Annotated in this window: 44 protein-coding genes, 1 pseudogene and 1 riboswitch; of the genes and pseudogenes, 12 read left to right on the top strand and 33 right to left on the bottom strand. The window is 71.0% G+C overall.

From position 1 onward, the window contains the following. From IF61_RS0129995 to IF61_RS0129950, 10 genes are all read right to left on the bottom strand, one after another. A partial coding sequence (locus IF61_RS0129995; RefSeq protein ID WP_169748861.1) for a flavodoxin-dependent (E)-4-hydroxy-3-methylbut-2-enyl-diphosphate synthase occupies positions 1-204 on the bottom strand: 204 nt, incomplete at its 3' end. 174 nt (positions 205-378) lie between these two features. Further along, the gene (locus tag IF61_RS0129990) at positions 379-1,680 is read right to left on the bottom strand and encodes a M50 family metallopeptidase (protein ID WP_030369695.1); all 1,302 of its coding nucleotides are present in this window, start codon (positions 1,678-1,680) and stop codon (positions 379-381) included. Then, a complete protein-coding gene (dxr, locus tag IF61_RS0129985) occupies positions 1,677-2,954 on the bottom strand; it encodes a 1-deoxy-D-xylulose-5-phosphate reductoisomerase (RefSeq protein ID WP_030369694.1) in 1,278 nt (425 codons plus the stop codon). Before dxr ends, IF61_RS0129990 begins: the two co-directional genes overlap by 4 nt. 193 nt (positions 2,955-3,147) lie before the next feature. Further along, positions 3,148-5,082, bottom strand: a complete 1,935-nt coding sequence (locus IF61_RS0129980) for an acyl-CoA dehydrogenase family protein (protein WP_030369693.1) — start codon at positions 5,080-5,082, stop codon at positions 3,148-3,150. Between the two features lie 347 nt (positions 5,083-5,429). After that, positions 5,430-6,155 (bottom strand): response regulator, encoded by a 726-nt coding sequence (locus IF61_RS0129975; RefSeq protein ID WP_030369692.1) that lies wholly within the window; start codon positions 6,153-6,155, stop codon positions 5,430-5,432. After that, entirely contained in the window at positions 6,121-7,383 is a 1,263-nt protein-coding gene (locus IF61_RS0129970; RefSeq protein ID WP_107043162.1) for a sensor histidine kinase, read from the bottom strand. Before IF61_RS0129970 ends, IF61_RS0129975 begins: the two co-directional genes overlap by 35 nt. Before the next feature lie 458 nt (positions 7,384-7,841). After that, on the bottom strand, positions 7,842-8,801 hold the full coding sequence (locus tag IF61_RS0129965; RefSeq protein ID WP_030369690.1) for an NADP-dependent oxidoreductase: 960 nt from the start codon (positions 8,799-8,801) through the stop codon (positions 7,842-7,844). Between the two features lie 204 nt (positions 8,802-9,005). Continuing rightward, positions 9,006-10,451 (bottom strand): aldehyde dehydrogenase family protein, encoded by a 1,446-nt coding sequence (locus IF61_RS0129960; RefSeq protein WP_030369689.1) that lies wholly within the window; start codon positions 10,449-10,451, stop codon positions 9,006-9,008. A gap of 363 nt (positions 10,452-10,814) precedes the next feature. After that, positions 10,815-12,467 (bottom strand): PucR family transcriptional regulator, encoded by a 1,653-nt coding sequence (locus IF61_RS0129955; protein WP_030369688.1) that lies wholly within the window; start codon positions 12,465-12,467, stop codon positions 10,815-10,817. Between the two features lie 99 nt (positions 12,468-12,566). Then, complete coding sequence (locus tag IF61_RS0129950) at positions 12,567-14,822, bottom strand: hypothetical protein (RefSeq protein WP_030369687.1); 2,256 nt, start codon at positions 14,820-14,822, stop codon at positions 12,567-12,569. A 281-nt stretch (positions 14,823-15,103) separates the two neighbouring features. Between IF61_RS0129950 and gabT the strand changes: the two genes are divergently transcribed. Continuing rightward, positions 15,104-16,453, top strand: coding sequence for a 4-aminobutyrate--2-oxoglutarate transaminase (gabT, locus tag IF61_RS0129945; protein WP_030369686.1), 1,350 nt, complete (start codon positions 15,104-15,106; stop codon positions 16,451-16,453). Between the two features lie 98 nt (positions 16,454-16,551). After that, complete coding sequence (locus IF61_RS37645) at positions 16,552-17,601, top strand: phosphatase PAP2 family protein (protein WP_078660613.1); 1,050 nt, start codon at positions 16,552-16,554, stop codon at positions 17,599-17,601. Here IF61_RS37645 and IF61_RS0129940 read toward each other — a convergent pair. From IF61_RS0129940 to IF61_RS36100, 6 genes are all read right to left on the bottom strand, one after another. Beyond that, entirely contained in the window at positions 17,528-17,989 is a 462-nt protein-coding gene (locus tag IF61_RS0129940) for a hypothetical protein (protein WP_030369685.1), read from the bottom strand. The two genes, IF61_RS37645 and IF61_RS0129940, sit on opposite strands and share 74 nt — an antisense overlap. 326 nt (positions 17,990-18,315) lie before the next feature. After that, a complete protein-coding gene (locus IF61_RS0129935; protein ID WP_030369684.1) occupies positions 18,316-19,728 on the bottom strand; it encodes an NAD(P)/FAD-dependent oxidoreductase in 1,413 nt (470 codons plus the stop codon). Positions 19,729-19,732: 4 nt separating this feature from the next. Continuing rightward, a complete protein-coding gene (locus IF61_RS0129930) occupies positions 19,733-20,563 on the bottom strand; it encodes an ABC transporter permease (RefSeq protein ID WP_052393242.1) in 831 nt (276 codons plus the stop codon). Next, positions 20,563-21,483, bottom strand: a complete 921-nt coding sequence (locus tag IF61_RS0129925; protein ID WP_030369682.1) for an ABC transporter permease — start codon at positions 21,481-21,483, stop codon at positions 20,563-20,565. The genes IF61_RS0129930 and IF61_RS0129925 overlap by 1 nt, the downstream gene beginning before the upstream one ends. After that, positions 21,483-22,646 (bottom strand): ABC transporter ATP-binding protein, encoded by a 1,164-nt coding sequence (locus IF61_RS0129920; protein WP_030369681.1) that lies wholly within the window; start codon positions 22,644-22,646, stop codon positions 21,483-21,485. The genes IF61_RS0129925 and IF61_RS0129920 overlap by 1 nt, the downstream gene beginning before the upstream one ends. 110 nt (positions 22,647-22,756) lie before the next feature. Further along, complete coding sequence (locus tag IF61_RS36100; protein WP_030369680.1) at positions 22,757-23,074, bottom strand: type 2 periplasmic-binding domain-containing protein; 318 nt, start codon at positions 23,072-23,074, stop codon at positions 22,757-22,759. Between the two features lie 455 nt (positions 23,075-23,529). On the opposite strand from IF61_RS36100, the gene IF61_RS34810 reads away from it, so the two are divergent. Continuing rightward, positions 23,530-24,006 (top strand): phospholipase, encoded by a 477-nt coding sequence (locus IF61_RS34810; RefSeq protein WP_245684672.1) that lies wholly within the window; start codon positions 23,530-23,532, stop codon positions 24,004-24,006. A gap of 132 nt (positions 24,007-24,138) precedes the next feature. Here the strand turns inward: IF61_RS34810 and IF61_RS0129905 are convergent, their stop codons facing one another. Together IF61_RS0129905 and IF61_RS0129900 are read right to left on the bottom strand one after the other, a co-directional pair. Next, positions 24,139-25,662: a gamma-aminobutyraldehyde dehydrogenase gene (locus tag IF61_RS0129905; protein ID WP_030369678.1), complete on the bottom strand. Its 1,524-nt coding sequence runs from the start codon at positions 25,660-25,662 to the stop codon at positions 24,139-24,141. A 148-nt stretch (positions 25,663-25,810) separates the two neighbouring features. Next, positions 25,811-26,311 carry a DUF4190 domain-containing protein gene (locus IF61_RS0129900; protein WP_030369677.1) on the bottom strand — a complete coding sequence of 167 codons (501 nt, stop codon included), beginning with the start codon at positions 26,309-26,311 and terminating at the stop codon, positions 25,811-25,813. A gap of 140 nt (positions 26,312-26,451) precedes the next feature. Here IF61_RS0129900 and IF61_RS0129895 point away from each other — a divergent pair, with 140 nt between their 5' ends. Next, entirely contained in the window at positions 26,452-27,072 is a 621-nt protein-coding gene (locus IF61_RS0129895) for a riboflavin biosynthesis intermediates N-glycosidase (RefSeq protein ID WP_043191409.1), read from the top strand. Here the strand turns inward: IF61_RS0129895 and IF61_RS32910 are convergent. After that, positions 27,024-27,587 (bottom strand): DUF4190 domain-containing protein, encoded by a 564-nt coding sequence (locus tag IF61_RS32910; protein WP_052393238.1) that lies wholly within the window; start codon positions 27,585-27,587, stop codon positions 27,024-27,026. The genes IF61_RS0129895 and IF61_RS32910 overlap by 49 nt on opposite strands. Positions 27,588-27,982: 395 nt before the next feature. Here IF61_RS32910 and IF61_RS0129885 point away from each other — a divergent pair, with 395 nt between their 5' ends. Then, positions 27,983-29,005: an adenosine deaminase gene (locus tag IF61_RS0129885; protein ID WP_030369674.1), complete on the top strand. Its 1,023-nt coding sequence runs from the start codon at positions 27,983-27,985 to the stop codon at positions 29,003-29,005. 36 nt (positions 29,006-29,041) lie between these two features. Beyond that, entirely contained in the window at positions 29,042-29,755 is a 714-nt protein-coding gene (locus IF61_RS0129880) for a glycerophosphodiester phosphodiesterase (protein ID WP_052393236.1), read from the top strand. A 58-nt stretch (positions 29,756-29,813) separates the two neighbouring features. Here IF61_RS0129880 and IF61_RS0129875 read toward each other — a convergent pair whose 3' ends face one another. Together IF61_RS0129875 and IF61_RS0129870 are read right to left on the bottom strand one after the other, a co-directional pair. After that, entirely contained in the window at positions 29,814-31,001 is a 1,188-nt protein-coding gene (locus tag IF61_RS0129875; RefSeq protein ID WP_030369672.1) for a polyamine ABC transporter substrate-binding protein, read from the bottom strand. A 427-nt stretch (positions 31,002-31,428) separates the two neighbouring features. Beyond that, complete coding sequence (locus IF61_RS0129870) at positions 31,429-32,880, bottom strand: gamma-aminobutyraldehyde dehydrogenase (RefSeq protein WP_030369671.1); 1,452 nt, start codon at positions 32,878-32,880, stop codon at positions 31,429-31,431. 164 nt (positions 32,881-33,044) lie between these two features. On the opposite strand from IF61_RS0129870, the gene IF61_RS0129865 reads away from it, so the two are divergent. The 5 genes from IF61_RS0129865 to IF61_RS0129845 all read left to right on the top strand — a co-directional run bounded on the left by IF61_RS0129865 (position 33,045) and on the right by IF61_RS0129845 (position 38,541). Then, a complete protein-coding gene (locus tag IF61_RS0129865) occupies positions 33,045-33,548 on the top strand; it encodes an Lrp/AsnC family transcriptional regulator (protein WP_078660611.1) in 504 nt (167 codons plus the stop codon). Continuing rightward, positions 33,533-34,912, top strand: coding sequence for an aspartate aminotransferase family protein (locus IF61_RS0129860; protein WP_030369669.1), 1,380 nt, complete (start codon positions 33,533-33,535; stop codon positions 34,910-34,912). The genes IF61_RS0129865 and IF61_RS0129860 overlap by 16 nt, the downstream gene beginning before the upstream one ends. Positions 34,913-35,477: 565 nt before the next feature. After that, positions 35,478-36,215 carry an ABC transporter ATP-binding protein gene (locus IF61_RS0129855; protein WP_030369668.1) on the top strand — a complete coding sequence of 246 codons (738 nt, stop codon included), beginning with the start codon at positions 35,478-35,480 and terminating at the stop codon, positions 36,213-36,215. Next, positions 36,197-37,474, top strand: coding sequence for a hypothetical protein (locus IF61_RS0129850; RefSeq protein ID WP_030369667.1), 1,278 nt, complete (start codon positions 36,197-36,199; stop codon positions 37,472-37,474). The genes IF61_RS0129855 and IF61_RS0129850 overlap by 19 nt, the downstream gene beginning before the upstream one ends. Positions 37,475-37,620: 146 nt before the next feature. Further along, positions 37,621-38,541 carry a DMT family protein gene (locus tag IF61_RS0129845; protein WP_030369666.1) on the top strand — a complete coding sequence of 307 codons (921 nt, stop codon included), beginning with the start codon at positions 37,621-37,623 and terminating at the stop codon, positions 38,539-38,541. A 67-nt stretch (positions 38,542-38,608) separates the two neighbouring features. On the opposite strand, the gene IF61_RS0129840 is transcribed toward IF61_RS0129845, so the two are convergent. The 9 genes from IF61_RS0129840 to rpsB all read right to left on the bottom strand — a co-directional run bounded on the left by IF61_RS0129840 (position 38,609) and on the right by rpsB (position 48,471). After that, positions 38,609-39,652: an ABC transporter ATP-binding protein gene (locus IF61_RS0129840; protein ID WP_030369665.1), complete on the bottom strand. Its 1,044-nt coding sequence runs from the start codon at positions 39,650-39,652 to the stop codon at positions 38,609-38,611. Further along, the gene (locus IF61_RS0129835) at positions 39,652-41,280 is read right to left on the bottom strand and encodes an ABC transporter permease (RefSeq protein ID WP_052393233.1); all 1,629 of its coding nucleotides are present in this window, start codon (positions 41,278-41,280) and stop codon (positions 39,652-39,654) included. Before IF61_RS0129835 ends, IF61_RS0129840 begins: the two co-directional genes overlap by 1 nt. 62 nt (positions 41,281-41,342) lie before the next feature. Next, entirely contained in the window at positions 41,343-42,443 is a 1,101-nt protein-coding gene (locus tag IF61_RS0129830; protein WP_030369663.1) for a thiamine ABC transporter substrate-binding protein, read from the bottom strand. Further along, positions 42,439-42,546: riboswitch (TPP riboswitch) on the bottom strand. It overlaps the preceding gene by 5 nt. Before the next feature lie 66 nt (positions 42,547-42,612). Further along, entirely contained in the window at positions 42,613-43,722 is a 1,110-nt protein-coding gene (rlmN, locus tag IF61_RS0129825; RefSeq protein WP_030369662.1) for a dual-specificity RNA methyltransferase RlmN, read from the bottom strand. 166 nt (positions 43,723-43,888) lie between these two features. Then, positions 43,889-44,992, bottom strand: a complete 1,104-nt coding sequence (locus tag IF61_RS0129820; RefSeq protein WP_030369661.1) for a phosphatidate cytidylyltransferase — start codon at positions 44,990-44,992, stop codon at positions 43,889-43,891. After that, on the bottom strand, positions 44,992-45,549 hold the full coding sequence (gene frr, locus IF61_RS0129815) for a ribosome recycling factor (protein ID WP_030369660.1): 558 nt from the start codon (positions 45,547-45,549) through the stop codon (positions 44,992-44,994). The genes IF61_RS0129820 and frr overlap by 1 nt, the downstream gene beginning before the upstream one ends. Before the next feature lie 167 nt (positions 45,550-45,716). Next, on the bottom strand, positions 45,717-46,496 hold the full coding sequence (gene pyrH, locus IF61_RS0129810; protein ID WP_030369659.1) for a UMP kinase: 780 nt from the start codon (positions 46,494-46,496) through the stop codon (positions 45,717-45,719). Between the two features lie 162 nt (positions 46,497-46,658). Next, complete coding sequence (gene tsf / locus IF61_RS0129805; protein WP_030369658.1) at positions 46,659-47,495, bottom strand: translation elongation factor Ts; 837 nt, start codon at positions 47,493-47,495, stop codon at positions 46,659-46,661. A gap of 100 nt (positions 47,496-47,595) precedes the next feature. Next, positions 47,596-48,471: a 30S ribosomal protein S2 gene (rpsB, locus tag IF61_RS0129800; protein WP_030369657.1), complete on the bottom strand. Its 876-nt coding sequence runs from the start codon at positions 48,469-48,471 to the stop codon at positions 47,596-47,598. A gap of 314 nt (positions 48,472-48,785) precedes the next feature. Here rpsB and IF61_RS34805 point away from each other — a divergent pair, with 314 nt between their 5' ends. Next, entirely contained in the window at positions 48,786-49,559 is a 774-nt protein-coding gene (locus IF61_RS34805; protein ID WP_078660609.1) for a M23 family metallopeptidase, read from the top strand. On the opposite strand, the gene IF61_RS0129790 is transcribed toward IF61_RS34805, so the two are convergent. The 3 genes and pseudogenes from IF61_RS0129790 to IF61_RS0129780 all read right to left on the bottom strand — a co-directional run. Further along, positions 49,549-50,088: a TetR/AcrR family transcriptional regulator gene (locus IF61_RS0129790; protein WP_043191396.1), complete on the bottom strand. Its 540-nt coding sequence runs from the start codon at positions 50,086-50,088 to the stop codon at positions 49,549-49,551. The genes IF61_RS34805 and IF61_RS0129790 overlap by 11 nt on opposite strands. Positions 50,089-50,190: 102 nt before the next feature. Continuing rightward, positions 50,191-51,027 carry an RNA polymerase sigma factor WhiG gene (gene whiG / locus IF61_RS0129785; RefSeq protein WP_030369654.1) on the bottom strand — a complete coding sequence of 279 codons (837 nt, stop codon included), beginning with the start codon at positions 51,025-51,027 and terminating at the stop codon, positions 50,191-50,193. Between the two features lie 238 nt (positions 51,028-51,265). Next, positions 51,266-51,769: pseudogene (locus IF61_RS0129780) on the bottom strand (DNA-processing protein DprA); the annotation flags it as partial. Positions 51,770-51,867 lie beyond the last annotated feature (98 nt).

Genomic DNA, 51,867 nt, shown 5'->3' with positions numbered 1-51,867 from the left:
CACGATCTGACAACCGGAAGCCGTCAGCTCAGCAATCTGCTGAAGCGTGGCACCGATATCCGACGTCCTGGTCGTCGTCATCGACTGCACCGACACGGGTGCGTCGCCGCCGACGGCCACGGAGCCGACCTGGATCTTGCGGCTGACCCTGCGGTCGGCGAGCTTGATCGGAACGGAAGGCATTCCAAGCGAAATCGCAGTCATGTGGCGAGCAACCCCAAGGTGTGAATCAAGGTCCCGAGATCGGCGGGCTCCGCTTCGAGATTACGGCACCCGGTCCGTTGGAAGCACATCCCACCGCGGAGGCTCCTCAAACGCGGACGACCGGCCACAAAATCCGGCCGGTCGCCACAAACGGGCGTTTGTCCTCACTTCGCGCTAGGTGAGCCGCACCGGGTTCACCACGTCCGCGATGAGGACGAGAAGAGTGAAGCAGATGAAGATTCCCGCCACCACATAGGCGACCGGCATCAGCTTCGCGACGTCGAACGGCCCCGGGTCGGGGCGCCGGAACACCTTGGCGAAGGCGCGCCGCACGGACTCCCACAGCGCCCCGGCGATGTGCCCGCCGTCCAGCGGCAGCAGGGGCAGCATGTTGAACAGGAACAGCGAGAGGTTGAAGCCCGCGACCAGGAACAGCATGGTCGCGATCTGCTGCGACGGCGGGATGTCGAGGTTGAACACCTCGCCGCCGACTCGTGCCGCGCCGACGACGCCCATCGGGGAGTCCGCCTTGCGCTCGCCGCCGTCGAACGCGGCGTTCCACAGATCGGGGATCTTGCTGGGAAGGGCGATCAGCGACTCGACGCCGGACTGCACCATGTCGCCCATACGGTCGACGGACTGCCCGAAGGTCTGCGGCACCACGCCCGTGGCGGGCGCGAAGCCGAGGAACCCGGCCGTCACGTACTGCCCCTTGATGGGCGCACCCTTGCTGTCGTACTTCTGAACCTGGTTGGAGATGAGGTTCGCGCTCAGGGTCTTGCGGGCGCCGTCGCGCTCGACGGTGACGGTGGCCGGGCCGGTGGTCCTGCGGATCTCCTTCTGGAGCGTGGCCCAGTCGTTCGTACGGTGCCCGTTGAAGGCCACGATCTTGTCGCGCGGCTTGAGGCCGGCTGCCTTGGCCGGGGAGTCCGGGTTGCCCTTGCCGCACTTGTCGGTCGGGGCGCTGGCGGCGACGACGCACTCGGAGACGGTCGAGACGGTCGTCGTCTGCGTGCTGATCCCGAAGGACATCATCACGCCGAGGAAGATCGCGACGGCCAGGACGAGGTTCATGAACGGGCCGGCAAACATCACGATGACGCGCTTCCACGGCTTGCGCGTGTAGAACAGCCGCGTCTCGTCGCCCGGCTGGAGCTCCTCGAAGGCGGCCGAACGGGCGTCCTCGATCATGCCGCGCCACGGTGACGTGGAGCGGGCGGTGATCCGCCCGTCCGCACCGGGCGGGAACATGCCGATCATGCGGATGTAGCCGCCGAGCGGGACGGCCTTGATGCCGTACTCGGTCTCGCCCTTCTTCCGCGAGAAGATCGTCGGCCCGAAGCCGACCATGTACTGCGGCACGCGGATGCCGAAGAGCTTCGCGGTCGACAGGTGGCCGAGCTCGTGCCAGGCGATCGAGAACAACAGGCCCACCACGAAGACGACTATCCCGAGGACGGTCATCAGTGTCGTCATGCGCGGGCCTCCGAGGTCGCCTTCGCGGTACGGGCCGCCGGGGCCGTCCGCGCTGCCAGTTCACGGGCCCGGGCGCGTGCCCAGGCCTCCGCTTCCAAGACGTCCGCGACGGTGAGACGGGTTCCCGTGGTGGGCGTGCCGTGTTCCGCCACCACCTCCGCGACCGTATCGACAATCCCGTTGAACGGCAGCCCGCCGGCGAGGAAGGCGTCGACGCACTCCTCGTTGGCGGCGTTGAAGACGGCGGGCGCCGTGCCGCCCAGCCCGCCGACGTGCCGGGCGAGCCCCACGGACGGGAAGGCCTCGTCGTCGAGGGGGAAGAACTCCCAGGTGGAGGCCGTGGACCAGTCGAAGGCGGGAGCCGCGTCCGGAATCCGCTCCGGCCAGCCGAGGCCGATGGCGATGGGGCCGCGCATGTCGGGCGGGGTCGCCTGGGCCAGCGTGGAGCCGTCGGTGAACTCCACCATCGAGTGGACGTAGGACTGCGGGTGGACGACGACCTCGATGCGGTCGAAGGGGATGTCGTACAGCAGGTGCGCCTCGATGACCTCGAGGCCCTTGTTGACGAGAGTGGCGGAGTTGATCGTGATCACCGGCCCCATGGACCAGGTGGGGTGGGCGAGCGCGTCCTGGGGGGTCACGGAGGCCAGCTCGGCTTTCGTACGGCCCCTGAAGGGCCCGCCCGAGGCCGTGACGACCAGCTTGCGGACCTCGGCGCGCGTGCCGCCCAGCAGCGCCTGGAAGAGCGCGGCGTGCTCGGAGTCCACGGGAATGATCTGTCCGGGCTTGGCGAGGGCCTTGACCAGGGGGCCGCCGACGATGAGCGACTCCTTGTTGGCCAGTGCGAGCGTCCGGCCGGCCTCCAGGGCCGCCAGGGTCGGCGCCAGGCCGATCGAACCGGTGATGCCGTTCAGAACGGTGTGGCACTCGCTGCGGGCCAGCTCGGCGGCCGCCTCAGGCCCCGCGAGGATCTCGGGCTGCGGCTCCGCCCCGTACTGCGCCGCCAGCGCCTCGCGCAGCGCGGGCACGGCGTCGGTACGGGCGACGGCGACGGTGCGCACCCTCAGCTGCCGCGCCTGCTCGGCGAGGAGCCCTACGCGGCCGCCGGCGGCCGACAGGCCGGTCACCCGGAACCGGTCGGGGTTGCGGAGCACGAGGTCGATGGCCTGGGTGCCGATCGAGCCGGTCGAACCGAGGATCACGATCTCGCGCGGTCCGCCCGCGGCGGTGGGGGCGGAGTAGCGCAGGTGCGGGTCAGCGAGGGAGTCCGTCATGGGCTCCATTGTTGCCTCTTCCGCACGGAGGGCGGACAGGGAGCCCCCGTCCGCCCTCCGTGGGGTGACATCCGCATGAGGCGGGGCGCGCCCGCACGGGGCGATGATGCTGCCGCATGGGGCGGTGGAGCAGCCGCATGAGGCGGAGCGGCGCCGCATGGGGCGCGAGGGCGCCCGCATGGGGCGGCGGGGGTCAGTGGATGGGGCGGTGAACGTTGTCCGTCTTGGCGGGGCCGGGGGTGGCGTCCGCGATCCAGGGGCCGTCGCCGCTGGGGTCGAGGATGCCGGCCTCGAGCCACTCGTACGCCCCGGACATCACGCCGGAGACGACCTTGCGGTCGAGATCGTCGGTGTTGGTCCACAGCCGCCCGAAGAGCTCCTCGATGCGGATCCTGGCCTGCCGGCAGAAGGCGTCGGCGAGCTCGTACGCTTCCGCCCCGTGCTCGCCCTCGGCACGCAGTCGCTCCGCGCGCACGCATGCCGCGCTCATCGCGAAGAGCTCCGCGCCGATGTCGACGATGCGGCCCAGGAAGCCCTGCTTGGTCTCCATGCGCCCCTGCCAGCGCGACATGGCGTAGAAGGTGGAGCGCGCGAGTTTGCGCGACGACCGCTCGACGTAGCGCAGGTGGGTGGCGAGGTCGCGATGGCCCGCGGGGTGGAACTCGGCGTACGTGCGCGGGAGCTGCCCGGGGCCGGTGACCAGCTTGGGCAGCCAGCGGGCGTAGAAGCCCCCTGCGCGGGCGCCTGCGCGGGCCTTGTCGCCCAGGGACTTCTCGGGGTCGATGAGGTCGCCCGCGACGGAGAGGTGGGCGTCCACGGCCTCACGGGCGATCAGCAGGTGCATGATCTCCGTGGAGCCCTCGAAGATGCGGTTGATGCGGGCGTCGCGCAGCATCTGCTCGGCGGGCACCGCGCGCTCGCCCCGTGCGGCGAGTGAGGCGGCGCTCTCGTAGCCCCGTCCGCCGCGGATCTGCACGAGCTCGTCGGTCATCAGCCAGGCCATCTCGCTGGCGTACAGCTTGGCGAGCGCGGCCTCGATGCGGATGTCGTTGCGGTCCTCGTCGGCCATCTGGCCCGACAGATCGAGGACGGCCTCCAGGGCGAAGGTCGTCGCGGCGATGAAGGAGATCTTCGAGCCGACCGCCTCGTGCCGGGCGATGGGCTTGCCCCACTGCTCGCGTGCCGTGGACCACTCGCGGGCGATCTTCAGCGCCCACTTGCCGCCGGCGACGCACATGGCGGGGATGGACAGCCGGCCGGTGTTGAGCGTCGTCAGGGCGATCTTGAGGCCGGAACCCTCGGGGCCGATGCGGTTGGCGGCGGGGACGCGCACCTGGTGGAGGCGCGTGACACCGTTCTCGATGCCGCGCAGGCCCATGAAGGCGTTGCGCTGCTCGACGGTGACGCCATCGGCCGTGGCCTCCACCACGAAGGCCGTGATGCCGCCCTTGTGGCCCTCGCTCCTGGGCACCCGCGCCATGACGACCAGCAGGTCGGCGACGACGCCGTTGGTCGTCCAGAGCTTGACCCCGTCAAGGACGTAGTCGTCGCCGTCGGGAACCGCGGAGGTCGCGAGGCGCGCCGGGTCGGAGCCGACATCGGGCTCGGTGAGCAGGAACGCCGAGATGTCGGTGCGGGCACAGCGCGGCAGGAAGGTCTCCTTCTGCTGCTGTGTGCCGAAGAGCTTGAGCGGCTGCGGGACACCGATGGACTGGTGGGCGGAGAGCAGCGCGCCGACGGCGGGGCTGACGGAGCCGACGACGGCGAGGGCCTTGTTGTAGTAGACCGAGGTGAGCCCCAGGCCCCCGTACTTGGTGTCGATCTTCATGCCGAGGGCGCCGAGCTCCTTGAGCCCGTTCACCGTCTCGTCCGGGATCCTCGCCTCCCGCTCGATGCGGGCGGGGTCGATGCGGGTCTCGCAGAAGTCGCGGAGCTTGGAGAGGAACTCCTCGCCGCGCCGTACGTCCTCCAGGGCGGGGGTCGGGTGCGGGTGGATCAGATCGAGGCGGAACCGGCCGAGGAAGAGTTCCTTGGCGAAACTGGGCTTCTTCCAGTCCTGCTCCCGGGCCGCTTCGGCGACCTGGCGTGCTTCGCGCTCGGAGACCGGTCGTACGGATGGTGCGGTCATGAGGCACCTCGCCGCTTCAGTCGGGGCCGTCCCGGTCGGCTACCGACCGGTACTACTGGACCGTATGTACCCGATCCTCCCGGCATCTACCAGACCTCGCGCAACGATCCGGTCCGGGGGCGGCCGGGGCAAGGGGCCTTGCCGCATGAGGCGGGGCATGGGGCCGGCGCCCGGGCACCGGACTGCTGGAGCATGAGGCCGCGGCCACCACGGCGTAGATAGGCATGAGGCGGGCTCGGGTGTCTGGGTGTGGGGCCTGCGCCTGGGGCCTGGGCACGCGCCAGAGGCAGGGCGTGACCTTGGGGTCTGGAGCGGCCTGGGGCCTGGGGCCTGGGGCCTGGGACCGTTCAGTTTCCCGTGCCGGGGATGACGAGGCCGTTCTCGTAGGCGACGACCACCGCTTGTGCGCGGCTGCACAGGCCGAGCTTGGCCATGGCGCGGTTCAGGTGCGTCTTGACGGTGGCCTCGCTGATCACGAGTTCGGCGGCGATCTCCGCGTTGGACAGGCCTCGTGCGGTGTGCCGCAGTACCTCGAGCTCGCGGCCGGTGAGCGCGTCGAGGGTGGTTCCGGGCGGGGTGGAGGCGCTCGCTTCCGCCCGCCGGGTGAAAGCCTCGACGAGGCGGCGGGTGACGCTGGGGGCGAAGAGCGTGTCGCCCCCGGCGACCGCCGTGACGGCGGCCAGAAGCCGCTGCGGGCCCGCGTCCTTGAGCAGGAAGCCGGCGGCGCCGGCGCGCAGGGCCGCGTACACGTACTCGTCGAGGTCGAAGGTGGTCAGCACCAGGACACGGGGCGCGGGGGATGGCGCGTCGCACAGGATCCGTTCCATGGCGGTGATGCCGCTGAGGTCGGGCATCCGGATGTCCATGAGGATCACGTCGGGCCGGTGCTCGGCGGCGAGCGCCACGGCCTCTTCGCCGCCGGAGGCCTCGGCGACGACCTCCATGCCGGGCGCAGCGCGCAGCAGCGCGGCGACACCGGCACGGATGAGGATCTGGTCGTCCACGACGAGGACGCGTATGTCCCCTGTGCCGCCCGCCTCAGGCGCCTGCGTCCCGCCCACCTTCCCCGTCATTCCCCGCCGTCTCTCTCCCACGCACCGCCGGCTGCAGGGGAAGGGTGAGCCGGACCTCGAACCCGCCCGCGTCCCGCGGTCCTGCGGCCAGGGTTCCCCCGTAGATCCTGGCGCGCTCGCGCATGCCGATCAACCCGTGTCCGCCCGGCGGCACCGGGATGGCCGGAACGTTTCGCCGCCCGTCGTCGGTGACCCGGACCGACAGCTGGTGCGGCAGGAACGCGACGTGGACCGTGGCCCGCGCGGGGCGGGCGTGCTTGATGACGTTGGTCAGTGCTTCCTGGACGACGCGGTATGCGCACAGGTCCGGTCCCTGTGCGAGCGGGCGCCGCTCCCCCACGATCTGCAGCGCCACTTCCACGCCTGCCGCCCGTACGCGCGCAGCCATGTCCTGGAGCCGGTCCAGTCCGGGCGTGGGCTGGTAGGGGCCTTCCTCGTCGACGCTCTCCCCGGCGCCCTCCGGCCCGACGCGCAGCACGGCCAGGAGCCGGCGCAGTTCCTCCAGCGCCTCGCCGCTGGCGGCCGAGATGGTGCCGAGTGCCCCATGGGCGGTGCCGGGATCGGCGGTGAAGACGTAATGGGCGAGCCCCGCCTGGACGGAGATCACCGACATGTGGTGGGCGACCACGTCGTGCAGTTCGCGGGCGATGCGGACGCGTTCCTCGGCAACGGCGTGGCGGGCGTTCTCCTCGCGCTCGCGCCGCAGCTGCTCGGTCAGCTCGGACAGGGTGCGGTTGCGGGCCCCCAGCTTGCGGGCGTTGTCGCCGAACTTCCACATGATGAACGGCACGACGAGGGCCTGGGCGACGGCAGTCGTCGGGGCGTTGCTGCCGGAGAACAGCGCCCCCGCCACCCACACCATGGCGAATGCGACTCCGCAGGCCGCGGCATGGGCCGTGCGGCGCATGGACGCGACCGTGTAGAGCGCCAGCATCAGAGCCGCGCTGTTGACGACCGGCCAGAACCCCGCGGCGATGTACCACAGCCACAGGGCTGCGGCACCGGCGAAAACCGCCACGGGGGCGCTGCGGCGGGCGGCGAGGAGGAGGTTGATGACGCAGATCAGCGTGTAGCCGAGGGCGTCGGGCCGGTCCCAGTACCAGCCTTCCGGCGGGCGCTCGCCGGCGAGCAGCAGCGCTACGACGGTGAACCCCGCCGCCAGCGGCACGTCCAGCGCCGCCCTCGGCCGGCCCGCAACCTGCCCTCGTAGCGCCCGCATGGTCCGCATCGCCGCAGCGTAGCCATCCTGAGGGCGGCTCGGCATCGGTCAGACGGAGGCTGTCCCGCCTACCGCGGTGGTTGGAGACCGCCGAGCGGCTGCTGCGCGGGTTGAGGGCGGAATTCCACCCGTTACAGGACGACCGGCTCGCAGGTGGTCCGTACCGTCGGTGAGGTCGGCCCGGCAGTGGTCACGGGGGACGGGCCGGCGGTACGGGGGAACCACGGGGGAACGCAGTGCGCTCCGTGCTCCGTCACGGGGCTGCGGGGCGCACTGTGCGGGTGCGGGACGACGGAGCGCCAGCATGAGGCGGCGGCACGGAGGCGCCCCATGCCGCGGCATGGGGCGGACCGGAGCCGGCATGGGGCCGCCCGGCGCGCCGTGCTGGCGATGAGGCCACGCCCCCTGCCGCATGAGGCCGCGAGGCTCGCCGCATGAGGCGGGCAACGCCAGCGGACATGCCACGGTCAGTCGCCGACAGTCAGCACGATCTTCCCGGAGGTGCGGCCCGTCTCCCCCAGCTCGTGCGCCTTGGCCGCCTCGGCGAGGGGCAGGACGGCGGCGATCTCCGTGCGGAGCCGCCCGGACTCGACGAGCTCGCTGATGCCCTGCAGGCCCGCGAGGTCGGGCTCGACCATCATGCGCACGGCGCGGATGCCGCGTTCGCGGGCCTCGGCCAGGACCGGCTCCTCCAGGGGGAGCAGCGAGACGAGGGTGCCGCCGGGGCGCAGGGTGCGCAGGGAACGGGCCGGGTAGTCACCGCTGATGGACTCCACGACGACGTCGAGGTTCTCCAGCTCCTCGGCGAAGTCCAGCTCGCGGTAGTCGATGAGTTCGTCGGCGCCGAGGCTGCGCAGGAAGTCGTGCTTGGCGGCGCTGGCCGTGCCGATGACGTACGCGCCCCGGGCCTTGGCGATCTGCACGGCCAGATGGCCGACGCCGCCCGCTGCCGCGTGGATGAGGACACGCCGGCCCTCGGCGACCCGGGCGGTGTCGACGACGGCCTGCCACGCGGTGAGGGCGGCGAGGGGCAGGGCTGCGGCCTGCACGTGGTCGAGGCCCTGGGGCTTGGGGGCGAAGTGCCGGGAGGGTGCGGCGACGTACTCGGCGTACGCGCCCGCCGGGTGCGGGAAGCGCGGCATGCCGTAGACCTCGTCACCCGGAGCGTAAAGGGTCACGCCGTCGCCGACCGCCTCGACCACACCCGAGACGTCGAAGCCGAGACCGAACGGCGGGACGTGGCCCGAGTAGTAGTAGCCGCGTGCCCGGGTCTTCCAGTCGACCGGGTTGACCCCTGCGGCCCGTACCCGCACCAGGATCTCGGTCGGGCCCGGCACGGGGCGGTCGGTCTCGACCAGTTGCAGCACCTCGGGGCCGCCTGCGGTCTCCTGGCGGATGGCGTGCATGCGGGCAGGGGTGGCGGTCATGATGGCGCTCCTTGCAGTCGTGCCGTTCGGTTCGGTGTCCCCAAGATTCACGGAGATCACGGACGGCAACGAGTGGCCTGACTGCCATGGTCCGCAAGGATCGGGCCAGGAGTGGGGAGCCGTGGCCGGGAACGCCGACGGCCGGGGCGCTCCATGCGCGTCCCGGCCGTCCGGTGAGGCTCTGCTGCGTGCAGGCGGGCTCTGTCAGAGCGCCAGGCCCGTCAGCACGAGCACCCGCTCGTAGGTGTAGTCGTCCATCGCGTAGCGCACGCCCTCGCGCCCCACGCCGGACTGCTTGGCGCCGCCGTAGGGCATTTGGTCGGCGCGGTACGACGGGACGTCGCCGATGATGACGCCGCCGGTCTCCAGCGCGCGGTGCGCCCGGAACGCGGTCTGCAGGTCGTGCGTGAAGACGCCGGCCTGCAGGCCGTACGGAGAGTCGTTGACCGCGGCGAAGGCGGCCTCCTCGCCCTCGGCCTTCGTGATCGTCAGGACCGGGCCGAAAACCTCCTCGCAGGCGATGGTCACGTCTGCCGGCACGTCCGCAAGCACGGTCGGGGCGTAGGTGGCACCGTCGCGCTTGCCGCCCGCGAGAAGAGTGGCACCGTTCTCCACAGCCTCGTTCACCCAGGACTCCACCCGCTTGGCGGCGTCCTCGCTGACCAGCGGGCCGACGTCCGTCGCGGCGTCCGACGGGTCACCGGTGACCTGGGCCTCGACGGCGGCGACGACCTTGGGCACGAGGCGCTCGTACAGCGAGGCGTCCGCGATGACCCGCTGCACCGAGATGCAGGACTGGCCGCCCTGGTAGTTGGAGAACGTCGCGATGCGCTGCGCGGCCCAGTCGAGGTCCTCCTCGGAGGACCAGTCGGCGAGGACGACCGCCGCACCGTTGCCGCCGAGTTCGAGGGTGACGTGCTTGCGCGGGGCCGAGTCGAGGATCGACCAGCCCACCGGGCCGGAGCCGGTGAAGGAGATGACCGGCAGCCGCTCGTCCTGGACGAGGGCGGGCATGCGGTCGTTCGGGACCGGCAGCACACTCCAGGAGCCCGCCGGCAGGTCCGTCTCGGCCAGGATCTCGCCCAGCACGAGGGAGGAGATCGGGGTCGCCGGGGCCGGCTTGAGGATGATCGGCGCACCGACGGCGATCGCCGGGGCGACCTTGTGGGCGCTCAGGTTCAGCGGGAAGTTGAACGGCGCGATGCCCAGCACGGTGCCGCGCGGGAAGCGGCGCGTGAGCGCCAGGCGGCCGGTGCCGCCCGCGTCGGTGTCCAGGCGCTGCGCGTCGCCGGCGTTGAAGCGGCGGGCCTCCTCGGCGGCCCAGCGGAAGACCGAAACGGCGCGGCCGACCTCGCCGCGGGCCCACTTGATGGGCTTGCCGTTCTCGGCGGAGATGAGCTGGGCTATCTCCTCGGCGCGCTCGGTGAGCCGCTTCGCGACGTGGTCGAGGGCGGCGGTCCGCACGTGGGCGGGCGTCGCCGCGAACTCCTCTCGTACGGCGTGCGCGGCGGCAACGGCCTCCTCGACCTGCGCCTCGGTGGGCACGCTCACGGTGCCGACGAGACGGCCGTCCCAGGAGTTCGTGACGTCGAAGGTCTCCTCGCCGGTGGCCTCGCGGCCGGCCAGCCAGAACGCGTGGGGAGCAGTCACAATCCCGGCCCTTCCCAAGTGGTGTGGATATTGCTCCCCCACCGTAGGTGCGGGGCGGCCGGGCGCCGATTGTCCGTGGTGGAGCAGTACTGCGGAAGGGGGCACCGCAATGGCGGGGTGGCGGGCGCGTCGGGGTCCCCCTCGCTCCTGTCCTGGGGCTGTCCTTGCCGGGCCGTCGGCTACCTGCTGCCAGCTGCCGGCTTTCCGCCCAGGGTCGGCGCCTGGGGCCTGAGGCGGTCCCACCTGCCGCCTGAGGCGCCGCCGGCCTCCGGGTCTGATCGTTGCCTGAGGCGGTCCCGCCCCCTTGAGACCGCCTCTGGTCTCCGAGGCTGGACGGCGCCGGTTCCCGGCCTCAGGCCGCCGTCACTCCTGGCCTGAGGCCGTCGCCTTCAAGGCCAGCCACAGCTCCATGCGGACGTCTGGGTCGTCAAGAGAACGGCCCAGGATCTCCTCCACCCTGCGCATGCGGTAGCGGAGGGTGTGACGGTGGACGCCGAGGTCCGCCGCGGCCGCGTCCCATTGGCCGTGGCGGGAGAGCCAGGCCCGCAGGGAGGCGACGAGGTCGCCGCGGCCCGTGGCGTCGTGTTCGTGCAGGGCCCGCAGCATGCCGTCCGCAAAGGCACGTACGGCGTCGTCCGCGAGGAGCGGCAGGACGGAGCCGGCGGCGACCTCCTCGTGTTCCACGAGGACCCTGCCGCGGCGGCGCGCGACGGAGAGGGCCTGCTCCGCCTGGCGGAAGGCCGCCGCCGAGGCGATGGGCCCCGCGGGGGCGGAGAGGCCGATGACGAGGTCGCAGGCGGGTGCCGCGGTGCTGCGGTCCCGCGGGCGGGTCTTCGTCCCGCGCCGGGTTTCTATGGCGCGGGCGTGCTCCCCGCATGCGGCCGCCACCGCCCCGCCGTCGGGCGCGAGAACGACGAGCCGCCCGCCGTCCGGGACGACCAGCAGCGGCTCGGCCACCCGGCCCGCCGCGGTCTCCAGGGTGTCCGCGAGGACCGCGAGCGGGTCCACCGGGGCTTCGGCCTCCTCCTCGGGTGCCGCAGCGTCGACGTCGGCGGGCGCCTCCGCCGCCTCGGCGACGATCACCCGGAACGGCGCGTCCAGAAGGCTGCCGTACAGATCGCCGGCCACGGCCCGCGCGTGATCGGGTTCGCCGGCGAGCAGCATGCGCAGCAGCGCCGCGCCCAGCCGCTGCTCCGCCTCCTGCAGGGCCCGTGAGCGCTCGGTGGTGAGGGTGAGCAGGGCGATGGCGGAATGCACGGCGTAGCGTTCGGCGGTGCCCAGGGGCGCGCCCGTCCCGACGGCGAGGACGCCGCGTGCGCGCCGCCCGGAGCCGAGGGACTGCAGTTCGACCCGGTCGGCTCCCTCCTCGGAAGGGTCCGTTCCCAGGACGGCGGTCGCGGGCGCGGGGCGCTCCCGCAGCCGCTCGACGTCCGCTCCGAGGCGCGCGGCACGGCGCACGGCCCAGTCGGGCGCCGCCGCGACAAGCCCGCCTGAGGCGTCGTACAGCGCCGCCCAGCCGTCGAGGTGTGCGGCCAGCCTGGCGACGAGGGCGGCCGGGCCGTCCGGCCCGAGGGCGGCCCGGGTCAGCTCGCGCTGGGCCTCGAAACCGGCGGTCACCGCCCGGTACTGGTCGGCCGCGATGGCTGCGGACACGGCCTTGGTGATGGCGATGAAGGGCGTGCGCCGCGGCACCTCCAGCAGCGGCAGGCCCTCCGCAGCGGCGGCGTCGACCAGGGCCCCGGGCACCGTCTCATAGTTGACACCGACCGCGAAGCCCAGGCCCACGACACCGGCGCGCACGAGGCGGCGGACGTACTGCTGCATGGCCTCCGGATCCTCCGCATTGATCTTCAATGCAGTGATCAGGAGCAGTTCGCCGCCGTCCATCCACGGCACCGGGTCGGCCAGCTCGCTGACGTGCGCCCAGCGGACCGGCCTGTCCAGCCTGTCTTCCCCCGCGAGCACGGTGAGTTTCAGCGCGGAGTGGTGGACGAGTGAAGCAAGCGTGGGGGGCATGGCACCTTCGGAGGGGGTGTCGCGACAAGAGTGCCGCCGCGTATGAACTGCTGCGACCGATTCTGCCTCAGTGGAGCAATCGCGGGGAACAGGACCGCTTCATCGCTGCAGATCGATCAGCACCGGAGGCGCGCTGCTCCCCCGTACGGAGGTCGCGGACAGCACGGCGTGCCCCGCGGGCACACCGTGCGCCAGCTCGGAGGCGGACCAGCGTTCCCGCTCCACCTTGCGCACCGTCACGGACTGGGCTGTGACCGCCCGCCCCGTGACCAGCCTGCGCACCACATGGGTGACGCGGGTCAGCGGCTCGTGGGCGATGACCTGACGGTCGGTGACGTCACGGGTTTCCACCCACTCCTTGCCCCACACCTCCGCGAAGCGCGCCCCGTCCCACGTGGTGACCCCGGAGAAGGCCATGCGGCAGCCGACAGCGCCCAACAGCGCACTGCGCAGGGACTCGGGTACGTCATCGAGCGTGCGGAGAGTGAGCAGCGCCCCGGCGTTCGCGGAACGGAGCCGCGCCAGGCCCCGTACCGCCTCGGGAGTGACGGCATGGGTGGCGTCGTCGAGCACGAGGCAGGCGAAGAGTGAGCGGTCTCCCCGGGCGACCGCGCACTCCGTGAACTGGGCGAGGATGAGCCGGGCCAGCATCCGCGACGCCTCGGCGTGCCCGCGTTCGGGCAGGTCGATCCGGACGCGCAGGGGGTGTTCCAGGGCGCGCAGGGAGAAGGTACGGGAGGGGTCGGTGGTGTCGAAGAAGCGGGCGAAGGCGGGGCGGTCGAGGAGTGCGAGGCGGTCGGCGAGCATGGGGCCGGCGTCGCCAGGGCGGTGCGCCTGCCGTTCCCGCGCGTCGATCTCCCGGACGAGGGCCTCATGCCCCGCGTCCACAAGGGCGGCGCGCAGGGCGCCGACCGCGGCGGGTGAGCCGTCCAGGAGCTCCCGCAGTTCGGGGACGGACGGGAAACGGCCGTGGGCGGCGCGGTAGGGGCCGAGGATCTGGGCCAGCACCGTTGCGGCCCGGCGCCCGCCCTCGCCCGGCAGTGCGGCGGTGAGGTCGCCCACGAGCCCTTCGGCGAGGACGGTGGCGGCCTCGTCGGGGTCGTCGGTGCCGCCGTACAGGTCGAGGTCGTACGCGGAGTCCTGCCGCCCGATCCGCACCACGACGTCGAACACCTCGTCGGGCGCCAGCCCCGCCCCCGCCGCGCCGACCGCGACGACGGCCGTCCGGCCGGCGAGGGCTTGCAGGCACTGCGACTCCAGCACGGGGCGGACCAGACGGTCGGTCTTGCCGCTGCCGGGCGGGCCGACGGCGAGCAGGGACGTGCCGAGCAGGCCGGGGTCGAGGGCGTATCCGGCGCCGCGGTGCACGTAGGGATTGCGTTCGTCGTCCACGGCGGCGCCGATACGCACCTGCCGGGTGACGAGGTCGTGGCGGGCAGCGCGGACGGGCAGGTCGCGCGCGCCGGAGGGGTGCGCGCAGGCGGCCGCCCCGTGCCGCAGAACGGTTTCGGTGAAGGCGGCGAGCCGCCCTGGCTGCACGCGTACGGACTGCCAGGCGCGCTCGATGCGGGAGTGGTCGACGTCGTTCATCAGCCCGGCGCGGGCCTCCGCGGCGAGCCGGTCGGCGGCCTCATGCGCGCCCGCGGCGCGAAGCTGCGGCCAGTCGGCGGGGTCCTGGCGGGGGCCGCCTCCCACGGCGGCGGGGATGACACCGCCGTCGTCCCACAGCCGCGCGAGCAGCGGGGCGGCGTACCGCCGCCAGACCTGGGGCCAGCGCCCCAGGCGGCCGAAGACGTAGATGAGCGCGCCGAGGCAGATGGCGTAGTAGATGTAGATGGTCCACACCGCTGCCATGCCCCGGTGCCAGGAGTCGGGTGTCAGGACGGTCAGGGGCCAGAGCCAGTACGTGCCGAGGTAGCCGTTCCAGAGCAGCGAACCCAGCAACCAGCCGCACAGGAGGGCGATGACCGCCCCGCTGAGGAGCTGACGCCCGGGGATGCGGTCCGGTTCCTCGGGCGGCTTGGGGCGGTAGCCGTACGCCCAGATGCCGGGCCCGGCGGAGACGCGTGACGCGCGGAGCCAGGTGAGGAACGGGGACCGGTCGGGCGAAGCCGCCCCAGGCGCCCTACCGGGTTGCTGGGGCACGGCACGGGGCCGGGGCGGGGCCTCCACAGGCATGGGAGGAGGTGCTCCGTGCGGCACGGGGGGTGCGGCATGAGGCATCGGTGGCGGCACCGGCACGCCCGTGTACTGCGGCGGCCGGGGCAGGGCGCCGGCCGCCTGGGCAGACGCCTCCGCCGCCCCAGGCGGGCCGCCTCGTGCCCCCGGTGCGTCGTACGTGCCCTCGTGCTCCATCGCTGCCCCTCGCCCCCCGCCGGCCGGCTTCATGCTTGTCGTGTGAGTGCGCGCCGCAGCTCAATCTAGTGGCCCGCCGTGGCGAGTTCAGCGCCCCGGGCCATGCCATCCTCGTGTTCAACCGGGAAGGTGCGGGCGGGCCTGACGCCCCCCGCCATGTCCGGTACGGACAACGCGACGCGCCCACTTCTCCCGAACGGAGCATGCCCGACCCCCGCCGCCGCCCCTAGCCTGCGACTAAAAGTCCGTCCGAAGCCCGTTCTCTCCCCCTGGAGCACCCCATGACTGAACTGACCGGAGGCCCGGCCCTCCCCCAGGAGCGCCGCATCGTCACCACGATCCCCGGCCCGAAGTCGCAGGAGCTGCTCGCCCGGAAGAACGCGGCTGTCGCGGGCGGCGTCGGCGTGACGCTGCCGGTGTTCACCAAGCGCGCCGGCGGCGGCGTGCTCGAGGACGTGGACGGCAACTGCCTGATCGACTTCGGCTCCGGCATCGCCGTGACCTCGGTCGGCAGCTCCGCCGAGGCCGTGGTGCGCCGTGCGACCGCCCAGCTCGCCGACTTCACCCACACCTGTTTCATGGTGACGCCCTACGAGGGCTACGTGGAGGTCTGCGAGCAGCTCGCCGAGCTGACGCCGGGTGACCACGCCAAGAAGTCCGCGCTGTTCAACTCGGGCGCCGAGGCCGTCGAGAACGCGGTGAAGATCGCCCGCGCGTACACCAAGCGCCAGGCCGTCGTCGTCTTCGACCACGGCTACCACGGCCGTACGAACCTGACGATGGCGCTCACCGCCAAGAACATGCCGTACAAGCACGGCTTCGGCCCGTTCGCCCCCGAGGTCTACCGCGTGCCGGTGGCCTACGGCTACCGCTGGCCCACCGGCCCGGAGAACTGCGCCGAGGAGGCCGCGGCCCAGGCCATCGACGCCATGACCAAGCAGGTCGGCGCCGACAACATCGCCGCGATCATCATCGAGCCGGTGCTGGGCGAGGGCGGCTTCATCGAGCCCGCCAAGGGCTTCCTGCCGCGCATCGCGCAGTTCGCGAAGGACAACGGCATCGTCTTCGTCGCGGACGAGATCCAGTCCGGCTTCTGCCGCACGGGGCAGTGGTTCGCGTGCGAGGACGAGGGCATCGTCCCCGACCTGATCACCACGGCCAAGGGCATCGCGGGCGGTCTTCCGCTCGCCGCCGTGACCGGCCGCGCGGAGATCATGGACGCGGCGCACGCGGGCGGCCTGGGCGGCACGTACGGCGGCAACCCGGTGGCCTGTGCGGCGGCGCTCGGCTCGATCGAGACCATGCGCGAGCTGGACCTCAACGCGAAGGCCAAGCGCATCGAGGAGGTCATGAAGGGCCGCCTCTCCGCCATGCAGGAGAAGTTCGACATCATCGGCGACATCCGCGGACGCGGCGCGATGATCGCGATCGAGCTGGTGAAGTCGGGCACCAAGGACGCCAACCCGGAGGCGGCCGGCGCCCTCGCCAAGGCCTGCCACGCGGAGGGCCTGATCGTCCTCACGTGCGGCACCTACGGCAACGTGCTGCGCTTCCTGCCGCCGCTGGTCATCGGCGAGGACCTGCTCAACGAGGGCCTGGACATCATCGAGGCCGCCTTCGCCCGCCTGTAGCCACGGCAGGGGACGAGGGTGAAGAACCTGTGCGGAGCGGGTGGTGGACGGGTGATCCGGCTGTCCGGACCGCCCGGCCTGCCGTACGGTTTCTGCAGATGAGAGAAACACCTCGTCCGCAGGGTACTGCGGGCGGAGCCGAGCCGGTACGTCCCCAGTGCCGACCCGGCCGTGCCTTCGCGCACACCACTGGAGCGCTGCGCTCCGGACATCCTCACCGATCGGATGGCCGCCCGCCCCATACCCCCCGGGGCGCGCGGCACCCCGGTCCTCACGGCGGCCTCGGAACCTCCCCCCCTGTTCCGGGGCCGCCGGCATGGCGCCGCCGCCTCATGCGCGGCATCTTCCCGGCGCTGTGCGCACTGCTTTTCGTTCTGATCACCTGGCAGGTTGCGGCCCGCGGGCCCTTGCGGGCGCTCGACGAGGACCTCGGCCGTACGGTCGCGGCTTCGTCCGCTCCGGGCGGCGCCGCACAGTTCCTCGCCGATCTCGGCAACACGTCGGTCGCGGTGCCCGTGCTGATCGCCGCCATGGTCGCTTCCTTGCTGCTGCGCCGCCGGCACCGGACCAGGCCGTGGCTGCCGTCTGTGTGGGCGGCTCTCGCGATGGCGGCCGTTCCGGCCGTGATCGTGCCGGTGAAGGCCTGGATAGGCCGCACGGGGCCACCGGCCATGGCGTCGTCCGGCGTTCACGACGGCTTCTTCCCTTCAGGCCATACGGCCACCGCCGCGGTCGCGTACGGGGCTGCCCTCCTGCTGCTCATGCCGCCCCTCGCCTCCGCATCACGGGCACGGCCTCATGCCGGCGTCTCTCCGCCGTCGCCTCATGCGGCGTGTGCCCGTACCGCGCCTCATGCCGGTTCTGCTCTCGGCAGCCCTCCGCCTCACGCGCGCCCCTCCCGCATGAAGCCCCGCAACCGCCACGCGCGCACGCGCGCGTGGGCAGCGGTTGCCTACGTCGTCCTGAACGCGGGCGTTGCGGCCGGCCTGGTGCGGTGCGGCTACCACTGGCCGCTCGACGTGGTGGGCGCCTGGTGCCTGTCCGGCGTACTGCTGTGGGGCCTGGCACAGGCCCTCATGCGTCCCGCTCACGGGCGAGGGTCACGGCCGCCTCATGCATCGACAGCTCCAGCAGCACGGGGTCGGTGAGCGTTCCCGTACCGTCGGGCGGAACCACCCACCGGACGCCTGAGGCGGCACGCGCCGGGTGAGGCACGACGATCCAACTGCCGGTGCCGGCAGCGCGCACCCCCGTGGCAATCCACCCGGCAGCGGTGCCCGGGGGCACGAAGAAGCCCATGCGGCAGTCGCCGAAGTCCGCCAGGACAGGGCCCACCCGCTCCGTGCAGCGCGAAAGGATCTCCAGCGTGGGGCGACCCAGTTCGCTGGAGAGGATGAGGACGTCCCAGAGCCTGCCGGCGGGCAGCAGCGTCACCCCGAGGGGGTTGCGCTCCCACTCCCACCGGCAGGTTCCCGGATCGGGTGCCGCCGTTGCCAGCCACTCCACCGCGCTCGGCCTCCCCGCGTCGTCACTCATGGCAGTGCCTCCATTCCATGTCCGCTCGTTCTGCGTTCACGGATGGAGAGGCCCCGGAGTGCGGATCATTACGCGGGTTTCCGGACCGGGCGGAGGTGAAGGGTTCACTGTCCGCAGGACGGCGTGCCCCGGTGCGCCTGAAAGTTGCGCATGGGGCGCCGGGCAGGACGCGCATGGGGCCGAAGCACGGCACGCATTACAGCACCACCCGTCGCCGCCACGCTGCCGCATGAGGCCGGGTGCGGGCCCGCCGCATGAGGCCGACATGCGGCCTGCGTACGAACCCGCTCCGTGCCCCGCCCGGCCGCCCTCAGCCCCGGCCTTCCTCAGCTGTCGAAACCCAGGCCGACCTTGTCCATCGCCTTGAGCCAGAGGTTGCGGCGGCCGCCGTTCTCGTCGGCCTTCGTCATCGACCACTGGGTGATGCCGATGCCCATGGAGCGCACCGGTTCGGGCGGGAACGGCAGCGGCTTGCTGCGCACCATCTCCAGCTCGGTGCGCTCCGTGCGCTCCCCCGAGAGCAGGTCGAGCATCACATCGGCGCCGAAGCGGGTGGCGCCGACGCCCAGTCCCGTGTAGCCGAGTGCATAGGCGACCTTGCCCCCGTGGGCCGTGCCGAAGAAGGCCGAGAAGCGTGAGCAGGTGTCGATGGCGCCGCCCCAGCTGTGGGTGAAGCGCACGTCCTCGAGCTGCGGGAAGCAGCGGAAGAAGTGCTCGGCGAGCTTCTGGTACGTGGCCGGGTGGTGGTCGTACTCCGACCGGACGCCACCGCCGTAGTGGTACACGATGTCGTAGCCGCCCCACAGGATGCGGTGGTCGGGCGTGATGCGGAAGTAGTGGAAGTGGTTGGCGGCGTCCCCGAGCCCCTGGCGGCCCTTCCACCCGACGGCCGCAAGCTGTTCTGCGTTCAGCGGCTCCGTCATCAGGGCGTAGTCGTAGACGGGTGCGATGTAGGGGCGGACGCGCTTGACCAGTGAGGGGAAGGCGTTGGTGCCCAGGGCGGCGTGGCGGGCGAAGACGCGCCCGTACGGGGTGCGTACGGCGAGGCCGGCGGCGCGGGAGGACAGCTCGGTGCCGGGCGTGTGCTCGTAGATGCGTACCCCTAGCTCCGTGCAGGCGCGCTTGAGGCCCCATGCGAGCCGGGCGGGGTGCAGCATCGCGACCCCGTCACGGTCCCAGAGTCCGGCCAGGAAGGTCGGGGAGTGGACCTCGGCACGCAGGGCGTCCCGGTCGAGGTACTCGTAGCCCGTGAGGCCGAGGGCCTCGAGTTCCTCGGCGGCCTCCTGGATCTCGTGCACCTGGTGCGGGGCGGTGGCGATGTCGATCTCACCGGTGCGTTCGAAGTCGCAGTCGATGCCGTAACGAGCGAGGGTGGCCTCGATGCCGTCGAGGTTCTTGAGACCGAGTTCGTGGAGGGTGGCGAGCTCGCCAGGCCAGCGTGAGGCGCCATTGGCCCAGCCGTGGGTGAGGGAGGCGGAGCAGAAGCCGCCGTTGCGGCCTGAGGCCGCCCAGCCGGTTTCATGGGCCTCGATGAGGACGACGTCCCGGCCGGGATCGCGCTCCTTGGCGAGGAGCGCGGTCCACAGTCCGGAATATCCGCCGCCGACGACGAGCAGGTCGCAGTGCTCGTCGCCGACGAGCGCGGGGAGCGCCTCCGGCCGGGAGGGGTCGTCGAGCCAGTAGGGCCGGTGAGCGGCGTCAGAGAGTGCTTGGACAGGGTTCATGGCACGAGCGGCCATGCTCTCAGCTCCTTTTGCGGCGCCCGCCGATCAGCTGACCAGCAAGGACGCACAGTACGGCGATGGCGAACATCGCCGTTCCGATGACATTGATTTGAACGGGTGTGCCCCGTTGCGCGGATCCCCAGACGAACATGGGGAAGGTCACAGTCGAGCCGGCGTTGAAGTTGGTGATGATGAAGTCGTCGAAGGACAGGGCGAAGGAGAGCAGGGCGCCCGCCACGATGCCCGGGGCGGCGATCGGGAGGGTGACCCGCAGGAAGGTCTGCAGCGGGGTGGCGTAGAGGTCCTGGGCGGCTTGTTCGAGCCGGGGGTCCATGGACATCACCCGGGCCTTGACGGCCGTCACCACGAAGCTCAGGCAGAAGGTGATGTGGGCGATCAGGATCGTCCAGAAGCCGAAGGTGACGCCCATGTTGAGGAAGAGGGTGGCCAGCGAGGCGGCCATGACGACCTCGGGCATGGCCATCGGCAGGAAGATCAGGGTGCTGACGGAGGACCGGGCGCGGAAGCGGTAGCGGGCGAGCGCGAAGGCGAGCGCCGTGCCCAGGACGGTGGCGCCCACGGTCGCCCAGACGGCGATCTGCAGGCTGAGCGAGAGGGAGCCGCACAGGTCGGCGACGCCGCACGGGTCGGTCCAGGCGTCGGTGGAGAAGCGCTGCCACTCGTAGTTGAAGCGGCCGTTGGGCTTGTTGAACGAGAAGACGGTGACGACGACGTTGGGCAGCACGAGGTAGGCCAGTGTGGCCAGCCCCGCGATCACGACGAGGTTGCGGCGGAGCCACCGCACGGGGCGGCTGGAGAGAACGGCCTGGCGGGCGGGCGTAGCTGTCATCAGACCAGGTCCTCCGTCCCGGACTTGCGGATGTAGACGGTGACCATGGCGAGGATGGCGGCCATGAGGATGAAGGACAGGGCGGCGGCGGTCGGGTAGTCCAGGACGCGCAGGAACTGGGACTGGATGACGTTGCCGATCATCTTCTGATCGGTGGAGCCGAGCAGCTCGGCGTTGATGTAGTCGCCCGTGGCGGGGATGAAGGTGAGCAGCGTGCCGGCGACGACGCCGGGCATGGAGAGCGGGAAGGTCACCTTGCGGAAGGTCGTCAGGGGCCGCGCGTAGAGGTCGCCGGCCGCCTCGTGCAGCCTTACGTCGATGCGCTCCAGCGAGGTGTACAGCGGCAGGATCATGAAGGGCAGGAAGTTGTAGGTCAGGCCGCAGACGACGGCGAGGGGTGTGGCGAGTACGCGGTGCCCTTCTGTGACGCCGAACGCGTTGGTGACGTCGAGGACGTGCAGGCTCGCGAGCGCGGAGACGACGGGGCCGCCGTCGGAGAGGATCGTCTTCCAGGCGAGGGTGCGGATCAGGAAGCTGGTGAAGAACGGCGCGATGACGAGGATCATCAGGACGTTGCGCCAGCGGCCGGCCTTGAAGGCGATGAGGTAGGCCAGCGGGTAGCCGAGGGCGAGGCAGAGCGCGGTGGCGGTCGCGGCGTAGGCCACGGAGCGCAAGAACTGGGGGTAGTACTCGGTCAGTGCGTCCCAGTACGTGGCGAAGTGCCAGGTGACCTGGAAGCCCTCTTCGAGGGAGCCGGTCTGTACGGAGGTGGACGCCTGGTAGACGAGCGGGGCGGCGAAGAAGACGAGCAGCCAGAGGATGCCGGGGAGCAGGAGCCAGTACGGGGTGGGCTTTCCGCCTCGTGCGGCCGTGCGGGCGGTCGCACGGGGCGCGGGGGGCTTGTCACTGACGAGTGCCATCAGGTGCCCTCCCCCGCGTCCGTGCCGGCCTCGATGCTCTGCGCGGCGTCCAGCCCGAAGCTGTGTCCGGGGTTCCAGTGCAGGACGACGTCGGCGCCCGGCATGAGGCGGCTGTCACGCTCGATGTTCTGCTCGTAGACGGAGAGCCCCGTGGCCACCGGGCTGTCGACGAGGTACTGGGTGGAGACGCCGATGAAGCTGGAGCCGGTGATGCGGCCGTGGACGCGGTTGCGCCCCTCGGGGATGGTGCCGGCGTCGTCGGCGTGCGTGAGGGTGATCTTCTCCGGCCGTATCCCGACGAGGAGCTTCCCGCCCGCACGGGGGGCGGTGGTACATCGCACACGGGGCAGGGCGAGTTTGGTATCCGAGGCGCGCAGGACGAGGGTCTCGCCGGAGGTGTCGAGGACCTCGGCGGTGATGAGGTTCGAGGTGCCGAGGAAGTTGGCGACGAAGGTGGTGCGGGGGGTCTCGTAGAGGTCGGCGGGGGCGCCGAGCTGTTCGACCCGGCCGGCGTTCATGACCGCGACCGTGTCGGCCATCGTCATGGCCTCCTCCTGGTCGTGGGTGACGTGGATGAAGGTGATGCCGACCTCGGTCTGGATGCGCTTGAGCTCGAGCTGCATCTGGCGGCGCAGCTTGAGGTCGAGGGCGCCGAGGGGCTCGTCAAGGAGGAGCACCTGGGGGTGGTTGATCAGGGCGCGGGCGACGGCGACGCGCTGCTGCTGGCCGCCGGAGAGCTGGTGGGGCTTGCGGCGGGCGTAGTCGCCGAGCTGGACGAGGTCGAGCATGTCGCCGACCTGCTTCTTGACGGACTTAATGCCGCGGCGGCGCAGGCCGAAGGCGACGTTCTCGTAGATGTCGAGGTGCGGGAAGAGCGCGTAGCTCTGGAAGACGGTGTTGACGGGGCGCTTGTGCGGAGGGAGGGCGGTGACGTCCTTGCCGGCGAGTTCCACGGTGCCGGTGGTGGGCTGCTCCAGGCCGGCGATCATGCGCAGAGTGGTGGTCTTGCCGCAGCCCGAGGCACCGAGCAGGGCGAAGAAGGAGCCGGCGGGGACGGACAGCTCGAGCGGGTGGACGGCGGTGAAGGCGCCGTAGCTCTTGCTGATGGCGGTGAGGCGGACGTCCGTGCCGCTGCTGCTGTCGGTCGGGGCGGTTGCTGTCATGGTTCTTCGGTCCAGGGGTCTCGAGGGCGTGAGCGCGTACGGCACGTACAGCCGCGTACGTTCTCATATGTCCGGGGCCGGGCGCCGCGCCGGTGGCCCATTGCGGCGGTTCAGGCGCCGGCGAGCTCGGAGAATGCGGCCTCGAACGCCTCGTCCTCGGCGGTGGTCAGGGAGCGGAAGACGCGGGCCTTCGCCGTCATCGCCTCAGTGGGGATGGTCGGGCTGTTGCCGGCCGGCTCCTTGTCGGTCTTCGCGAGCTCGTCCCGCAGCCCGGCTACGGGGCTGGCGTAGCTGATGGCGGCGGCGAGCCGTGCGGCGGGCTTCGGCTGGTAGCAGTAGTCGATGAGGCGCTCGGCGTTCCTCTGGTGGCGGGCGTTGCGGGGGACCAGAAGATTGTCGCTGGAAAACGTGCAGCCCGCGTCCGGCATCGCGTACTAGGTGCCGGTGTTGCCGGCCTGGAGCTGGACGAGGTCCCCGGCCCCAGGCGGTGCGGGCGGCGATGTAGCCCTTGAGGTCACTCGTGTAGTCGTTACCGGTGAAGCGGCGGATCCGGCCGCGGTCACGGCCCCGCCGAAGGCGAGCGCACCCGCTCCGCCCCCGCGCAGCAGGGCCCGGCGGTTCACCACGGTGGGTGGCTGGTAGCGCTCCATGCGAAGTGCCCTTTCCGTAGCTGCGACGGACTTTGAGCGAGGATCTTGGCAGATTAGGCGGGCACTGAACAAGGGATCCCATTGTTTCCCTTTGATTACGCAACAGTTCCGCGGTTCACATTGATCACGGGATCACGGCCCTGCCAATCCGGTGGCTCCGCATGTATCCGCACATGGGGAAGTGAGCGGGCAGCGCAAATACCGCTCGCGACGCAGAATAGGAATTCGTTGGGTTGCAGAAGAACGGTGACGACCGTCACGACGCTCGGCGCCGCCCTGCTCATGGGGGCCGTGACCGAACCGGCCCTCGCCGAACCGTCACTGAAACCTCCGCTCCAGGAATATACCGACAAGCTGCTTTCGCCATCTTCGATGGAGAGGTTCCAGTCCGTACGCAATACGGACTGGAACCTCTACGCAATGACGCCGGCCGCACCGAGAAGCTCGACTGGCCGTCGGACGGCTGCTCCTGGGCCCCGGACCGGCCCATGGGCTTCGACTTCCTGCCGTCGTGCCGGCGCCATGACTTCGGCTACCGGAACCGCAAGAAGCAGGGCCGTTTCGACCACGACACGCGTCGGGCCATCGACAACAATTTCAGGGCGAACTTACACACCTATTGCCGGACCGCGACGAAAAGGGGGACCGACGGCTGCGAGCAGTGGGCCGGGGTCTATTACGGGAAAGTCCGCGAGCACGGCGATCCCTGAGAACGACCTGCATTCGTCCGGAAGCTGGAATCCGGGCTCCGCCCTCCGGGCCCGGGCAGGCCGACCGGAATCCGGCCGATCGAGGCTCGGCTGCCGGGAGGAATCCCGTCGACCGGCGCAAGGAGCGGGACATCAGCCCAGTGAGAACACGGTTCGATGCCATGGCTTTCGGGCGACGGCGGTGTTGTCGGACATGACGTGTTTGATCTGGGTGTACTCCTCGAATGAATAGGCGGACATGTCCTTTCCGTAGCCCGACGCCCGGTACCCGCCGTGGGGCATCTCGCTGACGATCGGGATGTGGTCGTTGACCCATACGCAGCCCGCCTTGATCTCTCTGGTGGCGCGCCCCGTGCGGTAGACGTCGCGGCTCCATGCGGACGCTGCCAGCCCGTACGGCGTGTCGTTGGCGAGCGCGATGCCCTCGTCGTCGCTGTCGAAGGGCAGCACGACGAGCACGGGGCCGAACACCTCGTCCTGCACGATCTCGCTGCCCTGGTGAGCCCCCGTGATGAGCGTGGGGAGGTAGTACGCGCCCTTGGCCAGTTCCCCCGCGGGCGCCGCACCGCCGGTGACGACAGCGGCGTACTTGCGCGCCCGCTCGACGAATCCCGCGACGCGGTCGCGTTGGGCGTGCGAGACGAGCGGGCCGAGGTCCGTGGCGGGGTCGAAGGGATCGCCGAGGCGGACGGACGCCATCAGGTCGGCGACCCCGGAGACGAATGCTTCGAACAGGGGGCGCTGGACGTAGGCGCGGGTGGCCGCGGTGCAGTCCTGGCCGCTGTTGATGAGGGATCCGGCGACCGCACCGTGCACCGCGGCTTCGAGGTTTGCGTCGTCGAAGACGACAAACGGGGCCTTGCCTCCGAGTTCGAGGTGGAGCCGTTTGACCGTCCTGGTCGCGATCTCGGCGACCCGCCGGCCGACCGCCGTGGAGCCGGTGAACGACGTCATGGCGACTGCTGGATGGCCCACGAGGCGCTCCCCTGCGTCCGCACCGGCTCCGCTGACGACGTTCACGACCCCGTCGGGGATACCGGCCTCGGTGGCCGCCTCGGCGAACATCAACGATGTCAGGGGCGTCAGCTCGGCGGGCTTGAGCACGATGGTGTTGCCCGCGGCGACGGCAGGGAGGACCTTCCAGGCGGCCATCTGCAGGGGGTAGTTCCACGGTGCGACGGAGCCCACGACGCCGATGGGCTCGCGGCGCACGTAGGAGGTGTGGTCACTGCTGTACTCGCCGGCGGAACGGCCCTCCAAGTGGCGCGCCGCGCCCGCGAAGAAGGCGGTGTTGTCCACCGTCCCCGGCACGTCGAACTCGGTGGTGAGGCGGATCGGCTTGCCGCACTGCGCGGACTCCGCACGGGCGAACTCCGCCGCCCGGCCGGCGATAGCGTCCGCGAAGCGGTGCAGTGCGTCGGAGCGCTCCCCGGGCGTCGCCCCGCCCCATGCGGGAAAGGCGGCTTCGGCAGCCGCGACGGCGGCGTCCACGTCCTGCCGGCCGGCCAGCTCGTACCGGAGTACCTCTTCGCCCGTGGCGGGGTCCACGACCGCGTGCGTACGGCCCGAGGTGCCCGGGCGCAGCCGCCCCCCGATGTACTGCGCACCGCCGGCAAACCGCCCCGCCGCATCGAACCGCCGCTCCGTCGCACCCATCGCACACTCCTCCGCCGGCTGCGTCCCTGCGCGCTGCACAGCACAGGGGCGTCGGGGCCGATCCTGACAGAGGAGACGGCAACCAACAAGGGATTCCGTCGCAGTTACGAGTTCCTGCGACGGAATCGGTGCAGGGTGTGGGATCCGGCTACAGTCCGGCGCCGAGGCCGAGCAGGCTCGCGAAGAAGGCGAACCACAGCACGGGGAGCACCAGGGCCACGATGCCGAGGACGATGCCGGTGGTCGCGGCGCTCCGGTTGGTCGCCTCGCCCTTCGTGACCTTGGAGCGGCCGACGGCGCCGAAGATGATGCCGAGGATGCCCAGGATCAACCCGAAGAACCAGAGGAAGACCAGGAGGCTGCACACCGCGCCGATGATGCCGCAGACGAGGCCGGCCGTGCCCATGCCGTTGCTGGGCTGCATGGGGCCCGCGTAGCCGCCTGCGGGGTAGCCCTGGACGGGCGGTGCGGAGGGGTAGCTGCTTGGCGCCGGGTAGGCGCTCGGCGCCTGTGCGGGATAGCCGCTCTGACCGGGGTAGCCGCCCTGCGCCGGCTGCACCGCCTGGTTCGGGTAACCGTAGCCGGGCTGCTGGGGCGGCACCGGGGGCTGCTGGGGCGCCCCATAGGGATTCTGGTTGTAGTCAGACATGAAGAAATGTCCCCTCCGTTGAACTGCGTCCGGCAATGCTATGGGGAACGGTCGGGCACGGTCAGCCGAGTTCAGGTGCCCGCGGAGGTTGCAGAATGGCAGGCATGAAGATCAACGGGGACCAGCAGGAATACGAGCGCATGGAGCGGCATACGGGGCGGTACCAGAGGCGACAGGCGGACGGTCCGCGCTCGGTGGCGGAGCTGGTGGCCGCTGTCGCCCGTGGGGAGCGCTTCAAGTACGTCTCTTTCTGGGGGCATCAGCCGCAGCGTGACGGGCGCATAGGCGCGAGCTGCTTCAGCCAGTGGTGGCCTTCGCCGTTCACGGTGGACGGCACCGTCTACGCGACCGCCGAACACTGGATGATGGCCGGCAAGGCACGGCTCTTCGGTGACGCGGAGGCGGAAGCCGAAGCGATTGCGGCCTCGCACCCGAAGCAGGCGAAGGACGCGGGTCGCATGGTGCGCGGGTTCGACGAGGAGACGTGGCGGCGCCACCGCTTCGGGCTGGTGGTGGAGGGCAGCTTCCACAAGTTCACGCAGGACGCCACGCTGAGCTCCTACCTGCTGGGCACCGGGCACCGGGTGCTGGTGGAGGCCAGTCCGCTCGACCGGGTCTGGGGCATCGGGCTCGCCGCGGACGACGAGCGGGCCGGGGACCCGGCCCGCTGGCAGGGCGATAACCTCCTGGGCTTCGCACTGATGGAGGCGCGTCAGCGGCTGGGCGAGCGGTCCACGATCAGCACCGGCGCCGACAGGTAGGCGCCGTAGGTCGCCCCGGGGTCGTCGTCGGGCGCCGGACCGTCGTTGTCGTCAACGTCGACGTTGATGTACACGATGACCATCAGGGCGGTAGCGACGAGCCCCACGCCCCCGAGAATGAGGCCGGCGAGCGCCTGTCCGGGGTTCGTGGCCTCTCCCTTGCGCGCCTTGACGCGCCCCACGGCGCCGAAAACGATCGCCAGGACGCCGAGCACCACCCCCAGGACGACCGTGGGGGCGAGCACGGTGCCGACGATGCCGAGCACAAGGGCCGCCAGCCCCATGCCGTTGCTGGGCGCGGGTGGAACGTAGAACGGTGCGGCCGGATAGCCGTACGAGCCCGGCTGATACGCACCGGGGCCGTAGGGGCCCTGGCCGTACGGCGGCGCCTGCATGCCGTAGAGGCCAGGTCCCGGGGCTGCAGAAGGGCGGCCGGGCAGTCCGTAGAGGGTCTGGTCGTACGGGTTGCCCTGGTACGCGCTGGGGGTGCCGGGACCGGTCGGTGCGAGGGGCACGGGCGGGACGGTGTCCGGGGCCGGAGCGGGGGGCGGCAGCGGGGCCGCATGAGGCTCCGCCGGGGCCGCATGAGGCGGGGCGACGGCATAAGGCGCGGGCATTGCATGGGGCCGCAGTGATCCGGCGGCATGAGGCACCTGGGCGTCACCGGCATACTGCCCGGATACCGGCTGTGCACCAGGCTTGTCGAGGGATATCCGCCGCTGCGGCGGAGCCCAGGGATCGGAGTCCCGCGGCTCCGGCTGCTCGTCGGCCCCGGTGGCCTTGTCGGACATAGCCCTCCCCAGTCGATACTCCGTCATGCTAAGGCCTGAGCACAACGGTCGCGCACGTCCCGCATACGATGAACGGCACCCGTCGACCGGCTCCAGCCGACCGCGCCATGGAGGCACGCATGTCCGTACTCGACTCGTTCATCGCCGGGCTCCCGAAAGCGGAGCTCCATGTGCACCACGTCGGGTCGGCGTCCCCTCGCATCGTCTCCGAACTGGCCGCCCGCCACCCGGACTCGCCCGTGCCGACCGACCCCGAGGCGCTGGCCGACTTCTTCACCTTCCGCGACTTCGCGCACTTCGTCGAGGTCTACCTCTCGGTGGTCGACCTGATCCGCGACGCGGAGGACGTGCGACTGCTGACGTATGAGGTCGCGCGCGACATGGCGCGGCAGAACATCCGCTACGCCGAACTGACCGTCACCCCCTACAGCTCCACCCGGCGCGGCATTCCCGACGCGGCCTTCGTGGAGGCCATTGAGGACGCCCGCAAGGCGGCCGAGACGGAGCTGGGCGTCGTGCTGCGCTGGTGCTTCGACATCCCGGGCGAGGCGGGGCTGGAGGCCGCGGAGGAGACCGCGCGGATCGCTTGTGAGCTTAAGCCCGAGGGGCTCGTCTCCTTCGGGCTGGGCGGGCCGGAGATCGGGGTGCCCAGGCCGCAGTTCAAGCCGTTCTTCGACCGGGCCATCGCCGCGGGGCTGCACAGCGTGCCCCATGCCGGTGAGACGACGGGCCCGCAGACCATCTGGGACGCCCTGGTCGACCTGCGCGCCGAGCGCATCGGTCACGGCACCAGCGCCCCGCAGGACCCGGATCTGCTGGCCCACCTGGCCGAGCACCGCATCCCGCTGGAGGTCTGCCCGACGTCCAACCTCGCCACCCGCGCCGTGACCGACCTGGATCAGCACCCCATCAAGGAGATGGTGGCCGCCGGCGTCCTGGTGACGGTCAACAGCGACGACCCGCCCATGTTCGGCACCGACCTCAACCGCGAGTACGGGGTCGCCGCCCGCCTCCTTGAGCTCGACGCGGCAGGCGTCGCCGATCTTGCCAAGAACGCCGTGGAGGCCTCGTTCATGGACGCAGCGGGCAAGGCCGCACTCCGGGCCGAGATCGACGCGTACACCGCCGCCTGGCGGGGCTGACGGCCGCAGACGCGCACCGCAACGACAATGAGCAGCATGTCCAGCCCGAACTCCCCCGCTGTGGAAGCCCGCGCCGTGACCGCTGTCGCCCACCGCGGCGATCCGTACCGGTTCCGGGAGAACACCCTCCCCTCGATCCGTGCGGCGCTTGAGGCCGGCGCGGGGGCGGTGGAGGTCGACGTCCGCCTCACGCGCGATGGCGTGCCCGTGCTGCTGCACGACACGACGCTGGAGCGTCTGTGGGGCCTCACGCGGGTCCTGGACTCGCTCTCGGCGGACGAACTGCGGGAGCTGACGGGCGGCAGGGTGCCCACCCTGCGTGAGGCCCTGCACCTCGGCGCGGGGCACTCCGGGCCGCGGCTGTTCATCGACCTGCCGGACGCATCAGCCGCCGAGGCGGCGGTTGCCGAAGTGCACGCGAGCGGAGCCACCGGGCGCGTGTACTACTGCGGCGGCGCGGCGTCGATGCTGGCGGTGCGCCGCGCGGACGCGGATGCGGAGACCGCTCTGACGTGGACGACGCTGATGCCGCCGCGCCGTGCGCTGCTCACCGCGGTCGCTCCGCACTGGCTGAACTACCGCTTCGGCCTGGTGAGCCCCGAGCTCGTGTCCCGCAACCACTCGGACGGGCTGCTGGTATCGGCCTGGACCGCGGACACCCGATTCACTATGCGGCGGTTGCTGGCGGCGGGCGTCGACGCGATCACCACGAACCGGGTCGGCACACTGCAGTCACTGCTCCGGGGCTGAGGGGGCGGCTGAGCGGGGCGCATGGGGCGGGCAGCGGGGAGCTGCCGCATGAGGCGGGCTAGAGGCCGACGATCTCGTTCCACTCCTTGGTGAAGGCCGGCCGTTCCCGTGCGGTCATGTCGCGCGCCGTCGCCAGGCGTTTGCGCATGTCGTCGCTGGGGAAGATGAGCGGGTTCTCGGCAAGCTCCGCTTGTTCCTTGTCCGAGGACGAGGCAAGGACATCGCGCGCGGCCGGCACGGGGCAGACGTAGTTGACCGCGGCGGCGAGCTGTGCGGCGACCTCCGGCCGGTAGTAGTAGTCGACGAGCGCTTCGGCGTTGCGCTTGTGGCGGGCGAGGTTGGGCACCATGAGACTCTCGGCCCACAGCTCGGCGCCCTCCTCCGGAACGACGAACTCGATGTCGGGGTTGTCGGCCCGGAGCTGGATGATGTCGCCGGAGTACGCCTGGCAGGCCAGGACGTCACCGGACGAGAGGTCCTTGATGTAGTCGTTGCCCGTGAAGCGGCGGATGTGCCGCTTGCGCACGAGGCCGCGCAGCTGGTCGGTCATGGTGTGGAAGTCGTCGGCGGTCCAGCGGGTGACGTCGGCGCCGTTGCCCTGCATGAGCAGCGAGTACGCCTCGTCCAGGCCGGCGAGCAGCGTGACCCGGCCGCGCAGATCGTCCTTCCACAGGTCGGAGGTGTGGCGGATCTCCCGGCCGAGCTTCTTGCGGTTGTACGCGATGCCCGTGATGCCGGACTGCCAGGGGACGGTGTGCAGCCGGCCGGGGTCGAAGGAGGGCTTGCGCAGCAGCGGGTCGAGGTGGCGGTCGACGTTCGGCTGTCGGGAGCGGTCCATCCCCTGGACCCAGCCCAGGCGCACGTAGCGGGACGCCATCCAGTCGCTGACAACGATGAGGTCCCTCCCGATCTCCTGATGGTTCATCAGAGCGGGGCTGACCTTGCCGAAGAACTCGTCGTTGTCGTTGATCTCCTCGGTGTACTTCACCGATATGCCGCTCTGCTTCTCGAACGCGTCGAGCGTGGGTCGCTTCTGCGGATCGTTCTCGTCCACGTCGATGTAGAGCGGCCAGTTGGCGAACACGAGGCGCTTGTCGTTGCCGGACCGGTCCTCGGCAGCCCTGTCGGCCGGCTCGACGTAGGCGGCGGGCACGCCGCAGCCGGCGAGCGCGGCGGCCCCTGCGCCGGCGCCGAGAGCGCGCAGCAGGGTCCGGCGGGACAGGGGCTTCACTGGCTTCTCTCGCATTCCGGCAGCATGGTGGGTCGGATCTTCGCGGACAATGTACGGCCTGTCCGGGAGGCGACCGCACTTCCCGACACCTTGACGGCCGGGAACGGCCGGCCGTCGATGATACCGGCGCCGGACGCGCGACGGCCCGCACCGGAACGAGCGCGTCCGATGCGGGCCACTGTGGCGGTGTGGGACGCCCCGGGCCGCCGGGCCTGGGGCGCCCCAATGCGTACGGCACCGGGCCTGCAGCCGTGCGGCATGGGGCGCGGTGGCCCGCCCACCGCACGGGGCAGACGTTTCTGCCCCGTGCGGCAGGATTGCCCGCCGCATGAGGCGGGCGCGTCCACGCCATGGGGCGGCCCGACCAACCGCAAGGGGCAGGCGTTCTGCCGCATGAGGCAGGCCTGCCCGCCGCATGAGGCGGCGGCCGACCCGGACCTCGTCAGTCCAGCGACGACATGACGTGCTTGACGCGCGTGTAGTCCTCGAAGCCATAGGCCGAGAGGTCCTTGCCGTAGCCGGACTTCTTGAAGCCGCCGTGGGGCATCTCGGCGACCAGCGGGATGTGCGTGTTGATCCACACGCAGCCGAAGTCGAGCTTCTTGGACATCCGCATGGCGCGGCCGTGGTCCTTCGTCCATACCGAAGAGGCCAGTGCGTACTCGACGCCGTTGGCGTACTCGACGGCCTGGTCCTCGTCCGCGAAGGACTGGACGGTGATCACGGGGCCGAATACCTCGTGCTGGATGATCTCGTCGTCCTGGTTGAGGCCGGAGACGACGGTCGGGGCGAAGAAGTAGCCCTTCTCGCCGACCCGGTGCCCGCCGGTCTCGAGCTTGGCGTGGCCGGGCAGCCGCTCGATGAAGCCGGCGACCTGCTTGAGCTGGTTGGCGTTGTTGAGGGGCCCGTAGAGCACGTCCTCGTCGTCCGGCTGCCCCGTCTTGGTGTCGGCGGCCGCCTTGGAGAGCGCGGTGACGAACTCGTCGTGGATCGACTCGTGGACGAGGACGCGGGTCGCGGCCGTACAGTCCTGGCCGGCGTTGAAGTAGCCGGCGACGGCGATGTCCTCGACGGCCTTGGCGATGTCGGCGTCGTCGAAGACGACGACGGGGGCCTTGCCGCCGAGCTCCAGGTGGACGCGCTTGAGGTCCTTGGAGGCGGATTCCGCGACCTGCATGCCGGCCCGCACGGAGCCGGTGATCGAGGCCATGGCCGGCACCGGGTGCTCGACCATGAGGCGGCCGGTCTCCCGGTCGCCGCAGATGACGTTGAAGACGCCCTTGGGGTGGCCGAGCTCCTCCAGCACACCGCCGATGATCTCGGCGATGAGGACCGTGGAGGCGGGCGTGGTGTCGGAGGGCTTGAGGACGACGGTGTTGCCCGCGGCGAGCGCCGGGGCGAACTTCCACACGGCCATCATCATCGGGTAGTTCCACGGGGCCACCTGCGCGCAGACGCCGATCGGCTCGCGGCGGATGATGGAGGTCAGGCCCTCCATGTACTCACCCGCGGAGCGGCCCTCCAGCATGCGCGCGGCGCCCGCGAAGAAGCGGATCTGGTCCACCATCGGGGGGACCTCTTCGCTGCGCGTGAGGGCCAGCGGTTTGCCGGTGTTCTCGGACTCGGCGGCGATGAGCTCCTCGGCGCGCGCCTCGATGGCGTCGGCGATCTTGAGCAGTACCTTCTGGCGCTCGCCCGGCACCAGGTCGCGCCACACCGGGAAGGCCGCCTCGGCCGCGGCCATGGCGGCGTCGACGTCCGCGGCGGCGGACAGCGGAGCGGTGGCGTAGGCCTCGCCTGTGGCCGGATTGACCACCTCGGTGGTCCGCCCGTCGGCGGCGTCGCGGAACTCCCCGTCGATGAAATTGCGAAGACGACGCAGCTCGGTGGTCATGGCTGCCACCCCTCCTGTCAGATGTCCACTGGGTGAGACCGTCAGCCTAGTCAGTCAGCCCGCGTTTTCGACATACCTCACACCCATGAACGACGGAATCAGTTATTCCCCCACCCCTTGGCAACGAATTTCATCGCTTCAGGGTTGCCACACGGACGAGACGCATGCACAGTGGACGTGTGGCCACTCGTAGTCCAGACCCGAAGAACGTGCACGGCACGCCGCCCATCGACGCCGTCTCCCTGGCGATCATCGAGCAGCTCCAGGAAGACGGCCGCCGTCCCTACGCGGCGATCGGCAAGGCCGTGGGGCTGTCCGAGGCAGCCGTCCGGCAGCGTGTCCAGAAGCTGCTCGACCAGGGCGTGATGCAGATCGTCGCCGTCACCGACCCGCTCACCGTGGGCTTCCGGCGTCAGGCGATGGTCGGCATCAACGTGGAGGGCGACCTCGATCCGGTCGCCGACGCCCTGACCGCGATGGACGAGGTCGAGTACGTCGTCGTGACCGCAGGCTCCTTCGACCTCCTCATCGAGATCGTCTGCGAGGACGACGACCACCTCCTCGAAACGATCAACAAGCGCATCCGCACCCTGCCGGGCGTGCGCTCCACCGAGAGCTTCGTCTACCTCAAGCTCCGCAAGCAGACCTACACATGGGGAACCCGATAGCCGTGAGCAAGGACCTCTCCCAGACTGCGTACGACCACCTGTGGATGCACTTCACCCGCATGTCGTCGTACGAGAACGCCCCCGTGCCCACCATCGTGCGCGGCGAGGGCACCTACATCTTCGACGACAAGGGCAAGCGCTACCTGGACGGGCTCGCGGGGCTGTTCGTGGTCCAGGCGGGCCACGGGCGGGCCGAGCTGGCCGAGGCGGCCGCCAAGCAGGCTCAGGAGCTGGCGTTCTTCCCGGTGTGGAGCTACGCGCACCCCAAGGCGATCGAGCTCGCCGAGCGCCTCGCCCACCATGCGCCGGGCGACCTCAACAAGGTCTTCTTCACCACCGGCGGCGGCGAGGCCGTGGAGACCGCGTGGAAGCTCGCGAAGCAGTACCACAAGCTCACCGGCAACCCCACGAAGTACAAGGTCATATCCCGGGCCGTCGCCTACCACGGCACGCCCCAGGGAGCACTGGCCATCACCGGCCTGCCCGCGCTCAAGGCTCCTTTCGAGCCGCTCGTCCCCGGTGCTTACAAGGTGCCCAACACCAACATCTACCGGGCCCCGATCCACGGTGACGACCCGGAGGCGTTCGGCCGCTGGGCGGCCGACCAGATCGAGCAGCAGATCCTCTTCGAGGGCCCCGACACGATCGCGGCCGTCTTCCTGGAACCGGTGCAGAACGCCGGCGGTTGCTTCCCGCCCCCGCCCGGCTACTTCCAGCGGGTGCGCGAGATCTGTGATACGTACAACGTGCTACTCGTCTCGGACGAGGTCATCTGCGCCTTCGGCCGCCTCGGCACGATGTTCGCTTGCGACAAGTTCGGCTACGTCCCGGACATCATCACGTGCGCCAAGGGCATGACGTCCGGCTACTCCCCCATCGGCGCCACCGTCGTCTCCGACCGCATCGCCGAGCCGTTCTTCAAGGGCAGCAACACCTTCCTGCACGGCTACACCTTCGGCGGCCACCCCGTGTCGGCAGCAGTCGCGCTCACCAACCTCGACATCTTCGAGCGCGAGGGCCTCAACCAGCACGTGCTCGACAACGAGGCGGCCTTCCACGCGACCCTGTCGAAGCTGCACGACCTGCCCATCGTCGGCGACGTGCGCGGCAACGGCTTCTTCTACGGCATCGAGCTGGTGAAGGACAAGGCCACCAAGGAGTCCTTCACACCGGAGGAGTGCGAACGGCTGCTCTACGGCTTCGTGTCCAAGAAGCTGTTCGAGAACGGCCTGTACTGCCGTGCCGACGACCGCGGCGACCCCGTCATCCAGGTCGCCCCGCCGCTGATCTCCGACCAGTCGACCTTCGACGAGATCGAGCAGATCGTCCGCGGCGTGCTCACGGAGGCCTGGACCAGGATCTGACGGACCAAGGCGAGCCGCCGTCGCTGCCGGTGGTTCGCCCCTCCCGCCGTGGCCCCGCGCGACCCCCCACAGGCCATGCGCGCGTGGGCCACGGCTTCGCCGCGGGCGAGCGTGAGGCGTAGATACCGCGCGACGCCGCCCCATGCCGGGCACGCCGGGCCCCATGCGGGGCCTCATGCGCGGCCTGGCGCCAGGCTTCGTGCGGCGCTTCAGGCAGGCCTCATACGGGGGCCTCACGCCAGGCCTCATGCGGGCCTCACGCCGCCGGCGGGGCCCGTACTGTTCCAGGGCGCACACGCCGCACACTCGTCGCACGCGGGACGCACGCCCGTCGCACGCGCACCACGCCCTACCGCACATCCGGTCGCACCGTTCCGTCGCATATGCGCTCCGACTCATATGCGACCCCCGGGGCATGAGGCCGACCGGAGGAAAGTGGGCCGTCCAGCGCCGAGCCTGGGCAAAGGCTAGGATCCCGGTTCCGTACGGTGCCAGTGACCCAATGGCCTCCGGTTCGTTCCCCCGGACAGGGGAACGGACCCTACAGCGACCCGAGGTGCTCGATATGGTGGCCCCGCCGGACAACGACGTGCTCTGGGCACGCGGCCTGCACTACGCCCACAGCGGTTCCCCCGCACTCGCGGGGGTCTCCATCGGCGTACGCGAGGGAGAGATTCTCGCCATCACCGGGCCACGCGGCTCAGGCAAGACCACGCTCCTCAAATGCCTGTCCGGGCAGATCCTTCCCGATCCCGGCGAGGTGTGGTTCAACAGCGCCCCCGTGCACACCCTCTCGCGTGCCGCCCGGGAGCGGCTGCGGCGCGAGCGGTTCGGCTGGATCGACAGCAAGCCCCACCTCGTGCCGGAGCTGACGGCCTGGGAGAACACGGCGCTGCCGCTGCTGATGCGCGGCGTCGGGCACCGGGCCGCCAAGCGCACCGCCGGCGAGTGGCTGGAGCGCCTCGACGTCGGCGACTGCCACCGCAAGCGCCCGGCCGCCCTGCTCCAGGCGCAGCGCCAGCGGATCGCCATTGCACGGGCGCTGGCGAGCGAGCCCACCGTGCTGTTCGCCGACGAACCGACGGCTCCGCTGCACAACGCCGACCGTGCGCAGGTGCTGCGCACACTGACCACGGCAGCACGCTCGCACCACATCACGGTCGTCATCGCCACACTGGACGACGAGATCGCCACCTTGGCCGACCGTACGGTCTCCCTGGTCGACGGCCGCCGGGGCACCGCGCTCCCGGTGCTGGACGCGCCTGACGGAGAGGGCAGGGCGGCGTGCTCAGTCTCCGCCTAGCGCGCGGCGCGCACCCGCTCGTCCTGTTGCGCAGGCTGCTGGTGGCGGCCGCCGCGGCGGGTGTGGGCTTCCTGCTGCTGTGCACCCTGGGTTATGCGGTGGCCCATCCTCAGTCGACGGGCCAGTCACTCGTGCGGCTGGTGTGGTGCGCTGTGCCACTCGCGGCAGTCGTGCAGTTCGCGCTTGCGGTGGCCCGCAGCGATCCGGCCACACGCCCGCGCGACGGCCTGGACGCCGCGGGCCTCGGCCCCGTGCAGCTCACGCTTCTCGCGGCGGCATCCACCGCGATCTCGTGCACCCTCGGCAGCGCGTTCGCCCTTCTGCTGTACATGGAGCTCCGTGGCGACCTCAGCGGCCCGCTGAGCGGTTCGGCGAGCCGGCTGCTGGACGGTCAGGCGCACCTGCCGTGGGGCGCGACGCTGACCCTCCTCGGCCTCCTGCCGGCGCTTGCGGCAGGAGCCTGCATCATTGCGCTCCACCCGCGGCGTGAGGCGGCGGCCATGAGGCAGCAGGCCGCCGATCAGGCCGCCACGGAGCCCATGGAGGGCACAGAGGGTGCGGAGGACGCGGAGCCGGCCGAGGCCCCTGCCGACGCTTCTCCGGTCCCGCCGGCCGCCCCCGCGCCCAAGCCCGCCTACGCCGGCCTCCCATGGGGCATCGCCATCATCGCGGTAGGACTCGCCCTGGAGGCGTACGTGGGACACGGCCCGGCGCCCGACCCCAACAAGCTGATCTCACTGCCCGGCCGAGCGGACGGCACCTCTCCCGGCGTGCTGGGGGGCTGGCTCCTGGCCTCCCTGGGGCTCGTACTGGCCGGCCCCGGACTGACGCACTGGTGCGGGGTGCTCCTGGCGGCCGGGCGGCCCGGGGCGGTACGGCTTCTGGCCGGGCGGATACTGCAAGACGCCGCCACCCGGATCGGCCGGCCGCTCGGCGTGCTCTGCGCGGTCGCCTCGGGCGCCCTGGCCGCCGCCGAACTCTACGGCGCCGCATGGGACTCCTCCGGGCCCCGCCCCTTCGGCCCTCTCACGGGCCTCGGCGCAGCACTCGTGATGGCCTGTGTCACCGCTACGGCCATCACAGCGGCCCTGGACAGCCGGCAGAACCGGACCGGCACCACGGCGGCTCTGCAGCGCCTCGGCATCCCCGCGTCCATGCTGCGCGGGGCGGCCGTCTTGCGTACGTGCGTGCTGCTGGCCGTCCTGACGCCGCTCACGTGGGCGATCGCGGAGCTCGTGGCACTGCCGATGTCACGCTGAAGGCGCCTGGGGCGGGCCCGCGCTCCGGGCCCGCCAAGCGGCTGCCGCACAACAGTTCTTGACCAGTTCTTGACTCAAGGCAACTTCGTCGCCGGATTGCGCGTCTGCTGAGGAGCACGACGGATATCCGGCGAACGGAGCTATTGGTGATCATCGGCCTTGTGACGGCTGTCGCGGCCTCGGCCTGTTACGGCACAGGTTCGGTCCTGCAAGCCGTGGGCTCGCGGAAATCGGCCCGCCGGGAGGCCGCGAAGGCCTCCTCGGCGGGTACCACCCAGCACGGTGGGCCGAGCCTGTCCTCCACCGCGAAGGCCGCGGTGACGTGGGAGTTCATGGTCGGTACCGTCCTCGACTTCCTCGGCTTCGGGCTCGGCGCGCTCGCCGCCCGCATGCTGCCGCTCTTCCTCTCCCAGACGGTCATCAGCGCCAACCTCGTCGTGACCGCGCTGCTGAGCATCAAGCTCCTGGGCATCCGGCTGACCAGGCCCGAGTGGGCGTCGATCGGTGTCGTCTGCTCGGCGCTCGTGCTGCTGGCGACGGCCGCGGGCCACGAGGGGGGCGGTGACACACCGATGTCCACGCACTGGTGGCTCCTGATCATTTCGGTCGTGCTGATGGGCGGCGGCACCGTGGCTGTCCGTCTGATGGGTGCACGGGCCGCGATCCTGGCCGGTCTGCTGTCCGGTCTCGGCTTCGGTGCGATCGGCGTGGGCGTCCGGATCCTGGACGGGATCGACCCGTTCGACCTTCCGACGCTGATTGCCGACCCGGCGCTCTACGCGATCCTGATATCCGGCGCAGTCGGCATGTACCTGCACACGGTGGCCCTGCAGATCGGTTCGGTCAACGGCGCCACGGCGGCACTGGTGGTCGGCGAGACCATTCTTCCGGGCATCATCGGCGTCCTGCTGCTCGGCGACAACTCCCGCCCCGGCTTCGCCTGGGTAGCCGTCCTCGGCTTCGTTCTGGCGGTCGCGGGCGCTGTCGCAGTCGCCTGGTTCGGCGAGCCGGACACGCCCGTGGCCGAGCCCGAACCACAGGAGCTCCAGCCTTCGGCGGTTCGCTGACCGCCGTCAGGGCCCCGGCCGCCGCCCGGCAGCCGGGGCCCTGACGTATGCAGCCTCTTGCCGTCGCTCAGCCGTGCCCCGCGGCCGCGCTGTCCAGCACGACGACGTCCGCCACGTCGAATTCGACGCCTACGTGGTCGCCTGTCTCGGGGGCCCCGTGCAGCCCGCACGCCGCCTCCAGCGCAGGGCCGTCCGCGGGGCGCAGCATCAGCACCACGTGATCGCCCCGGAACGTCCGTCCGGTGACCGTGCACGGCAGGCCCTCCGCCTCAGGCACCAGCCGTACGCCTGCGGGCCGTACGAGCAGCCTGCAGTCGCCCTGCCGCGAGCCCGGGGGGACGGGAATCCTGCCCCATGCGGTGTCCGCTCGATCGCCGCTGACCGTCGCCTCAACGACGTTGTCGAAGCCAAGGAAGCGGGCCACGAATTCGGACGCCGGCCGCTGCCACACCTCCAGCGGCGTGCCGGCCTGGGCGATCCGGCCGTCGCGCATGACGACCACCCGGTCGGCCAATGCGAATGCCTCACCCTGGTCGTGAGTGACGGCCAGCACCGTGGTGCCCAGCCGGCTGAAAAGATCGCGCAGCTCCACGACCAGGCGCTCGCGCAGGCTGCGGTCCAGTTGTCCGAGGGGTTCGTCGAGCATCAACAGCCGGGGCTGGGGTGCGAGGGCCCTTGCGAGGGCCACCCGCTGCTGCTCGCCGCCGGACAGGGCCGCGACTGAGCGGCGCTGTGCACCGGGCAGCCCCACCAGGTCGAGCAGGTCGGCGACCTTCCGGGCCGTCTCGGCGCGCCCCGTCCCCCGCATGCGCAGCCCGAACGCGACGTTGCCCGCCACGTCCCGCTGCGGGAAGAGCTGGTGGTCCTGGAACATGAGGCCCACACCACGCCTGTGTGTGGGAACGCCGCTCTGATCCCGGCCCGCGAGGAGCACCCGGCCGGAGTCCGTGTGCTGCAGGCCGGCCACCACCCGCAGCAGCGTGGACTTGCCGCTGCCGCTGGGGCCCAGCACGCAGACGATCTCCTGCTCGGCGACCTCCAGGTCCACCGCGTCGAGCGCCGCGCGCTCACCGAAGCGGACGCCTATCTTCTCCAGGTGCAGCAGGGCCATCAGAACTCCCCCGTACGGTCGGTGCGGATGCGTTCCAGCACCAGCAGCGCTGCGGCGCACACCAGCATCAGGATCGTGCTCAGGGCCATCGCCTGCCCGTAGGTGAGCTCCCCGGGGCGGCCCAGCAGCCTGGCGACCGCGACCGGCAGGGTGGGGCTGTCCGGGCGAGCGATGAAGACGGTGGCCCCGAACTCGCCCAAGGACACGGCGAACGCAAAGCCGGCGGCGACCCCGAGGGCCCTGCCGACCAGCGGCAGGTCCACCTCCCGCCATGCCCGCAGCGGTGAGGCGCCCAGCACGGCGGCGGCCTCACGCAGCCGGGCGTCCACGGCGCGCAGGACGGGCAGTACGGTGCGGACGACGAACGGGACGCCCACGAGGGCCTGTGCGAGCGGCACCAGGATCCAGGACGCCCGCAGGTCCAGCGGCGGCTCGTCGAGGCTGATGAGGAAGCCGAAACCGACGGTCACGGCGGACGTGCCGAGCGGCAGCATGAGCAGGGCGTCGAAGCCCCGCACGAGGCGCCCCTCACGCCGCGTCAGGGCCGCGGCCGCGAGCCCACCGACCACGACCGCGATGGCCGTCGCGGCGAGCCCGTACTCGAGGGAATTGCCGATCGCCTCCAGCGGGGCGACGACGAACGTGCCGGCGTTGCCGTCCGCGGAGGCCAGCGCGTGGTAGAAGGTCAGCCCGTATCCGTCCGGGCCCTCGAAAGAGCGCAGCACGAGGACCACGAGCGGCGCGAGGATGAGCACGGCCACGACCGCAAGGACGGACGCCAGGAACGCCCACTGTCCCGCGCCCCGCGGGCGCCGCGCGGTGCGCGCCGGGTCGACCAGCCGCAGGGTCGCCTCACGTCGGCGCACCGTCCAGGCGTGCACGGCCAGCAGGGCGGCCACGGCCACGAACTGCAGGAGGGTGAGGACGGCTGCCGTCGGCAGGTCGAGCATCTGCGCGGTCTGCTGGTAGATCTCCACTTCCAGGGTGGCGTAGCGCGGTCCGCCGAGGATCTGCACGACGCCGAAGGAGGTGAAGGTGAAGAGGAAGACCATGAGGGCGGCCGCGGCCACCGCGGGCGCCAGGGCGGGCAGCGTGACCCGCCGCCAGGCCGTGAAGCGACCCGCGCCCAGGGCCCTCGCGGCTTCTTCCTGGCGGGGGTCGAGCTGGGCCCACAGGCCGCCGACAGTGCGGACGACCACGGCGTAGTTGAAGAACACGTGGGCGAGCAGGATGGCCCAGACCGTGGTGTCCAGGCGCACTCCCCACCATTCGTCCAGCAGTCCCCCGCGGCCGAGAAGCGCCAGGAAGGCCGAGCCGGCGACGACGGTCGGCAGGACGAACGGCACGGTGACCACGGCGCGCAGCATGCGCTTGCCGGGGAAGTCGAAGCGTGCGAAGGCGTACGCCCCGGGCAGGGCCAGGGCGAGGGTCAGTGCGGTGGAGGCGGCCGCCTGCCAGGTGGTGAACCACAGCACGTGGCCGATGGCCGGGTCGGTCAGGACCTCTCCGACGCGGGCGAACTGCCACTGCCCGCCGTCCTTCAGGCCCCGGGAGACGATCGCGGCGACGGGGTAGGCGAAGAAGACGCCGAAGAAGGCGAGCGGCAGGGCCATGAGGCCGAGCCGCACCGCCGTCCGCCGGCCGGCCCCGCCCGCGCCTCGTGCGGGGCCCCGTGCCGCGGCCCCCGGCTCTACTTCAGGACGAGCGAGGACCATGCCTTGACCCACTGGTCGCGGTTCTTGGCGATTTTCTCGGGGGCGAGCGTGCCGGGCTCGTTCACCTGTGCGCCGTACTTGGTGAACAGTTCGGGCAGCTTGGCGTCCTGGTTGGCGGGCTTGACGAACATCTGCAGCGGCATGTCCTCCTGGAACGTACGGCTCAGGAGGAAGTCGATCAGGGCCTTGCCGCCCTCGGGGTTCTTCGCGCCCTTCAGCAGCCCGGCGAACTCGGTCTGCTGGAAGCAGGTGCCCGTGGCCACGCCGGTCGGAGCCTCGGCGGGCTGCGGCTTCACGCCCATCACCTCGGCCGGCGGGCTGGAGGCGTAGGAGACGACGAGGGGCTTGTCGCCCTTGGCCTTCTTCCCGCCCGCGGAGCCGGAGAAGCGCTCGTTGTAGGCCTGCTCCCAGCCGTCCACGACCTCCACGCCGTTGGCCTTGAGCTTCTTCCAGTAGTCCTGCCAGCCGTCGTCGCCGTACTTGGCGGCCGTGGCGAGCTGGAAGGCGAGGCCGGGGGACGAGGTGGCGACGTTCTCGGTGACGAGGAGGTTCTTGTACTCGGGCTTGACGAGGTCGTCGAGGGTCTGCGGCGGGGCCAGCTTGTGGTCGGCGAAGTAGGCGCGGTCGTAGTTGACGCAGATGTCGCCGGTGTCGACGGGGGTGACCCGGTGCTCGCCGGCGTCGGCCTGGAGCTTCCGCGGCACCCGCTCCAGGCCCTTGGCCTCGTACGGGGCGAAGATGCCGTGGTCGAGCGCCCGGGAGAGGAGGGTGTTGTCGACGCCGAAGAAGACGTCGCCCTGCGGGTGGCTCTTGGAGAGGATGGCCTGGTTCACGGCCTGGCCGGCGTCGCCGCCCTTGAGGACGTTGACCTTGTAGCCGGTCTGCCGGGTGAACTGCTTGAGCACCTCGTCGGACGCGGCGAAGGAGTTGTGCGAGACAAGGGTGACGCTCTTGTCCTTGCCGTCGGACGCGCCCGAGCCGCCGGAGTCGTTCGAGCCGCCGCACGCGGCCAGGGCCGGGAAGGCGAGCGTGGCAAGTGCCGCCGTGCCGATGGCACGCCGCAGGTTGGTGTTCATGGTTGAGCTGACTCCCTACGCCGGTATGACCCGGATCAGGTCCGAGGGTCTGCGGGCCGTGCCGCACTCTCAGCGCCCCGTGGGCGCTCCCCTGTCGGATTGTTCATTTGTGCGAGGGCACCGTATCAGTGCCCTCGTCACGGATCGGCGTCCGGCCTGCGGCGCCTGCTCAGCGCTCGGTGGCGGCCAGCTGTCCGCAGGCGCCGTCGATCTCCTGGCCGCGGGTGTCCCGGACGGTCACGGGCACGCCGTGCGCGGCGATCGCCGCGACGAAGGCGCGCTCGTCCTCGGGCCGGGACGCCGTCCACTTCGACCCCGGGGTGGGGTTGAGCGGAATGAGGTTGACGTGGACGCGCTTGCCCTTGAGGAGCCGCCCGAGGAGGTCGCCACGCCATGCCTGGTCGTTGATATCGCGGATCAGGGCGTACTCGATGGAGATCCGGCGGCCGGACTTCTCCGCGTACTCCCACGCCGCGTCGAGGACCTCGCGGACCTTCCAGCGGGTGTTGACCGGCACCAGGGTGTCGCGCAGCTCGTCGTCCGGCGCGTGCAGGGAGACGGCCAGGCGGCACTTGAAGCCCTCGTCGGCGAAGCGCAGCATCGCGGGGACCAGGCCGACGGTGGAGACGGTGATGCCGCGCTGGGAGAGCCCCAGGCCGTCCGGCTCGGGGTCCGTGAGGCGGCGGATGGCGCCGACGACCCGCTTGTAGTTGGCCAGCGGCTCGCCCATGCCCATGAAGACGATGTTGGACAGCCGCGCGGGGCCGCCGGGGACCTCGCCGTCGCGCAGGGCCCGCATGCCGTCCACGATCTGGTGGACGATCTCGGCCGTCGACAGGTTCCGGTCCAGCCCGGCCTGGCCCGTCGCGCAGAACGGGCAGTTCATGCCGCAGCCGGCCTGTGAGCTGATGCACATGGTGACCCGGTCGGGGTAGCGCATCAGCACGGACTCCACGAGCTTGCCGTCGTGCAGGCGCCAGAGGGTCTTGCGGGTGGTGTCGTCGTCGCAGGAGATGTGACGCACGACGCTCATGAGCTCCGGCAGCAGCTCGGTGGCGAGCTTCTCGCGCGCCGCCGCGGGGATGTCGGTCCACGTCGCGGGATCGTGCGCGTACCGGGCGAAGTAGTGCTGCGAGAGCTGCTTGGCGCGGAACGGCTTCTCGCCGATCGCGGAGACGGCCTCGCGCCGCTCGGCGGGCGAGAGGTCGGCGAGGTGGCGCGGCGGCAGCTTGGCCCCCCGGGGGGCGACGAACGTCAGTTCTCCAGGCGCGGGGGCCATGAGCAAAGACTCCTCATTGACGACGGCGGATGACCTCCGCAATCGCGGAGCCAGCGGCAGGACGATGCCGGAACCCGGAGATCTCACAGGGGCACCCCCGCAGGGCGCGGGGCCGGAAAAGGGCCCGCCGCAGAGCAGCGAGCCCTTCCAGGGTACCTGGCCCGCCTCAGGCCGAGCCGACGAAGACGACCAGGAGGAGCCAGACCACCGGCGCGGTCGGCAGGAGCGAGTCCAGCCGGTCCATGATGCCGCCGTGTCCCGGCAGCAGGGCGCCCATGTCCTTGATGCCGAGATCCCTCTTGATCATGGATTCGCCGAGGTCGCCCAGCGTGGCGCTGACCGCGACGGCCAAGCCGAGGAGCAGGCCCTCCCACCACGCTCCGCCGTCGATCAGGAACTGCATGCACAGCGCGCCGGCGACCATCGCGAAGGCCATCGCCCCGACCAGCCCCTCGCGCGTCTTGCCGGGACTGATGCGCGGGGCCAGCTTGCGCTTGCCGAACTTCCAGCCCACCGCGTACGCCCCCGTGTCGCTGACCACCGTCAGGATCAGGAACGTGAGCACCCGCCACGCGCCGTCCCCGGCCGCCAGCATGAGGGCCACGAAGGTGGCCAGGAACGGCACGTAGAAGGCCGCGAAGATGCCCGCCGTGACGTCCTTCAGGTAGTCGTCCGGCGACTCCGTCATGCGCCACACGAGGACCGCCAGGGCCGTGAAGGCCACGGCCACCCACGCGCCTTCGGCACCGCTGGCATAGCCGGCGATGACCATTGCGGCCCCGCCGACCGCGAGCGGCACCAGCGGGGCGCGGATCGACTTGCGCTCCGCCAGGCGTGAGGTCAGCTCCCACAGCCCGACCACCACGGCGATCACGATCACGCCGAGGAAGACGGGCTTGTAGATGAACAGGGAGGCGAGAATGACCGCACCGAGGCCGACGCCTACCCCTATCGCCGCCCGCAGATCACGGCCGGCGCTCTTCTTTCCTGCCTTCGGCGACTCGGGCGAGGCAGGCACCGGGGCAGGGTCCTGGGGCCGGATGTCGGGCTCCTGTTCGTCGCGGAACAAGGGGCCGCGGAGATGGGCGGCCCCCTGGTCACGGTCGTCCTGGTCTCCGCCTGAGGAGGGCACGATGGGCATGGGCCGAGTCTGCGCCGCCACGCCCGCCTCATGCACAGGACCCGCCGAGGGGGCCGCAGAGGACAGCCCCCGGTCGGTGGACCCCCGGTATCCGGCGCTCGGCGGGGTCCCCCAGGATGTCTCGTTCATCAGACCTCGAGGAGCTCGGCTTCCTTGTGCTTGAGCAGCTCGTCCACCTGCGCCACGTACTTCGCGGTGGTGTCGTCGAGCTCCTTCTCCGCGCGGCGCACCTCGTCCTCGCCGGACTCCTTGTCCTTGACGAGCTTGTCGAGGGCGTCCTTGGCCTTGCGGCGCACGGAGCGGATCGAGACCTTGGCGTCCTCGGCCTTGGTCTTCGCGACCTTGACGAACTCCCGGCGGCGCTGCTCCGTGAGCTCCGGGAAGGTCACCCGGATGATGTTGCCGTCGTTGCTCGGGTTGACGCCGAGGTCGGAGTCGCGGATCGCCTGCTCGATGTTGCGGAGCGCGCTCTTGTCGAAGGGCGTCACCACCGCCATGCGCGGCTCCGGCACCGAGAAGGACGCCAGCTGGTTGATCGGCGTCAGCGCACCGTAGTAGTCCGCCACGATCTTGTTGAACATCGCCGGGTGCGCACGCCCGGTGCGGATCGCCGCGAAGTCCTCCTTGGCGACCACAACGGCCTTCTCCATCTTCTCCTCGGCCTCGAGGAGGATCTCTTCGATCACCACTTGCTCCTGGTGTTATCAGTAAGCAGAGCCTCGCCCCTGCGCGCGTCTTCTCCTGCACGGTGTCCGACCGGCAGGCAGTTGTCCATCCCCGTGCCGAGGTCTTCCCTCGGCACGGAGTTGCCGTCCGCACCGGGCCCAGCCCCTGCGGACGGCAGTGCGGGTGGTCAGTCCCGCGTGCTCTGGTCGCTCACGAGCGTGCCGATCTTCTCACCCTTGACCGCACGGCCGATGTTGCCCTCGGCGAGCAGCTCGAAGACCAGGATCGGCAGCTTGTTGTCCATGCACAGGCTGATGGCGGTGGCGTCGGCGACCTTCAGGCCCCGTGCGAGCACCTCGCTGTACTCGAGGGCGTCGAACTTCACCGCGTCGGGGTTCTTCTTCGGGTCGGAGTCGTAGATCCCGTCGACGCCGTTCTTGCCCATCAGGATCGCCTCGGCGTGGATCTCCAGGGCGCGCTGGGCAGCGGTGGTGTCGGTGGAGAAGTAGGGCATGCCCATGCCCGCGCCGAAGATCACGACGCGGCCCTTCTCCAGGTGGCGCACGGCGCGCAGCGGGATGAACGGCTCCGCGACCTGCCCCATGGTGATGCCGGTCTGGACGCGGGTCTCGATGCCTTCCTTGACCAGGAAGTCCTGGAGGGCGAGGGAGTTCATCACGGTGCCGAGCATGCCCATGTAGTCCGAGCGGGCCCGGTCCATGCCGCGCTGCTGCAGCTCGGCGCCACGGAAGAAGTTGCCGCCGCCGATGACGACGGCGATCTCGTAGCCCTCGCGGACCACGGCCGCGATCTCACGGGCGATGGCGTGCACGACATCGGGGTCGACGCCGAGGCCGCCCCCGCCGGCGAACGCCTCGCCGGACAGTTTGAGCAGGAACCGGCGGCGTGGGCCGTGGTCAGCACTGGTGTCGTCGGCAGCCTGCCGGGCGTCCGCACCCTGATTCATTGGAGCTCTCCTCGTGCACATACGAAGAAGGCCATTGCCGGATGGGTCCTTTCGGTTCCCTGTGCGGCAATGGCCTCCTCGTCACATCAGCGGCCGACCGGTGAGGGATCGGCTGCGTACGACCCTAGCGGGTCGCAGGTCAATCGCTGCCCTGCTGACGGCTCAGGCGCCGACGCGGATGCGCGCGAAGCGCTTCAGCGTGACACCGGCCTCGTCCAGGATCTTCTGGACGGACTTCTTGTTGTCCTTGGCGAACGCCTGGTCCAGCAGGACGTTCTCCTTGTAGAAGCCGGTGACGCGACCCTCGACGATCCTCGGCAGGGCGGCCTCGGGCTTGCCCTCCTCGCGAGCGGTGGCCTCGGCGACGCGGCGCTCGTTCTCGACCGTCTCGGCCGGGATGTCCTCGCGGCTGAGGAACTTCGGCGCGAAGGCGGCGATGTGCTGCGCGACGTCCTTGGCGACCTCGGCGTTCTCCTTGTCCAGCTCGACCAGGACGCCGACCTGCGGGGGCAGGTCCGCGGCGGTGCGGTGCATGTACACGGAGACGAAGCCGTTGTCGAAGCGCGCGAAGCGGTCGACGACGATCTTCTCGCCGAGGGTGGCGTTGGCCTCGTCCACGAACGCCTGGACGGTCTTGCCGGCCTCGATCTCGGAAGCCATGAGGGCCTCGACGTCGGCCGGGGCGCTCTTGGCGACGTGGGCAGCCAGGGCATCGGCGACGGCCACGAACTTCTCGCCCTTGGCGACGAAGTCGGTCTCGCACTTCAGCTCGACGATGACACCGGAGGTGTTGTCGTCGGCGATGACGGAGACGACGGCGCCGTTCTCGGTGGTGCGGCTCTCGCGCTTGGCCACGCCCTTCAGGCCCTTGACGCGCACGATCTCGACGGCCTTCTCGAGGTTGCCCTCGGCCTCGTCCAGCGCCTTCTTGCAGTCCATCATGCCGGCGCCGGTGAGCTCACGGAGCTTCTTGACGTCAGCGGCGGTGAAGTTCGCCATGGTCTGTGAATCTCTCTCGAAAGTCGTTGGGTGACTACGGGTGCACGACGGGGGCGGCGCTCTGCGCGCCGTCCCCCGTCATGATCTACCGACTGAGTTGTCAGGCCTGCTCGGCGTCCGCGGCCGGAGCCTCGGCAGCGGCCTCGGCCTCGGCGGGCTTCTCGGCCTCGGCGGGCTTCTCAGCCTCGGCGTCGGCCTTCTTCTCGCCCTCGAGCAGGTCGCGCTCCCACTCGGCGAGGGGCTCGCCGGCGGCCTTGTCGGCCTTCGCGTCACCGGTGGCGGCACCGGAACGGGCGATGAGGCCCTCGGCGACGGCGTCGGCGATCACACGGGTGAGCAGCGTGACGGAGCGGATCGCGTCGTCGTTGCCCGGGATCTTGTAGTCGACCTCGTCGGGGTCGCAGTTGGTGTCGAGGATCGCGACGACCGGGATGCGGAGCTTGCGCGCCTCACCGACGGCGATGTGCTCCTTCTTGGTGTCGACGATCCAGACGGCGCTCGGCACCTTCTGCATCTCGCGGATGCCGCCGAGGGTCTTCTCCAGCTTGGCCTTCTCGCGGGAGAGGACCAGGAGCTCCTTCTTGGTGAGGCCGGAGGCGGCCACATCCTCGAAGTCGATGAGCTCGAGCTCCTTCAGGCGCTGCAGGCGCTTGTAGACGGTCGAGAAGTTGGTGAGCATGCCGCCCAGCCAGCGCTGGTTGACGTAGGGCATGCCGACGCGCGTCGCCTGCTCGGCGATGGCCTCCTGGGCCTGCTTCTTCGTGCCGACGAACATGATGGAGCCGCCGTGCGCGACGGTCTCCTTGACGAACTCGTAGGCGCGGTCGATGTACGACAGCGACTGGAGCAGGTCGATGATGTAGATGCCGTTGCGCTCCGTGAAGATGAAACGCTTCATCTTCGGGTTCCAACGACGGGTCTGGTGACCGAAGTGGACGCCGCTCTCCAGCAGCTCCCGCATCGTGACGACGGCCATGGCCGCGCTCCTTGAAATACTCGGTTCCACGACGGCCGGGCGGCCGCCGCTCCTGACGCCCCGACGCGCCTGCCGTGGACGGTGCCCTTGCGAGGACCCTTCCGCGGACCGAGAGACACGGCCACCGGGCTGCCCGAAAAGGGACTGACGCGCCGGTAGCGGGGCGTGCGAAGTCGATCCGGTGACCCGGATCGCCATGAGAAGTGTACGGGACCCGGGAAGGCGCGGGTGACGACGTTGTGCACAACCCGCGAGTAGTCCACAGATCTCCGTCAAGATCCCCGCGATCGCCGGAAGTCCGCCACCGTACCGGCATGACTCTCATCGGATCTTTGACAAGGCTCGGATCTTTCACGCGGCGCCTGCTCGTCAAGGCAGGGACGGTCACGCTCTGTGTCCTCGCGGCAGCGGGCGCCGGCGGTGCGATGGCGGGCGTACGGGCCTCGGCGGCACCCGCTCCGGCGCCCGCCCCCGCCCCCGTGCCTGCTCCGGCACCCGAGGCGCCCGCCGCCGCGCCTGCGGCATCCGCCCGGTTCGCGACCGCGGGAACCGGGCCGGGGGGCGGCGGGCCGGAGCAAGGCGACCGGGCCTGGCCGGTCGCCGGGGCGCGAGGCGGCCGGCCTCTACTCGTACGGGTCTGGCGGCCGCCGCCGGTGCCCTGGGCGGCCGGGCACCGCGGGGTGGATCTCGTCGCCCGCCCGGGTCAGGCGGTACGGGCCGCCGCGCCCGGCGTCGTGTCCTTCGCCGGCACCGTCGCAGGGCGGGGTGTGGTGGCGGTCAAGCACGCGGGGACGGGCGAGCCACCGCTGCGGACCACGTACGAGCCGGTGGACGCGATGGTGAAGGAAGGGGACGAGGTGACGGCCGGGCAAGTGATCGGCACGCTCCAGGCGGGGCCATTCCTCTCCCACTGCCTCAAGGGGGCGGGAGGTGCGGCTGGCTCCGGGGCCTGCCTGCACTGGGGGCTGCTCCGCGGAAAGATCTACCTGGACCCCTTGTCCCTGCTGCCGCCGTGGATGCTGCGCAGGCCGCCGTCCCGGCTGCTGCCGCTGTCGGGCGGGGCCGGTACAGCCGCGGTCAGCCCCTGACGCCGCGCAGCGCCATGGACACGGCCGCCTCGATGATGCGGTCCGGCTCCTCGGCCGCGCCGAGCTCGATCCGGCGTACGGCGGCGTCGACGACGCCCTGCAGGAGCATGGCGGCCAGTCGCGGCTGCTCGTGGCCGAGGCCTTCGAGGGCCTCCACGACCATGGCGATGAGCCCGCCGTGGGCGGCCCGGATCTTCTCGCGCGCGCCCGCGTCCAGCTCTCCGGCGGAGATCGCGACCACGGCGCGGTGGCGGCGGTCGCCGACGAGGGCCAGCTGACGGCGTACGTACGCCTCGATCTTCGCCTCGGGCGTGTCCGCGTCCTCCATGGCGGCCTCGACTTCCGCCGCCCACACGGGGAAGTCGACGGCGCACAGTTCCTCGACCACGGCCGCCCGCGAGCGGAAGTACTCGTAGACCGAGGACCGGGCCAGTCCCGTGCGCTCGGCCAGGGCCGGGAAGGTCAGCGCCTCCGTGCCGCCCTCGGACAGCAGGGAGCGGGCGGCGTCCAGCAGGGCGCCGCGCTGCATCGTCCGGTGCTCGGCCACTGAGGCCGCTCGAATCCTGGGCACGTCCCCACTTTACGGATTGCCGGGGGCCGGGACGACGCCGAGGGAGGAATCCCGCCGGTGTCAGCGGCCGACGTCCGCCAGCTTGGCCCTCAGCTGGAGCACCGACTTCGTGTGGATCTGGCTGACCCTGCTCTCCGTGACACCGAGGACGTGCCCGATCTCGGCCAGCGTGAGGCCCTCGTAGTAGTAGAGGGTGACCACGGTCTTCTCGCGCTCGGGGAGAGTGTTGATCGCGCGGGCGAGGAGGCGGCGCAGCTCGCGGTCCTCGGCGACCTCGACGGGGTCGTCGGCGGCGGTGTCCTCCAGGGTGTCCATCAGGCTCAGCCGTTCGCCGCCCTCGGCGCCGGCGTGCAGGAGGTCCTCCAGGGCGACCACGTTGGTGAGCGACAACTGGCTGAAGACGCCGTGCAGTTCCTCGATGCCGATGCCCATCTCGGCCGCCACCTCGGCCTCGGTGGGGGTGCGCCGCAGCTCGGCCTCCAGCGTGGCGTACGCACGCTCGACCGCGCGGGCCTTCTGGCGGACGGAGCGCGGGATCCAGTCCAGCGCACGCAGTTCGTCGATCATCGCCCCGCGGATCCGGGTGATGGCGTATGTCTCGAACTTGATCTCCCGGGCGGGGTCGAACTTCTCGATGGCGTCGATGAGTCCGAAGATCCCCGAGGACACGAAGTCCGCCTGCTCGACATTGGACGGCAGACCGACGCTGACGCGCCCCGCCACGTACTTCACCAGGGGCGAGTAGTGGAGGATCAGCTGTTCCCGCAGCCGGTCGTCGCCCGAGGCCTTGTACGACCGCCACAGCTCATCGAGCGTCGAGGGTGCGGGAGGGCGCTCGGCGCCGCGCGCCGCGGGCGGCACCGCCGCGCGGTCCGAACCGGAGGTGTGCTGGGGCATTCGTCGTCTTGAGCCGTTCTGCTGTGACGTGGATCGAGTGGTACGAATGGCTGGAATCCCGTGAGCGTAGCGTGACTGCTGAGTTGCGGTATGCGATGAGTCCTCTTCGGTCGGTGTGCGGATGGGTTCCCCGCCGGCCGCACCGGCGTGCAGCCGCCGGGGCGCGGGTGGCCGTACGGGCCTCGCCGTATCGGCGGCCGCGGTCGTCCCCTTAACCTTTTCACCCGATCGCCCCAGGTCAAGAACCGCCTCGCCGCGCGGACGGGCGCCGTCCGGGGGGCTTGGGGATGCCGGATGTTGACGGTGGGGCGGCCAACTTCCAGTGATCATCGTGGCGTTCGACGAAGCCGAGGGACTGCAGCTCGTACAGCCTGGCGAGCGTCTGATCCCTGCTCAGGCCCGCGTTTCGCGCAATGAGGTCCGCGTCGCCGCCGCTGCCTCCGGGCACGGCTTCGAGCACCATGGCCGCCGCCCTGGCCAGCAGGTCGCGCGCGACGACGGGGCCGTGGCGCTCGGGGGCGAGGTCACCGATGCCGCCGACGAGCTCGGCGATCTCGTCGGCGTCGGTGACGAGGGCCGCGTCCTCGCGGAGCAGTTCGTGGACGCCGGCCGAGAGGCCGGATGTGACGGGCCCGGGCACACCCATCATCTGCCGTCCGAGCCGGCGGGCGCGACGGGCCGTCACCAGTGAGCCGCTGCGGTACTCGGCCTCCACGACCACGGTGCCGCGCGTCAACGCGGCGTTCTCTGGGGTTTCGGCAGTTGCTGTCTGACGTAGTACCCATATCCCCCATCTGGTGGTGTTAAAGGGGTTCTTTGGGGGTGTAGCTCTGCGGTGGA

This window comes from Streptomyces roseoverticillatus, assembly GCF_000719265.1.
GTDB lineage: Bacteria > Actinomycetota > Actinomycetes > Streptomycetales > Streptomycetaceae > Streptomyces > Streptomyces roseoverticillatus.
This window is presented reverse-complemented; position numbering and strand designations above follow the sequence as displayed.

What these genes read in the sequence shown, in the direction of transcription:
- IF61_RS0129990 (WP_030369695.1), bottom strand. Translation starts at nt 1,680, where the DNA reads ATGACGACACTGATGACCGTCCTCGGGATAGTCGTCTTCGTGGTGGGC.
- dxr (WP_030369694.1), bottom strand. Translation starts at nt 2,954, where the DNA reads ATGACGGACTCCCTCGCTGACCCGCACCTGCGCTACTCCGCCCCCACC.
- IF61_RS0129980 (WP_030369693.1), bottom strand. Translation starts at nt 5,082, where the DNA reads ATGACCGCACCATCCGTACGACCGGTCTCCGAGCGCGAAGCACGCCAG.
- IF61_RS0129975 (WP_030369692.1), bottom strand. Translation starts at nt 6,155, where the DNA reads ATGACGGGGAAGGTGGGCGGGACGCAGGCGCCTGAGGCGGGCGGCACA.
- IF61_RS0129970 (WP_107043162.1), bottom strand. Translation starts at nt 7,383, where the DNA reads ATGCGGACCATGCGGGCGCTACGAGGGCAGGTTGCGGGCCGGCCGAGG.
- IF61_RS0129965 (WP_030369690.1), bottom strand. Translation starts at nt 8,801, where the DNA reads ATGACCGCCACCCCTGCCCGCATGCACGCCATCCGCCAGGAGACCGCA.
- IF61_RS0129955 (WP_030369688.1), bottom strand. Translation starts at nt 12,467, where the DNA reads ATGCCCCCCACGCTTGCTTCACTCGTCCACCACTCCGCGCTGAAACTC.
- IF61_RS0129950 (WP_030369687.1), bottom strand. Translation starts at nt 14,822, where the DNA reads ATGGAGCACGAGGGCACGTACGACGCACCGGGGGCACGAGGCGGCCCG.
- gabT (WP_030369686.1), top strand. Translation starts at nt 15,104, where the DNA reads ATGACTGAACTGACCGGAGGCCCGGCCCTCCCCCAGGAGCGCCGCATC.
- IF61_RS37645 (WP_078660613.1), top strand. Translation starts at nt 16,552, where the DNA reads ATGAGAGAAACACCTCGTCCGCAGGGTACTGCGGGCGGAGCCGAGCCG.
- IF61_RS0129940 (WP_030369685.1), bottom strand. Translation starts at nt 17,989, where the DNA reads ATGAGTGACGACGCGGGGAGGCCGAGCGCGGTGGAGTGGCTGGCAACG.
- IF61_RS0129935 (WP_030369684.1), bottom strand. Translation starts at nt 19,728, where the DNA reads ATGGCCGCTCGTGCCATGAACCCTGTCCAAGCACTCTCTGACGCCGCT.
- IF61_RS0129930 (WP_052393242.1), bottom strand. Translation starts at nt 20,563, where the DNA reads ATGACAGCTACGCCCGCCCGCCAGGCCGTTCTCTCCAGCCGCCCCGTG.
- IF61_RS0129925 (WP_030369682.1), bottom strand. Translation starts at nt 21,483, where the DNA reads ATGGCACTCGTCAGTGACAAGCCCCCCGCGCCCCGTGCGACCGCCCGC.
- IF61_RS0129920 (WP_030369681.1), bottom strand. Translation starts at nt 22,646, where the DNA reads ATGACAGCAACCGCCCCGACCGACAGCAGCAGCGGCACGGACGTCCGC.
- IF61_RS36100 (WP_030369680.1), bottom strand. Translation starts at nt 23,074, where the DNA reads ATGCCGGACGCGGGCTGCACGTTTTCCAGCGACAATCTTCTGGTCCCC.
- IF61_RS0129905 (WP_030369678.1), bottom strand. Translation starts at nt 25,662, where the DNA reads ATGGGTGCGACGGAGCGGCGGTTCGATGCGGCGGGGCGGTTTGCCGGC.
- IF61_RS0129900 (WP_030369677.1), bottom strand. Translation starts at nt 26,311, where the DNA reads ATGTCTGACTACAACCAGAATCCCTATGGGGCGCCCCAGCAGCCCCCG.
- IF61_RS0129895 (WP_043191409.1), top strand. Translation starts at nt 26,452, where the DNA reads ATGGAGCGGCATACGGGGCGGTACCAGAGGCGACAGGCGGACGGTCCG.
- IF61_RS0129885 (WP_030369674.1), top strand. Translation starts at nt 27,983, where the DNA reads ATGTCCGTACTCGACTCGTTCATCGCCGGGCTCCCGAAAGCGGAGCTC.
- IF61_RS0129880 (WP_052393236.1), top strand. Translation starts at nt 29,042, where the DNA reads ATGTCCAGCCCGAACTCCCCCGCTGTGGAAGCCCGCGCCGTGACCGCT.
- IF61_RS0129875 (WP_030369672.1), bottom strand. Translation starts at nt 31,001, where the DNA reads ATGCGAGAGAAGCCAGTGAAGCCCCTGTCCCGCCGGACCCTGCTGCGC.
- IF61_RS0129870 (WP_030369671.1), bottom strand. Translation starts at nt 32,880, where the DNA reads ATGACCACCGAGCTGCGTCGTCTTCGCAATTTCATCGACGGGGAGTTC.
- IF61_RS0129865 (WP_078660611.1), top strand. Translation starts at nt 33,045, where the DNA reads ATGCACAGTGGACGTGTGGCCACTCGTAGTCCAGACCCGAAGAACGTG.
- IF61_RS0129860 (WP_030369669.1), top strand. Translation starts at nt 33,533, where the DNA reads ATGGGGAACCCGATAGCCGTGAGCAAGGACCTCTCCCAGACTGCGTAC.
- IF61_RS0129855 (WP_030369668.1), top strand. Translation starts at nt 35,478, where the DNA reads ATGGTGGCCCCGCCGGACAACGACGTGCTCTGGGCACGCGGCCTGCAC.
- IF61_RS0129840 (WP_030369665.1), bottom strand. Translation starts at nt 39,652, where the DNA reads ATGGCCCTGCTGCACCTGGAGAAGATAGGCGTCCGCTTCGGTGAGCGC.
- IF61_RS0129830 (WP_030369663.1), bottom strand. Translation starts at nt 42,443, where the DNA reads ATGAACACCAACCTGCGGCGTGCCATCGGCACGGCGGCACTTGCCACG.
- rlmN (WP_030369662.1), bottom strand. Translation starts at nt 43,722, where the DNA reads ATGGCCCCCGCGCCTGGAGAACTGACGTTCGTCGCCCCCCGGGGGGCC.
- IF61_RS0129820 (WP_030369661.1), bottom strand. Translation starts at nt 44,992, where the DNA reads ATGAACGAGACATCCTGGGGGACCCCGCCGAGCGCCGGATACCGGGGG.
- pyrH (WP_030369659.1), bottom strand. Translation starts at nt 46,496, where the DNA reads ATGAATCAGGGTGCGGACGCCCGGCAGGCTGCCGACGACACCAGTGCT.
- tsf (WP_030369658.1), bottom strand. Translation starts at nt 47,495, where the DNA reads ATGGCGAACTTCACCGCCGCTGACGTCAAGAAGCTCCGTGAGCTCACC.
- rpsB (WP_030369657.1), bottom strand. Translation starts at nt 48,471, where the DNA reads ATGGCCGTCGTCACGATGCGGGAGCTGCTGGAGAGCGGCGTCCACTTC.
- IF61_RS34805 (WP_078660609.1), top strand. Translation starts at nt 48,786, where the DNA reads ATGACTCTCATCGGATCTTTGACAAGGCTCGGATCTTTCACGCGGCGC.
- IF61_RS0129790 (WP_043191396.1), bottom strand. Translation starts at nt 50,088, where the DNA reads ATGCAGCGCGGCGCCCTGCTGGACGCCGCCCGCTCCCTGCTGTCCGAG.
- whiG (WP_030369654.1), bottom strand. Translation starts at nt 51,027, where the DNA reads ATGCCCCAGCACACCTCCGGTTCGGACCGCGCGGCGGTGCCGCCCGCG.